This window comes from Phaeovulum molybdatiresistens (assembly GCF_023544865.1).
GTDB lineage: Bacteria > Pseudomonadota > Alphaproteobacteria > Rhodobacterales > Rhodobacteraceae > Pontitalea.
In genome coordinates, this window is sequence record NZ_JAMJFX010000023.1 from 1 (window position 1) to 47626 (window position 47626).

Below are 47626 nucleotides of genomic sequence, written 5' to 3' on the forward strand. Positions count from 1 at the left end.
CAGCCCGTCGGCACGGGCGGCGGGAAGCGCGGCCAGCAGCGCGGCGGGCGCCACCCGGCTGGCCATTGCCAGTACGATCAGCGCCGCCGCCGCCAGCCGCGGGTCATGGCCCGCCAGCGCCGCCAGCGCCTGCCAGCGCAGCCCAACCGATACGATCAGCGCCAGCACGCCATAGCTGCCGATGCGCGAATCGCGCATGATCTCCAGCCGGCGCGCGCGGTCGCGCCCGCCCCAAAGGCCATCGGCCAGATCGGCCAGCCCGTCTTCGTGCAGCGCGCCGGTGGCCAGAACCTGCCCCAGGATCGCAAGCCCCGCGGCCAGTGTGGGCGGCAGGCCCAGCGACAGGGCCGCGCCCAGCAGGCCCGCCCCGATCAGGCCGATCGCCGCGCCCGCAAGCGGAAAGGCCCAGAGGCAGGCGCCGATCGGCGGGACGGGGTCGCCCAGGCGCCCGGCGGGCAGGCGCGTCAGCAGCATCAGCGCCAGCCGTGCCTGCGCCAGCCGGGTTCGGGCCGCCCCCGCGCCGGTCATGCGTCGCTGATCCCGGCTTCGCCAAAGGTGGCCATGCCGTTGTGACATTCCAGCGCCGCGCGCAGGATGCCAAGCGCCAGCGCCGCGCCTGACCCCTCGCCCAGGCGCATGTCGAATTCCAGCACCGGGGTCTTGCCAAGCGCGGCGATCAGCCGCCGGTGGCCCGGCTCGGCCGAGGCGTGGCCGACCAGGCAGTGGTCCAGAAGCCGCGGATCGGCGGCATGCAGCGTGGCCGCGGCGGCGGTGCAGATGAAGCCATCCAGGATCACCGGTATGCGCGCGGCGCGCGCGGCCAGAACCGCGCCGCAGATCGCGGCCTGTTCGCGCCCGCCAAGGGCGGCCAGTGTTTCCATCGCCGACAGGCCGGTGTGGCGCGCCAGGCCCTTGTCGATCGCGGTGATCTTGCGGGCGATGCCTTGCGCGTCGGACCCGGTGCCGGGGCCGACCCAGTCGGCGGGCGTGGCGCCAAACAGCGCACAGGCCAGCGCCGCGGCGATGGTGGAATTGCCGATGCCCATTTCGCCCAGGATCAGCACATCGGCGGCGGGGTCCACGGCGGCGGCGCCGCGGTTCATGGCGGCCAGCGTCTCGGCCTCGGTCATGGCGGGGGCGGTGGTGAAATCGGCGGTGGGGCGGTCAAGATCCAGCGCGATCACGCCCAGATCGGCGCCGTTCACGCGGCACAGCTGGTTGATCGCGGCGCCGCCGGCCTGGAAATTGGCGACCATCTGCGCGGTCACCTCTTGCGGGTAGGGGTTGACGCCCTGGGCGCAGATGCCGTGGTTTCCGGCAAAGACCAGCGCCTGCGCGCGCGCGATGACGGGCTGTGCGGTGGCGCGCCAGGCGGCCATGAACAGGGCCAGATCCTCAAGCCGGCCCAGCGATCCGGGCGGCTTGGTCAGGCTGTTCTGGCGTGCAAGGGCGGCGGCGCGGGCGGGTTCATCCGCCCCGGGCAGGGTTTCGGCAAGGCCGGCGATATCGGCAAGCGAGGAGATATGCATCATTTCACCTTCAGTGGCAGGCCCGCGACGGCAAGGGTGACCTCATCCGCCGCCGCGGCGACCCATTGATTCAGATAGCCCGCCGCATCGCGGAAATCGCGGGCCAGGCGGTTGTCGGGGACGATGCCCAGGCCGACCTCATTGGTCACAAAGACCACGGGGGATTCCTGCCGGGGCAGGGCGGCCAGCAGTGCCTGGGCCGCCGCGCGCCAGTCATGCCCGCCCAGCATCAGGTTGGTCAGCCACAGCGTCAGGCAATCGACGAGCCGCGGCCGGCCATCGGTGGCCGCCAGCGCGCCGACCAGATCCAGCGGTTCGGCATGGGTGATCCAGTCAGCGCCGCGCCGGGCCTGATGGGTGGCGATGCGGTCTTCCATTTCGCTGTCAAAGGCCTGCGCGGTCGCGATATAGGCCGCAGGGCGACCCAGCTGCAGGGTGCGCGCCTCGGCCAGGGTGCTTTTGCCCGATCGGGCGCCGCCGGTGATCAGGATGATGCGTGTCATCGTGCCTCTTGTTCCTTGCGCGCTGACAAAGCAGAAATGGCGCCGACACGGAAGGAGAAATGCGACGATGCGGGCTGGGGGGGCGAGCGAACTGATGCTGATCCGCCATGCGCCGGCGCTTGACGGCGGGCGGCTGGCGGGGCGGCGCGATGTGGCGGCCGATCTGTCGGGTGCGGCGGCGCTGGCGGGGTTGCGTGATGCGGTGGGGGATGTGGCGGTCGTGGCCAGCCCCGCGCTGCGCTGTCGTCAGACCGCAGGCGCGCTGTGGCCCGGTGTGGCGCCGCAGCTGGACCCGCGCCTGTGGGAACAGGATTTCGGCAGCTGGGAGGGGATGGCCTATGCCGATCTGCCCGATCTGGGCGATCTGACGGCGCGGGATCTGGCCGCGCATCGCCCGCCGGGGGGCGAAAGTTTCGCCGATCTGTGCGCCCGCGTGGCGCCTGCGCTGGAAACGGCGGCGGGCCTGGGGGGCCGGGTCGCGGTGGTGGCCCATGCGGGCGTGGTGCGCGCCGCGCTGGCGCGGGCCACGGGTGCGGTGCCCGGGGCGCTGGCATTTCAGGTGGCGCCGCTGTCGCTGACGCGCATTCTGGCGCTGCCCGGTGGTGCTTGGGCGGTGGCCGAGGTCAACCGGGTCTTTGCATGACGGGGGGGCAGCGGGTTGCGGGGCATTTCGGCGAATGGATGCAGGGGCGGCTGGGGCCTGCGGGGCCGGTTGTCCTGATCACGATGCCGGCGCCGGGCCTGGGGGTTCTGGCCTGGCACCGGCCGGGCGCGGGGCTGGCGCTGCATGGTGCGGGCATCAGCCCGGCGCGGGCGCGGGATTTTCTGGCGCGGCTGGGCCTGTCGCTGCGGGGGCGCGTGGTGATGCGGGCGCGGGTGGCGCCGGGGCTTGGCACGGGCGTGTCCACCGCCAGCCTTGTGGCGCTGGCGCGGCTGGCGGATTGGGACGGGCCTGCGGGGGTTCTGGCGCGGGCTTGTGTCGGGGCCGAGGGCGCGTCGGACCCGCTGATGTTCGCCGCGCCTGAACGGCTGCTTTGGGCGTCGCGCGAAGGGCGGATCGTGGCGGCGCTGCCCGCGCTGCCGCGCCATGAGGTGCTGGGCGGGTTCTGGGGCGGGCCGGTGCGGACCCGGGCCGCGGATCAGGCCTTTCCGGACATCAGTGATCTGGTGGCGCGATGGCATGGCACGCGCGATCTGGCCGGGTTTGCGGCGCTGGCCAGCGAAAGTGCGGCGCGCAGCCTTGCCTTGCGCGGGCCTTTGGGCGATCCGGTGGCGGGGCTTGCGGCGCGGCTTGGGGCGCTTGGCTGGATGCGGGCGCATACCGGGGCCGCGCGGGGCCTGATCTTTGCGCCCGGCACCGTGCCGCCGGGGGCCGAGGCGGCGCTGCGGGCGGCGGGGCTGCGCGGGCTGATCCGGTTTCGGGGGGGGATGGGATGAGTTTTGCCGCGATGATGCTGGTGGCGATGGGCCTGGATCTGCTGCTGGGCTGGCCTGCCGCGCTTTATGCGCGCATCGGTCATCCGGTGACCTGGATCGGCGCGCTGATCGCTGCGCTGGACCGGCGCTGGAACGTGGCGGGCAAGCGGCGGCGGCTGCGCGGGGTGGCGGCGGCGGGGGTGGTGATCGGCCTTGCCGCAACGGCGGGGCTGGTGGCGCAGGCCGTGCTGCCCGCGGGCTGGCCGGGCATTGTCATCGGCGGGGTTCTGGCGTGGCCACTGGTGGCGTTGCGGTCAATGCATGATCATGTGGCGGCGGTGGCGCGGCCCCTGGGCGCGGGCGATCTGGACGCCGCGCGGGGCGCGGTTGCGATGATCGTGGGGCGCGATCCGGCACAGCTGGATCAGGCGGGGGTGGCGCGTGCCGCGCTGGAAAGCCTGGCCGAGAACAGTTCCGACGGGATCGTGGCGCCGCTGTTCTGGGGCGTGGTCGCGGGCCTGCCGGGGATTGCGGCCTACAAGGCGATCAACACGCTGGATTCGATGATCGGTCACCGCACCCCCCGGCATGAGGCCTTCGGCTGGGCCTCGGCCCGGATCGACGATGGTGCGAACCTGATCCCGGCGCGGCTGACGGGGGTGATCTTTGCCGCCGTTTCGGGCCGGGCGCGGGGCGCGCTGGCGGTGATGGGGCGCGATGCGCGGGCGCATCGGTCGCCCAATGCCGGCTGGCCCGAGGCGGCGATGGCGGGCGCGCTGGGGGTGCGGCTGTCGGGGCCGCGGGTCTATGGCGACCGGGTGGCGGATGAGCCCTGGCTGAACGGCGCCTGCCCGGACCCGACGCCCGCCGATCTGCGCCGGGGGCTTGCGCTTTATGTCCGCGCGATGTTGGCTTTGGCGGCGCTGGTCGGGGCGCTGGCCTGGATGGGGATGTGATGCGCGATCACGGCGGCAATATCGACTGGGCAAGGGCGCGCTATGGCGGGACGGATTGGGTCGATCTGTCCACCGGGATCAACCGCTGTCCCTGGCCGGTGCCGGACCTGCCGCGCGCGGCCTGGACCGATCTGCCCACCGCCTCGGCCAAGGCGGCGCTGATGGCCGCCGCCCGCGCGGCCTTTGGCACGGATGCGCCGGGGCTTGCGCTGGCGGGTGCGCAGGCGGCCATTCAGATGCTGCCGCGGCTGGGCCCGGTGGGGCGTGCCCGGGTGCTGGCGCCCACCTATAACGAACATGCCGCCAATCTGCGCGCCGCCGGTTGGCAGGTGCAAGAGGTGGGGGAATTGGCGGATCTGGCGGGGGCCGATCTAGCGGTGGTGGTCAACCCCAACAACCCCGATGGCCGCCGCCACGCGCCCGACGCGCTGCGCGCGCTGGCGGGGCAGGTGGGGCGGCTGGTGGTCGATGAAAGCTTTGCCGATGCCGACCCCGACCTTTCGCTGATCGCGGCGGCGGGCGCGGTGCCGGGGCTGGTCGTGCTGCGATCTTTCGGCAAGTTTTGGGGGTTGGCGGGCCTGCGGCTGGGCTTTGCCTTTGCCGAGGCCGACACCGTGGCCCGGCTGGAAGAAATGGCCGGGCCCTGGCCGGTCTGCGGCGCCGCACTGGAAATCGGCCGCTTGGCGCTGGCCGATGATGCCTGGCGCAGGGCCACCATCGCCCGGCTGGCGCAAGAGGCGGTGCAGATCGATGCGCTGGCCGCAGCCGCAGGCTGGGCGCTGGTCGGTGGCACCGCGCTCTTTCGCACCTATGACACGCCCGATGCCGCCGCGGCGCAGGACCGTCTGGCGCGCCACCGGATCTGGAGCCGGATTTTTCCCTATTCGCCCCGCTGGATCAGGCTGGGCCTGCCCGGAAGCACGGCGGAATGGGACCTGCTGGCCCGCGCGCTGGCCACGCCATGATCTTTGGTCCCGAAGACCGCGACACGCTGCGCGCCATCCTGCGCTGGCGGCGCGATGTGCGCCATTTCCGCCCCGATCCGGTGCCCGCGCCGGTGCTGCAGGGTCTGGTCGCGGCGATGGATGCGGCGCCTTCGGTGGGCAATGCGCGGCCCTGGCGGGTGATCCGGGTGCGCGATGGCGCGCTGCGCGCGGCCGTGCGCGCCGAATTCGCGCGCTGCAATGCGGACGCGGCGCAGGGCTATGCCGGTTCACGGCGCGACAGCTATGCCGCGCTGAAGCTGGCGGGTCTGGACGCCGCGCCCGAACAGCTGGCGGTCTTTACCGTCACCGATCCGGCGGCGGGCCATGGCCTTGGCCGCGCCACCATGCCCGAAACGCTGCGCCAGTCCACGGCGATGGCGATCCACAGCCTGTGGCTGGCCGCGCGGGTGGAAAACCTTGGGCTGGGGATGGTGTCGATCCTGGACCCGCGCCGGATCGAGGCGATCTTTGCCGTGCCCGCGGATTGGGAATTCGCGGCCTATCTGTGCCTGGGCTATCCGGAATTCACCGATGATACGCCGCTGCTGCATCGCGCGGGCTGGCAGGAAAACCTGCCCAGCTGGTGGCAGGACCGCTAACGCGCCAAGGCCAGCAGGCCCGGCACATCCAGATGCGCCTCAAGATGATCGGCCAGCGCCTCCAGCGTCTGTTCGACCACCGCGGCATGCGATTGCCCCGATGCCTGCGCCCCCCACTGCGCAAGACAGGCCGCGCGAAAGGCATCGGCGGCGAAAAGCCCGTGCAGATAGCTGCCCGTGACGCGGCCACAGGCCGAGATTGCGCCTTCGGGCTGGCCGTCGATCCAGGCGAAGGGGCGCGCGCGATCGGGGCCCGAGGTCGCGCCGATATGGATTTCATAGCCCTCGACGGCCAGCCCGGTCGCGGCATGGCGCGCCTGGGTGCGGGTCAGCCGCTTGTCGGGGGTCATCACGGTTGTCACGTCCAGAAGCCCAAGGCCCGGGGTCTCACCGGGCGGGCCCTCAATCCCCTCGGGGTCGGCGACGGACTGACCCAGCATCTGATAGCCGCCGCAGATGCCCAGCACATGCCCGCCGCGCCGGTAATGCGCCATCAGGTCGATGTCCCAGCCTTGGGCGCGCAGGAAATCCAGATCGGCGCGGGTCGATTTGGTGCCGGGCAGGATGACCAGCCGGGCATCCGCCGGGATCGCCTGGCCGGGGCGGACCATCACCAGCGACACCCCGGGTTCGGCGGCCAGCGGGTCGAGATCGTCGAAATTGGCGATGCGCGACAGGGTCAGGCAGGCGATCTTGACGCCCCCCGTCGCGGGGCCCGAGGACAGATCCAGCGCATCCTCGGCCGGCAGGCGGTGGGCGGCGGGAAACCAGGGCAGCACGCCAAAGCCACGCCAGCCGGTGCGCGCCTGGATCAGGTGGTAGCCATCGTCGAACAGCCGCGGATCGCCGCGGAACTTGTTGATCAGGAACCCCGCGACCATCGCCGCATCGGCCGGGTCCAGCACCGCCTGGGTGCCGATCATCTGCGCGATCACGCCGCCGCGGTCGATGTCGCCGGCCAGCACCACGGGCAGATCGGCGGCGCGGGCAAAGCCCATGTTGGCAATATCGCCCGCCCGCAGGTTCACCTCGGCCGGCGAACCCGCGCCCTCGACCAGCACCAGATCATGGGCCGCCGAAAGCCTGCGGAAACTGTCCAGCACCGCGCCCATCAGTTGCGGTTTCAGCCGGGCATAGTCGCGCGCGCGCACGGTGGTCAGCCGCTTGCCCTGCACCACCACCTGCGAACCGACCTCGCTTTCGGGCTTCAGCAGGATCGGGTTCATGTCGGTCACCGGTTCAAGCCCGCAGGCCAGCGCCTGCAACGCCTGTGCGCGCCCGATTTCGCCGCCATCGGCGGTGACGGCGGCATTGTTGGACATGTTCTGCGGCTTGAACGGCGCCACGGCGATCCCGCGTCGCCACGCCGCCCGGCACAGCCCGGCGACCAGCATGGACTTGCCCACGTTCGACCCGGTGCCCTGGATCATCAGCGCCGTCATCGCATCCCCCCGGCGTGGCACGCACGTCGCCTGCGGAAGCCTCCGGCGGAGGTATTTGGGGGCAAGATGAATGCAGGCGCCGGACAGGGGCGCCGCGCCTCGGGCCGGTGATCCGGGGGAGACGCGGCGCTTTCACCTTGCACGGTCATCGGGACCTCTCCCTGTACCGCAGGGGCAGATTGGCCGAACATCGTTAAGAAATTCCTGCTTTCATCTTGCCGAAAATACCTCGGGGGTCCGGGGGCGGCGCCCCCGGTGCGGGGATCAGAATTCGACGCCCGGCTGGCCCTTGATGCCGGACCGGAACGGGTGCTTGATCAGGGTCATCTCGGTGACCAGATCGGCCGCCTCGATCAGGACCTCGGCGGCGTTGCGACCGGTCAGGACGACATGGGTCAGCAGCGGCTTTTCGCGTTGCAGGAAATCCAGCACCTCGGCCAGATCCAGATAGTCATAGCGCAGGGCGATGTTGATTTCATCCAGAAGCACCATGCGGATGTCGGGGTTGCGGATCAGCTCCTTGGCCTTTTCCCAGCCGGCGCGGGCGGCGGCGATGTCGCGGTCGCGGTCCTGGGTTTCCCAGGTAAAGCCCTCGCCCATCGCGTGGAACTGGCACAGATCGCCGAAATGTTCGGTCAGCAGGCGGCGTTCGCCGGTATCCCAGGCGCCCTTGATGAACTGCACCACCGCGCAGGGCATGCCATGGGCGATGCAGCGCAGAATCATGCCAAACCCGGATGAGGATTTGCCCTTGCCCGCCCCGGTATGGACGATGATCAGCCCTTTCTCGCCGGACTTGGTGGCCATGATCTTGTCGCGCGCGGCCTTTTTCTTGGCCATCTTCGCGGCGTGGCGGTCGGCATCGGGGCTGTCGGGTCCAGCGGGGCTGTCGCTTTCGGCGGTCATTGCGGCGGTCCTCGTTCTTGACAAATGAGAGCGGCTCGCCCACTCAGGGGCCGAGCGCTGGTTCCTGTTTATGACAGGCGAAGAGGGAATGCGACAGGGTTTGCGGGCAAACCTGAAGCGCAGCCGCCCCCGCGACCGTGACCGGAAAGGTCGCCCGATGCCACTGGCCCGATCGGCCGGGAAGGCGGGCGCCCGTTGGGGAAACCCTGGATCCGCAAGCCGGGAGACCTGCCAGCGCGGGATGTTTACGGGCGGACGGGGTGTTCCGCGACCGGAGGGCAAAAGCGCGCCGCGGGCCGCCTTTGTCCCTGGCGCCGCCCTTCTGGCCCAGGCAAGGAGGGGCCATGGCCGCCACGCTATATGTCTGCCAGACCTGCCGCGCCGCGGCCGGGGACGCGCCGGGGTCCGACGCGGGGGATGCGGTGCGCCCGGGCGCGCGGCTGGTTGCGGCGCTGTTGTCCGCACCCGCGCCCGAGGGGGTGGATATCCGCCCGGTCGAATGCCTGTCGGCCTGTTCACAGGGCTGTTCGGTCGCGCTGAGCGCGCCGGGCAAGTGGTCCTATGTTTATGGCCGGCTGTCCGAAGCCGATGCCGCGGCGATCCTTGAGGGGGCCGCGCGTTATGCTGCAAGCGCCGACGGGCTGGTGCCCTGGCGCGAACGGCCCGAGATCTTTCGCAAGCAGAGCCTTGCCCGAATCCCCCCGCAGGAGTGAGCCATGTCCGATCTGACCAAAATCCCCGTCACTGTCATCACCGGCTTTCTGGGCGCGGGCAAGACCACGCTGATCCGCCATCTTATGGCCAATCCGCAGGGTCGCAAGCTGGCCGTTCTGGTCAATGAATTTGGCACCGTCGGGGTCGATGGCGAAATCCTGCGCCAATGCGCCGATGAGAACTGCCCCGATGAAAATATCGTCGAGCTGGCCAATGGCTGCATCTGCTGCACCGTGGCCGATGATTTCATCCCCACGATCGAGGCGCTGATGGCGCGCCCGGTTCGCCCCGATCACATCCTGATCGAAACCTCGGGGCTGGCGCTGCCCAAGCCGCTGCTGAAGGCGTTCGACTGGCCGGCGATCCGGTCGCGGATCACGGTGGACGGGGTGATCGCCCTGGCCGATGCCGAGGCGGTGGCGGCGGGGCGTTTTGCCCCCGATGTCGATGCGGTCGAGGCGCAGCGCGCCGCCGATGAAAGCCTGGATCATGAAACCCCGCTGTCCGAGGTGTTCGAGGATCAGATCGCCTGTGCCGATATCGTGCTGTTGTCCAAGGCCGATCTGGCGGGCGAGGCGGGGCTGGCCGCCGCGCGCGCGGTGATTGAGGCCGAGGCGCCGCGCCCGCTGCCGATCCTGCCGTTAAGCGAAGGGGTGATCGACCCGCGGCTGATCCTGGGGCTTGGGGCTGCGGCCGAGGATGACCTGGCCGCGCGGCCCAGCCATCACGACGGGGCCGATGACCATGAACATGACGATTTCGACACGGTGGTGATCGACCTGCCCGAAGTGGCCGATCCGGCCGCGTTGGTGGCCGCGATCGAACGGCTGGCGCGAGAGCAGAAGATCCTGCGCGTCAAGGGGCATGTGGCGGTGGCGGGCAAGCCGATGCGGATGCTGGTGCAGGCGGTGGGCGAACGCGTCCGCCATCAGTTCGACCGCCCCTGGGGTGCCGATCCGCGCCGATCCGCGCTGGTGGTGATTGCCGAACATCATGATGTGGATGAGGGCGCGATCCGCGCGGTGCTGATGGAAGGTGTCGCCGGCTGATGCATGTCGTCTTCCGCGAAAGCCACGGGCTGGAGGAAACCGAGGTTCCGACCGATCTGGGGCAGCGGCCCGCGGATCTGGTGGTGCTGTCGTTTTCCGACAGTGACCTGGGCGCTTTCGCGGCGGGTTGGCGGCGGTCGGGGGGGGCGCTGCCAACGTTGCGGCTGGCCAATCTGGTGGCGCTGCGCCATCCGATTTCCGTTGATACCTATGTCGAAAACACGCTGTCGGGGGCCAGGGGCATCCTGATCCGGCTGATCGGCGGCGAGGCCTATTGGCCCTATGGGCTGGCCTCGGTGCAGGATCTGGCGCGGCGCAAGGGGATCGCGCTGGCGGTGCTGCCGGCGGACGGGCGGGTGGATGCGCGGCTGGATCAGCTGTCAACCCTGCCGGTCTCGACGTTGCGGCGGCTGAAGGATCTGTGTGATGCGGGCGGCGCCGTCGCGGCGCAGGCCGCGCTGGCACAGCTGGCGCTGGCCTCGGGCCTTTATGCGGGGCCGGTGCCGGGGGACAAAAGCATGCCCGCGATGGGGTTTTATGACCCCGATGCGGGTGTCCTGGCCGCGCCGCCGCAACCGGGGTCGGGGCCGCTGGCGTTGGTCAGCTTCTATCGGTCCTATCTGACGGCGGCGGATCTGGCGCCGGTCGATGCGCTGATCGCGGGGCTGCGTGCGCGGGGCTTTGCGGCCTATGGGGTCTTTGCGCCCTCGCTGAAGGCCGCGGGGTTTGGCGATTGGCTGGAAACCGCGCTGGATGGGCGGGCGCCCGCGCTGGTGATCAATGCCACCGCCTTTTCCGCCCAGGGGGCCGATGGCGCGACGCCCGTTGACCGATTTGCCTGTCCGGTGTTTCAGGTGGCCCTGTCCTCGGCGCGGCGGCGGGATTGGGCGGGGGCGGAACGTGGCCTGTCGCCCGCCGATCTGGCGATGCATGTCGTCCTGCCCGAGGTGGACGGGCGGCTGTTCGCGGGGGTCGTGTCCTTCAAGGCGCCCGAGCCGCGCGACCCCGATCTGGAATATTCCCGGTTTTCGCATCGTGCGGACGCGGGGCGGATCGCGGCGGTGCTGGACCGGGCCGTGGCCTGGCACCGGCTGGCGGTGACGCCCGCGGCGGATCGGCGGCTGGCGGTGGTGCTGTCGACCTATCCGGGCCGTCCCTGGCAGATGGCCCATGCGGTGGGGCTGGATGCGCTGGCCTCGGCCCGGGGGCTGCTGGATCAGCTGGCCGATGAGGGCCATGCGGTCGCCCCCGGCCCCGACCCCGAGGCGCTGGATACGGCGCGCATTGCCTGGCCGCTGGCCGAATATCAGGCCGCGCTGGATCGCCTGCCCGCGCCGCTGCGGGCGGATCTGGCGGCGGTCTGGGGCGCGCCCGGCGATGACCCGGCCTGCCGCGATGGCGCCTTCCACTTTGCCGCGATCTGGCGCGGGGGGGTCTTGCTGGCGCTGCAGCCCGAACGCGATGCGCCCGGCGAACGCGATGCGGCCTATCACGACCTGGGCCGGGTGCCGCGCCATGCCTATGTGGCCTTTTACCTGTGGCTGCGCGCCCAGGGCATGGACGCGCTGGTCCACATGGGCGCGCATGGCACGCTGGAATGGCTGCCGGGCAAGGCGGTGGCGCTGTCCGATGCCTGCTGGCCCGAGGCGCTGATCGGCCCGGTTCCGGTGATCTATCCCTTCATCGTCAATGACCCCGGCGAGGCCGCGCAGGCCAAGCGCCGGATCGGGGCGGTGACGCTGGGCCATCTGCCCCCGCCGATGGTGGCGGCAACGGTGCCTGCGGGCATGGTGCGGCTGGAACGGCTGCTGGATGAATATTCCACCGCCGACGGGTTGGACCCGGCGCGGCGCGACCGGCTGATCGCCGATATTCGGGATGAGGCCCGCGCCAGCGGCGTCGAGGATGACCTGGGCATCCCCGCCGCCGCCAGTGCCGCCGAGGCGATCACCCGCATCGACCGCTTTGTCTGCGACATCAAGGAAAGCCAGTTCGGCGAGGGGTTGCATGTGCTGGGGCAGGGGGCCTGCGGGGCGGCCGAACGCGCGGGGCTGTCGGCGGCGCTGGCCGGGCGGCGGGTCGCGCCCGGACCCTCGGGCAGCCCGGCGCGGGGGCGGTCGGATGTGCTGCCCACGGGGCGCAACCTGTTTTCCGTCGATCCGCGCGCGGTGCCCAGCCGCGCGGCGCATGCGCAGGGCGTGAAGCTGGCCGAAGAGCTGTTGCGCCGGCATTTGCAGGATCATGGCGACTGGCCCCGGGGGCTGGTCGTCGATCTGTGGGGCAGTGCGACGATGCGCACCGCGGGCGAGGAATTCGCCATGGCGCTGCATCTGGCGGGCCTGAAGCCGGTCTGGGATGAGGGCGCGGCGCGGGTTTCCGGCGTCGAGGTGGTGCCGCTGGCGCTGCTGGGGCGGCCGCGCATCGATGTGACGCTGCGGGTGTCGGGCCTGTTCCGGGATGTTTTCCCGGGCCTTGCGCAGCTGTTTGAAACCGGGGCGGCGGCGCTGGCCGCGCGGGATGAGGCGTCCGAGGACAACCCCTACCGCGCCCGCACGGCGCGGGTCTTTGGGCCGCAGCCGGGGCAATATGGGCTGGGCCTTGGCGATGTGACCGCCGAGTTCACGGCTGCGGCCCGTGCTGCGGCGGGTGAGGCCTGGATGGCGGCGTCCAGCTGGGCGATCGGGGCGGATGGCGTGGCGCGGGCCGACCGCGCCGGGCTGGAATCGCGTCTGCGGCAGGCAGACAGTTTCGTTCACGCGCAGGATCTGCCCGAATCCGATCTGTTGCTGGCGGCGGATTACGCCGCGCATGAGGCGGGCTTTGCCGCGGCATTGGCGCGGCTGGGTGCGGCGGCGCCGGCGCTCTATCACATGGATGCGACGCAGCCCGACCGCCCGCGCGCCCGCAACTTGACCGAGGAAATTGCCCGTGTTGTGCGTGCGCGCGCCGCAGCCCCCGAATGGGCCGATGGCATGATGCGCCATGGCTATCGCGGCGCGGCTGAAATTGCGGCGACGCTGGATCATCTGGCGGCCTTTGCGCAGCTGGCCCAGGTGGTGCCCGCGCATCTGTTCGACCTGTATCATGACGCGACCCTGGGCCGCCCCGAGATCGTGGATTTCATGGCGCGCGAAAACCCCGGCGCGCTGGCGGCGATGCGCGATCTGTTCCAACGGCTGGCCGCGGCGGGGCTGTGGCAGACGCGGCGCAATTCCATCGCCGCCACGCTGGAGGACGGGGTATGAGCTTTGCCGTGCAGGGATGGTGCCCCGGCGCGCTTCGGCCGATGGCCTCGGGCGATGGGCTGGTGGTGCGGGTGCGCCCGGTGGGGGGGCGGATCACCCCGGCGCAGGCGGCGGGCATTGCGGCGGCGGCGCGGGCGCATGGCAACGGGTTGATCGACCTGTCGGGGCGGGCCAATGTGCAGCTGCGCGGGGTGACGCCTGACAGCCACCCGCGGCTGATCGCCGATCTGGCGGGACTGGGCCTGATCGACGCCGATCCCGCCGCCGAAGCGCGGCGCAACCTGATCGTGACGCCCTTTGCCGATGCACGGACCGATGCGCTGGCCGAGGCGCTTGGCGCGGCCTTGGCCGATGCGCCGGTGCTGCCGGGCAAGTTCGGCTTCATGGTGGATACCGGCCCCGCGCCGGTCATGGCGGGCACGCCCGCCGATATCCGGCTGGAACGGGATGCGGATGGGGGGTTGATCCTGCGTGCGGCGGGCATGGATCGGGGCGCGTCGGTGACCGAAAGCTCGGCCCCCGCTGCCGCCATTGCGTTGGCGCACTGGTTCGTGGCGGCGGGCGGGGTGCAGCAGGGGCGCGGCCGGATGGCGGCGCTGATTGCGCGCGGCGCCCGGCCCGAAGGTGCACTGGCCGGCACCGTGGCGCCCGCGCCCGCAGCCCCGCCGCCGGGGCCGGGGCTGTGCCCGCAAGGCGCGCTTGTGGCCTTTGAGTTTGGCCAGATGCAGGCGGAAACCTTTGCCGCCCTTGGCGGGCTGGGGCCCTTGCGGATCACGCCTTGGCGGATGGTGCTGGTCGAAGGTCTGGCCGCGCTGCCGCAGATCGCGGGGCTGATCACCGACCCCGCCGATCCGCTGTTGCGGGTCTATGCCTGCACCGGCGCGCCCGGCTGTCTGCAGGCGGCGGGGCCGACCCGGCCGCTGGCCCGCACACTGGCGCCCCTTGTGCGCGGGGGCCGGGTGCTGCATGTGGCGGGCTGTGCCAAGGGCTGCGCCTGGCCCGCGCGCGCGGGGCTGACGCTGGTGGCGACTGCGCAAGGATTTGATCTGATCACGAATGGCACCGCCCAGGACAGCCCCGCCCGGCGCGGCCTGTCCCCCGCCGAGCTGCCCGATTTACCGGAGTTTTCCTGAATGCCCCATGTCTATGAAAAGGACGGCGCGAAGATCTACGAACAGTCCTTCGCCACGATCCGCGCCGAGGCCGATCTGGCCCGCTTCACCCCCGAGGAAGAGGTGGTGGTGGTGCGCATGATCCATGCCGCCGGGATGGTGGGGCTGGAACGCCATGTCCGCTTTACCCCCGGCATGGCCATTGCCGCGCGCGCCGCGCTGGAGGCGGGGGCGCCGATCCTGTGCGATGCGCGGATGGTGTCCGAGGGGATCACCCGCGCGCGTCTGCCCGCGGGCAATGCGGTGATCTGCACCCTGCACGACCCCGCCGTGCCTGAAATGGCCCGCGCGATGGGCAACACGCGATCGGCTGCGGCGCTGGAACTGTGGCGCCCGCATCTGGCCGGCGCGGTGGTGGCGATCGGCAATGCGCCGACCGCGTTGTTCCACCTGTTGAACATGCTGGAAGACCCCGCCTGCCCGCGCCCCGCCGCGATCATCGGATGCCCGGTGGGCTTTATCGGCGCGGCGGAATCCAAGGCCGCGCTGATCGCTGCGGCGCCGGTGCCAAGCGTGATCGTTGAGGGGCGTCTGGGCGGATCGGCCATTACCGTGGCCGCGGTCAACGCCCTTGCCAGCCGGAAGGAGTAATCCATGGGCCGGATCATCTGCGCGGGCCTTGGGCCGGGCGACCCCGATCTGATCTCGGTCCGGGCGGATCGCGCCATTCGCGGGGCGGGCCATGTCGCCTATTTCCGCAAGAAGGGCCGCCAGGGCCAGGCCCGCCGCATCGTGGATGGGATGCTGGCGGCGGATGTGGTGGAATATCCGATGGAATATCCCGTCACCACGGAAATCCCCTTCGACAGCCCCGAATATAATCGCCTGCTGGCGGCGTTCTATGATGACTGGGCGGCGCGGCTTGCGGCGCTGGCGGCCAGCTGTGACGTGGTGGTGTTGTGCGAGGGCGATCCGTTTTTCTACGGTTCCTTCATGCATCTATACACGCGCCTGAAGGATCGGGTCACGATGGATGTGATCCCCGGCATCACCGGCATGACCGGCTGCTGGAATGCCACGGGCGCGCCGATCACCTGGGGCGATGATGTGCTGAGCGTGCTGATGGGCACCCTGCCCGAGGAGGATCTGGTGGCGCATATGCGCGGCGCCGATGCGTTGGTGGTGATGAAGACCGGGCGCAACCTGCCCAAGGTGCGCCGCGCGCTGGCGCGCGCCGGGCGGCTGGACGCGGCCTGGCTGGTCGAACGCGGCACGATGCCGGGCCAGCGCATCACGCGCCTGGCCGAGGTCGAGGACCATGACTGTCCCTATTTCGCGATCGTTCTGGTGCATGGCCAGGGCCGCCGCCCCGAACTGGCCGAGGCCGCGGAATGACCGGCTGGATCGCCGTGGCGGGGCTGGGCCCCGGGGATGAAGCGCTGGTCACGCCCGAGGTTGCCGCCGCGCTGGCGCAGGCGACCGATGTGGTGGGCTATATCCCCTATGTCGCCCGTATCGCGCCGCGACCGGGGCTGGTGCTGCACCCGTCGGACAACCGGGTCGAACTGGACCGCGCCCGCGCCGCGCTGGACATGGCGGCAGCGGGGCGGCGGGTGGTGATTGTATCTTCGGGCGATCCGGGGGTGTTCGCCATGGCCTCGGCCCTGTTCGAGGCGCTGGAGGATTTGCCGCAGGCTGCCCATCCCGACATCCGCATCCTGCCCGGCATCACCGCGATGCTGGCGGCGGCGGCGCGGGCGGGGGCGCCCTTGGGGCACGACTTCTGCGCGATCAACCTGAGCGACAACCTGAAACCCTTTGAGATGGTGGAACACCGGCTGCGCCATGCCGCGCGGGGCGATTTCGCCATGGCCTTCTACAACCCCCGGTCCAAGGCGCGCCCGCATCAGTTCGCCCGTGTGCTGGAGCTGCTGCGCGAGGAATGTGGCCCCGATCGGCTGATCATCTTTGCCCGCGCCGTCAGCACCCCCGATGAGGCGCTGCGCGTCGTCACCCTGGCCGAGGCCGCGCCGGAGATGGCCGATATGCGCACCGTGGTGATCGTGGGCAATTTCGCCACGCGCCGGGTCGGGCGCTGGGTCTATACGCCGCGCTCGGCGGCAGGTTCGGCGACGACGCCATGACGGGCCAGCCAGTCCATCACCTGCGCGACGCTGGACGCAGTTTCCCGCGGTGGCAGGGCGGGCCGGTCGATCAGGATCACGGCCAGGCCAAGGCTGCGGGCGGCGATCAGCTTGGCCGCAGCCCCCGTGCCACCGGCATTCTTGGCGACGACATGGGTGATGGCATGGGCGCGCATGAGGGCGGTATCGGCGGCCGCCTCAAAGGGGCCGCGGGCGATGATCACCTCTGCCTTGGGCAGGGGCAGCGGGCCTTCGGGCGGATCGACCAGCCGCAGCAGGTAGTGATGCTGCGGCTTGGCCGCGAAGGGGGCAAGGTTCTGCTTGCCGATGGCCAGAAAGACGCGCGCGGGGCTGTCGGGCAGGGCGGCGACGGCGGCGGCGATGTCGGGAACATGGGTCCAGCGGTCGCCCGGGCCCGCGGCCCAGGGCGCGCGTTCGAAGGCCAGCAGCGGCGTGCCGGTTGCGGCGCAGGCGGTGATGGCATTGGCGCTGATACCTGCGGCGAAGGGATGGGTGGCGTCGATCACATGGCTGATCGCCTGATCGCGCAGAAAGGCCGCCAGCCCCACCACGCCGCCAAAGCCCCCGACCCGGGTGGGCAGCGGTTGCGCGACCGGCGCGCCGGTGCGCCCGGCATAGGAAAAGACCGCGGGCAGGCGCGCGTGGGCCAGTTCGGCGGCCAGGCGGCTTGCCTCGGTCGTGCCGCCCAGAAGAAGGATGCGCGTCATGGCTGATCCGTGGCTGGTGGTGGTGGGTCTGGGCGAAGATGGCCCCGAAGGGCTGTCGGATGCAAGCCGTGCCGCGATTGCCGGGGCCGAGGTGATCTTTGGCGGGCCGCGGCATCTGGCGCTGGTGGGGGCGGGGGCGCGCGGGCAGGCCTGGCCGGTGCCGTTCGACATTGCCCCGGTTTTGGCGCTGCGGGGGCGGCGGGTGGTGGTGCTGGCCTCGGGCGATCCGTTCTGGTTTGGCGCGGGCGGGTCGCTGGCGGCGGCGCTGGCGCCGGGGGAATGGCGCGCGCTGCCCGCGCCGGGGGTGTTTTCGCTGGCCGCCGCGCGGCTGGGCTGGCGGCTGGAGGAGGTGCGCTGCCTGGGCCTGCATGCGCAGCCCTTCGCGGGCTTGCGCGGGGTGCTGGCGCGCGGCGCGCGGGTGATTGCCACGCTGCGCGACGGGCAGGCGCCCGGTGCGCTGGCCGATTGGCTGGTGGGGCAGGGGCTTGGCGCGGTGGGGATGGTGGTGCTGGAACGGCTGGGCGGCCCGCAGGAACGGCTGCGCGTGACCCGGGCCGATGCCTTCTATCTGGATGCGATGGCAGCACCTGTTGCGGTGGCGCTGGACGGGGCGGATCTGGCACGGGGTGCGGGCCTGTCGCAGGTGCCCGGCCTGGACGAGGCGGAATTTGCCCATGACGGGCAGATCACCAAGGCCCCGGTGCGCGCGCTGACGCTGGCGGCGCTGGCGCCGCGGGGGGGCGAGTTGCTTTGGGATATCGGCGGCGGGTCGGGGTCTGTGTCGGTGGAATGGTGCCGGGCGGGCGGGCGCGCGGTGACGATCGAACCGCGCGCTGACCGGATTGCCAACATCCGCGCCAATATCGCGGCTTTTGGCTTGGCGGCGCGGATGACCGCGGTTGAAGGCCGCGCGCCCGAGGCGCTGGCGGATCTGCCTGCGCCCGATGCGGTCTTTGTGGGCGGGGGCGGGTCGGCAGCGCTGTTTGCGGCGCTGTGGGACCGGCTGGCCCCGGGCACGCGGCTGGTGGCCAATGGCGTGACGCTGGAAACCGAATCTTTGCTGGCCGGGCTGCAGGCGCGCCATGGCGGCAGCCTGCTGCGGATCGAACTGGCGCAGGCGGATGCGCTTGGCCGGATGCGCGGCTGGGCGCCGCTGCGCCCGGTGGTGCAATGGGCGGTGGTGCGATGAGGGTGGCCGGCATGGGCTTTCGCCCCGGCACCCCGGCGGCGGCGCTGTCGCGCGCGTTGGCGGCGGTCGAGGCGCAGGGTGGGGTTGACCATCTGGCCACGATCCCGCAACGGGTGGCGGCGCTGGCGGCGGCCTTTCCCGCGCGCCGGGTGGTGGGTGTGCCGGTCGCGGGCGTGGAAACGCCGACGCGTTCGGCGCGGGTTCTGGCGCTTTATGCCACCGGATCGGTGGCCGAGGCAGCCGCCCTTGTGGCGGCGGGTCCGGGCGCGCGGCTGGTGGCGGCGCGGCAGGTGGTGGACGGGGTCACGGTGGCCGTGGCCGAAGCAGAGGCAAAGGCAGGGGCAGGGGGAACAAGGCCATGACGGTTCATTTCATCGGCGCGGGGCCGGGGGCGGCGGATCTGATCACCCTGCGCGGGCGTGACCTGATCGCGGCCTGCCCGGTCTGCCTGTATGCCGGCAGTCTGGTGCCCGAGGCATTGTTGGCGCATTGCCCGCCCGGGGCGCGGATCGTCAATACCGCGCCGTTAAGCCTGGATCAGATCATCGACGAAATGGCCCGGGCGCATTCGCAGGGGCAGGATGTGGCGCGGCTGCATTCGGGGGATCTGTCGGTCTGGTCGGCGATGGGCGAACAGCTGCGCCGGTTGCGCGCGCTGAACATTCCCTATGACGTGACGCCGGGGGTGCCGTCGTTTGCCGCCGCCGCGGCGACGCTGGGGGCGGAATTGACCCTGCCGGGGGTGGCGCAATCGGTGGTGCTGACGCGCACCTCGGGCCGGGCCAGCGCCATGCCCGAGGGTGAGACATTGGCCAATTTCGCCGCCACCGGGGCGGTGCTGGCGATCCATCTGTCGGTGCATGTGCTGGACAAGGTGGTCGCCGATCTGACGCCGCATTACGGCGCCGACTGTCCGGTGGCCGTGGTCTGGCGCGCCAGCTGGCCCGATGAGCGGGTGGTGCGCGCCACGCTGGGCACGCTGCAAACCGCCATCGGCGCCGAGATGGAGCGCACCGCGCTGATCCTTGTGGGCCGATCCATCGGGGCCGAGGATTTCGACGAAAGCCGGCTTTATGCGGGCGATTACGACCGCCGTTATCGCCCCGTCGGCACGCATCCGCGCTTTCCCGGCACGGGTGAGGCATGAACACGCGCGCGCCGATCCCCGGTCTGGTGATCTCGGCCCCGGCCTCGGGCGCGGGCAAGACCACGTTGACGCTGGGCCTTCTGGCGGCGTTGCGGGCGCGCGGGGTGGCGGTGCAGCCCTTCAAATGCGGGCCCGATTACATCGACCCGGGCTTTCATGCGGCGGCGGCGGGGCGGGTGTCGGTCAATCTGGATGGCTGGGCGATGCGGCCCGCGCAGATCGCGGGGCTGGTGGCGGGGGCCGCGGATGTGCCGACCGATCTGATCGTGGCCGAAGGGTCAATGGGGTTGTTCGACGGGGTGGCGCAGCCGGGGGAAACCGGGACCGGGGCCAGCGCCGACATCGCGGCGTTGATGGGCTGGCCGGTGGTTCTGGTGATCGACACATCCGGGCAGGCGCAGACCGCGGCGGCGGTGGCGCGGGGGCTGGGCCAGTTCCGCGCGGGCGTGCGGGTCGCGGGCGTGGTGCTGAACAAGGTCGCCTCGCCCCGGCATGAGGCGCTGTGCCGCGCGGGCTTTGCCGAGGCGGGGATCGCGGTTCTGGGCGCGTTGCCGCGCGCGGCGGGGATTGAGCTGCCCGAGCGCCATCTGGGCCTGGTGCAGGCCGAGGAGACCGCGGGCCTTGCGGCGATCATGGCCGAGGCCGGGCGGATCGTGGCCGCGCATTGCGATCTGGATGCGATCATCGGCGCGGCCACGGCGGGGCCCGTGCGGGCGGATGCCCCTGTGCCCGCAGCACCGCCGCCGGGCATGCGGATCGCGCTGGCGCGCGATGCGGCCTTTTCCTTCGTTTATCCGCATCTGATCGCGGGCTGGCGCGCGGCGGGGGCGACGATCCTGCCGTTTTCGCCGCTGGGCGATGAGGTGCCCGATGAAAGCGCAGATTGTTGCTGGTTGCCCGGGGGTTATCCCGAACTGCATGGCGGGCGGCTGGCGGCGGCGGATCGGTTCCGCGCGGGGCTGGGGGCCTTTGCGGCCACCCGGCCGGTGCATGGCGAATGCGGCGGGTATATGGCGCTTGGCGCGGGGCTGGTCGATGCGCAGGGTGTGCGCCATCAGATGGCGGGGCTATTGGGGCTGGAAAGTTCCTTTGCAAAGCGGCGGATGCATCTGGGCTATCGGCTGGCGCGACTGGTTGCGCCGCTGCCCGGCTTTGCCCCCGGCGCGCGCCTGCGCGGGCATGAATTTCACTATGCCGCCATCACCGCCCAACCCGATGCGCCGCTGGCCGAGGTTCTGGATGCCACCGGCGCGGCGGTGCCCGAAACCGGGTCGGTCCGCGTCCTGCCGGGCGGCGGGCAGGTCAGCGGCACGTTCTTTCACCTGATAGCAGAGGCCAGCGCATGAGCGGTTTTGTCTCTTTCGTATCCTCGGGGCCGGGCGACCCCGAGCTTTTGACGCTGAAGGCCGTGGACCGGTTGGCGCGCGCCGACGTGGTGCTGTTCGACGATCTGTCCTCGGGGCCGGTGCTGGGCCATGCCCGGCCGGGGGCGGAACTGGTCGCGGTGGGCAAGCGCGCGGGGCGGCCCTCGGCGCGGCAGGACCATGTGAACCGGCTGCTGGTGGACCATGCGCAGACCGGGGCGCGGGTGGTGCGGCTGAAATCGGGCGATGCGGGCCTGTTCGGTCGGCTGGAGGAGGAGCTGGTGGCGCTGCGCGCGGCGGGCATCAGCTATGAGGTGGTGCCGGGCGTGCCCTCGGCCTGCGCGGCGGCGGCGGCGGCGGGGATCCCGCTGACCCGGCGGCTGACGGCGCGGCGGGTGCAGTTCGTGACCGGCGCCGATGTGACGGGTGACCTGCCCGAGGCGCTGAATTGGCCCGCTTTGGCCGATCCGGGGGCGACGACGGTGGTGTTCATGGGCAAGCGCACCTTTCCGCGCCTGGCGCAGGGGTTGATGCAGGCGGGCCTGCCCGCCGATACCCCCGCACTTCTGGCCGAGGCGGTGGGCCATCCGGAACAGGCGCTGACCCGGACCACGGTGGCGGCGCTGGCCGCCGATCTGGCGGCGGAACGGTCAGAGCATCCGGCGCTGATCCTGTATGGTCCGCTGGCGGAGGAATAGATGATCGAGCTGACGTTGATCGGCATTGGCACCGGCAATCCCGACCATGTGACGGGGCAGGCGGTGCGGGCGATGAATGCCGCCGATCTGATCCTGATCCCGCTGAAGGGGGCGGACAAATCCGATCTGGCGGGCCTGCGCCGGGCGATCTGTGCGCAGCATCTGGCCAATCCCGCCACGCAGGTGGTGGAATTTGCCCTGCCGGTGCGCGATGCGGCCAACCCGTCCTATCGCGCGGGGGTGGATGACTGGCACGATGCCATCGCCGATGCCTGGGAAGGCCAGATCCGGGCCGCGCTTGGCGACCGGGGGGGGCGGGTGGCGCTTCTGGTCTGGGGGGATCCGTCGCTTTACGATTCCACCCTGCGCATCGCGGACCGGCTGGCGGGGCGGATGGATCTGCGCACCCGCGTGATCCCCGGGATCACCGCGATTCAGGCGCTGTGCGCGGCCCATGCGATCCCGCTGAACGATATTGGCGCGCCGGTGGTCATTACCACGGGGCGCCAGCTGCGGCAGGCGGGCTGGCCCACCGGCGCGGATACGGTGGTGGTGATGCTGGACGGGGATTGCGCCTTCCGCGGCCTGCCCCCCGAGGGGATTGATATCTGGTGGGGCGCCTGCGTCGGCATGCCCGAAGAGGTGCTGCGCGCAGGCCCGCTGGCGCAGGTGGCGGATGAGATCGTGGCCACCCGCGCGGCGCTGCGCGCGGATCATGGCTGGGTGATGGACATTTACCTGATGCGCCGCCGGACCGGGGCGGGCGGCGCCTAGCCCGGGCTGATCCGGCCCCCCGACAGGTGGCATTCGCGCCCCACAAGCCGGGCGCGGAAGCCGGCATCGTGACAGACCAGAACGATCGCCTGCGGCAGCGACTGCAGGATCGCCAGCAGGCGCGCCTCATTATCGGGGTCAAGCGCGTTGGTCGGCTCATCCAGGATCAGAACCTCGGGGTCCATCGCCAGGACGGCGGCCAGCGTCACCAGCCGCTTTTCGCCCCCCGACAGATGGTGGGTGATGCGGTCGCGCAGATGCATCAGCCCCAGCCGGTCCAGCACGGCATCGACGATGGCTACGGCTTCGGCGCGGGTCTTGCCCATGTTCAGCGGGCCGAAGGCCACATCCTCGCGCACGGTGGGGCAGAACAGCTGATCATCGGGGTCCTGAAACACCAGGCCCGCGCGGCGGCGGACCTCATGAAAATCGGCCTCGGTGCGGCGGGGGCGGCCGAAGGCGGTGACCTGACCCGCAGCGGGGCGCAACAGCCCCAGCGCGATGCGCAGCAGGGTGGACTTGCCGCAGCCATTGGCCCCGACCAGCGCCACCCGTTCGCCCGCCGCGATCCGCAGCGACGCGCCCGCCAGCACCGGGGCATGGCCGGGCCAGGCGAAGTGGATATCATGAAGGTCAAGCAATGCGGACAAGGCCAAGCTCCAGCCCGGCAAGGGCAGTCAGCAGCGCGGCGAAGGCCAGCGCGAAACACAGATCGGCGCGGCGCAGGCGCATATCATCCAAGAGCGGCAGATGGCCGGTGAAACCGCGGCATTTCATCGCCTGCAGGATGCGTTCAGACCGTTCAAACGCGCGCACCAGCAGCATGCCGACCAGATAGCCCAGCGATCGCAGCGTGTGCAGATCGGTCCGGGGTCGAAAGCCGCGCGCCTTCATCGCCTGGCGCATCCGGGCCTGTTCGGCGCGCAGCACCTCGATATAGCGCACGGTGAACAGCATCAGATGCACCAGCGCCGCCGGCACCCGCAGCCGCCCCAGCGCATGGCCAAGGGTGACGGGGTCCATCGTGCCCACCAGCACCATCAGCATCAGGATCACGGCATTGGCCGTCAGGGCGATGTCAATTGCCAGATGCAGGCCCTGCTGGCTGGCCGTCAATCCACCGGGCAGGGTGGCAATCGGGGCGCCCGGCGTGGTGAAGGGCAGCAGGATCAGCATGATCAGGATGAAGCCGTCCATCGCCGCCATGCGCCGCAAGGTCGCGCGCGGGGCCAGCCCCGACAGCGCCATCAGCGCCAGCGCCGACGCCAGCGCCGCGCCAAGGGCGGCAAGGCTGGACAGCGCCGCCACCAGCAGCGCGAAAGCCAGCGCCGCGCCAACCCGCAGCCGCGGGTCGAGCCGGGTCAGCAGGGCGTCCGGGGGGGCAACGGGCGTGGCGGCAGCGGTGGCCAGCCCGGGCGCGGGCGCAAAGGTCATGCCCGACCCCCCGCCAGTTGCCGCCGGGCGGCAAGGTAAAAGCCCAGCCCGAACAGCCCCGCGATATAGCCCATGCCCCCCAGGATCATCTGCAGGTCGTTCTTTTCCTTATAGGCGGCGATTTCCTGACGCAGGGGACGCAATTCATCACGCAGCATCGCGGCCAGCGCATCGGTGTCGGTCCCGTTTGTGCCGGGGCCCGTGTTGGGCCCCGTGCCGGGTGCGGCGGCCTGATCGGCAGCGGGGGGCTTGCCCAGCAGTTTGGCGACCTCGGGCGCGGGCATCCGGGTTTCGGCCACGTGACCGGCGCCCAGATCGACGGTGAAGACATGCTCGACCGGTTCCGCAGGGGTGAAGGTGAACAGGCCGGTGTCATCGGTCAGCGCGGTGCCAAGGGCGCGGCCCTGCGGCGTGGTGACCTGCACGGTCTGGCGCACCGCCATCGCGCCGTTGGAAAAGCCGATCTCGCCCTCGACCGCGCGGCCCGCGGGATAGACCGAGGCGATGACCTTGTGCGCCAGCGCGGGCAGGGGGGCGAACCCGATCAGCAACGCCAATGCCAGAGGTTTCATATTCATCTTCGGCCTCATGATGTGGCTAGGGCGGTGAACAGATCGGGGCGGACGCGGTGCAGCAGGCCGACGGCGGCGGCGGTCAGCAGCCCCTCGATCACCATCACGGGCAGATGCGCGACCAGCACAAGTTTGGCCGCGGGCACGAAGCCCGCGCCGGTCAGCGCAAGCGCCGCCGCGATGACCACGCCGGTCAGCGCCAGCGCCCCCGCCCCGCCGATCCCGCCCAGAACCGCCGCGCGTGCCGGGCCCGCGCCGGCGATCAGCGGGCGCAGGGCGGCCCCGATCAGCACCGCGGGCAGGGCGATGGCCAGCGTGTTGATGCCCAGAACCGTCACCCCGCCAAAGCCGAAGAACACCGCCTGCAGCACCAGCCCAACAAACAGCGCCGGAAAGGCGGCCCAGCCCAGCACCAGCCCGGCCAGCCCGTTCAGGATGAGATGCACCGAGCTTGGCCCGACCGGCACATGGATCAGCGAGGCGACGAAGAAGCTGGCGGCCAGCACGCCCGCGGTGGGGATACGGTCCAGCGTCATCGCGCGCAGGCCAAGGGCAATGCCCCCGGCCGAAAGCAACGCGCCCGCCGCGACGATCGGCCCCGACACTGCGCCATCGACGATATGCATCTGCCTACTCCATATCCCAGGCGCGGACCCAGATCACCGCGTCCTGGCTAAGCTCTTTGCCCTGATGTTCGCGCACCGGGCCCGCGCCAAGCGCGGCAAAGCCCCACCAGCCCGCCCGTGGAATGGCAAAGGTGAACATGCCGTTGGCATCGGAAATGGCGACCAGGCTGCCGCCCGGCATCGGCCCGGCGGTGGGCGCTTGCGGCACGTTGGCGGCCATGTCGGGCTCGGCGGCCATGAACTCGATCTCAATCTCGGCCCCGGCCACGGGCTTGCCTTCGGACAGGACCTGGCCGGTGAAGCTTGATCCCGCGATCAGGTTGTAGGGCTTGTTGAAGGGCAGGATTTCGGTGGCAAGGCCCTGCGGTTCCATCCAGTCGGTCGGCATCTGCGACCGGTTCAGATAGACCTTGGTCAGCTGCTGGATGAAGATATCCTCGGACGTCTCCAGATAGGGTTCGGGTTCGACGATCAGAACGTAATCGCCCGCGCGGGTGACCGGCACGCTTGCGGCATAGGCGGCGGCGGGGTTCATCGCGCCGGTGAAGTTGATCGGGGACAGCCGGTCCATCAGATCGATCCGTTCGCCGCGATGCACGGCGTAAAAGGCGCGCGGCGCGGCCATGTCCATCACTTGGCCGTTTTCGAACGGATGCCAGAAGATCAGCCGCAGCGGCACATCGCCGGGCGCGTCAATCAGCGGGGTTTCGGCATGAATCAGCTGGAAATGCGCCAGCGCGGGCAGCGGCAGGGCGACGGGCAGGGCTGCGGCCATGGCGGCCAGCAGGACGGGTTTCAACAACATCTGTTCCTCTCGGATGCGCCACCGGGGTGGCACCACGGAAAGGACAACTGGGGTCAGGACCAGGACCGGATGGATCATCCGGCCTTTGGAAGACGCACACCCCGGCGTCCGGTGACAGCGACGCAGGGCAGGTGCCCTGTTTCGCATCACCGGCAGGTCTCCTGGCTCGCGGGTCTTCGTTCGGCCGACCTTCCCGGGGCCGGGGCCCCAGTGGTGTTTTCGGCGTCACTCTCCGCTCACAGTTGCGGGGGCAGCTGCGGGTTCGGCGCCTGATGGCTACACCTCACCGCATTCCCTATTGCTCCGACAGCCGGGGTTTGGTGGCTGCAGGACCGATGACGCCGCCATATCGCGCCATGCGGGCGCGCTTGTCAACGCGCATGATCGCGGCGGGGCAGGGAATGTGGGCGGGCGAAGTTGAATTTCATGCATGATCTTGCTGCGGATTATGAATTTGCCGCCAGTAGCCGAATGGCTTAAACAGCGCCACGCGCCACGCGCCACGCGTCTTGAACCCGGAGTCTGCCATGCACAGCCTGACCCTTCCCCGATCTGCCGCCTTCGCGCGGCTGGAAGCCCTTGCGCGGGACCGCATCCTGATTCTGGACGGGGCGATGGGCACGCAGATCCAGGCACTTGGCCTGAGCGAGGACGATTACGCGGGCCAGTGTGGCGGCGGCTGTGCCTGCGCGCATCATTCGGACCATCCGCAAAAGGGCAACAACGACCTGCTGGTGCTGACCCAGCCGCAGGCGATCGAGGAGATCCATTTCCGCTATGCCATGGCCGGGGCGGATATCGTCGAGACCAATACCTTTTCCGCCACCACCATCGCCCAGGCCGATTACGGCATGGAATCGGCGGTGCATGACCTGAACGAGGCCGGCGCGCGGCTGGCGCGTCAGGCGATGGACCGCGCGACCGCCGCGGACGGACGCCCGCGCTTTGTGGCCGGTGCCGTGGGGCCGACGAACCGGACCGCGTCACTGTCGCCCGATGTGAACGACCCGGGCTATCGCGCGGTCAGCTTTGACGATCTGCGCCTGGCCTATGGCCAGCAGGTGCGCGGCCTGATCGCGGGCGGTGCCGATATCATCCTGATCGAGACGATCTTTGACACGCTGAACGCCAAGGCCGCGATCTTTGCCTGTTTCGAGGTCTTCGCCGAGCGGGGCGAGCGGATGCCGTTGATGATTTCGGGCACGATCACCGATGCCTCGGGGCGTACGCTGTCGGGGCAGACGCCGACGGCCTTCTGGCATTCGGTGCGCCATGCGCGGCCTTTTACCGTGGGGCTGAACTGTGCGCTGGGGGCGGCGGCGATGCGCCCGCACCTGGCGGAACTGGCGGGCGTGGCCGATACCGCGATCTGCGCCTATCCCAATGCGGGCCTGCCCAATGCCTTCGGCCAGTATGATGAAGGCCCCGATCAGACCGCCGCCCAGGTGGCCGAATTCGCCCGCGAAGGGCTGGTCAATGTCGTCGGCGGCTGCTGTGGCACCACGCCGGACCATATCCGCGCCATCGCCGAGGCGGTGGCCCCCTTTGCCCCCCGCGCCATTCCGCGCGCCGATGACCAGGAGAGTGCCGCATGAGCCGCTATCTGCGCCTGTCGGGGCTGGAGCCCTTTACCCTGACGCCCGATATTCCCTTTGTGAATGTGGGCGAACGCACGAATGTCACCGGGTCAGCCCGGTTCCGCAAGCTGATCACCAACCGCGATTACGCCGCCGCGCTGGAAGTGGCGCGCGATCAGGTGGAAAACGGCGCGCAGATCATCGACATCAACATGGATGAAGGCCTGATCGATTCAAAGGCGGTGATGGTTGAATTCCTGAACCTGCTGGCGGCCGAACCCGATATCGCCCGTGTGCCGGTGATGATCGACAGTTCCAAATGGGAAGTGATCGAGGCCGGCCTGAAATGCGTTCAGGGCAAGCCGGTGGTGAACTCGATCAGTCTGAAAGAGGGCGAGGAGCAGTTCCGCCATCAGGCTGGGCTGTGTCTGGCCTATGGCGCGGCGGTCGTGGTCATGGCCTTTGACGAACAGGGTCAGGCCGATACCTTCAAGCGCAAGACGGAAATCTGCGCCCGGGCCTATCGCATCCTGGTCGATGAAATCGGCTTCCCACCCGAGGACATCATTTTCGACCCCAATGTCTTTGCCGTGGCCACCGGCATCGAGGAACACAACAACTATGGCGTCGATTTCATCGAGGCCACGCGCTGGATCCGGGCCAATCTGCCGCATGCGCATGTCTCGGGCGGGGTGTCGAACCTGTCGTTTTCCTTCCGCGGCAACGAACCCGTGCGCGAGGCGATGCATGCCGTGTTCCTGTATCACGCCATTCAGGCGGGCATGGACATGGGCATTGTCAATGCGGGCCAGCTGGCGGTCTATGACCAGATCGACCCGGCGCTGCGCGAGGCCTGCGAGGATGTGGTGCTGAACCGCCGCCCCGACGCGACCGAGCGGCTTCTGGACATCGCCGAGCGCTTCCGCGGCGGCGCGAAAGAGGAAAAGGTCCGCGATCTGGCCTGGCGCGACTGGCCGGTGGAAAAGCGGCTGGAACATGCGCTGGTCAACGGCATCACCGAATTCATCGAAGCCGACACCGAGGTTGCGCGCCAGCAGGCCGAACGCCCGCTGCATGTGATCGAAGGCCCGCTGATGGCGGGGATGAACGTGGTGGGCGACCTGTTCGGCGCGGGCAAGATGTTCCTGCCGCAGGTGGTGAAATCTGCCCGGGTAATGAAGCAGGCGGTTGCCGTGCTGCTGCCGCATATGGAGGCCGAGAAGGCCGCCAATGGCGGCGTGGGCGAACGTCAGGCCGCCGGCAAGGTTCTGATGGCCACCGTCAAGGGCGATGTGCATGACATTGGCAAGAACATCGTCGGCGTCGTGCTGGCCTGCAACAACTATGAGATCATCGATCTGGGCGTGATGGTGCCGCCGCAGAAGATTTTGCAGGTGGCCCGCGACGAAGGGGTGGATGTGATCGGCCTGTCGGGTCTGATCACCCCCAGTCTGGACGAAATGGTCCACCTGGCCGGCGAAATGGCGCGAGAGGGGTTCGACATCCCGTTGCTGATCGGTGGGGCGACGACATCGCGGGTGCATACGGCGGTGAAGATCGCGCCGCGCTATGACGGGCCGGTGGTGCATGTGCTGGATGCCAGCCGGGCCGTGGGCGTGGTCAGCCAGTTGCTGAGCCAGACCCAGAAGACGGCCTTTGTCGAAGCGACCCGGGCCGAACAGTTGAAACTGGCCGAACGTCATTTGCGCGATGAGGCCGCCAAGACGCGCCTGCCACTGGCGGCTGCGCGGGCCAATGCGCTGCAGATCGACTGGTCGGGCTATCAGGTGGCCGCCCCGCGCGTGCTGGGCACGCAGGTGATCGACGATTGGGACCTGGCCGAGATCGCCCGCTATATCGACTGGACCCCCTTCTTCCAGACATGGGAGCTGAAGGGTGTCTATCCGCGCATCCTGGACGATGCCGCGCAGGGTGAGGCCGCGCGCGCGTTGTTTGCCGATGCGCAGGCGATGCTGGCGCGGATCATCGCCGAAGGCTGGTTTAGCCCGCGCGCGGTGGTGGGCTTCTGGCCGGCGCAGGCGGTGGGCGACGATATCCGGCTTTACATCGATGAGGCGCGCGACACGGTGCTGGACACGCTGCACACGCTGCGCCAGCAGACATCCAAGCGGCCGGGTCGGCCCAATGTGGCGCTGGCCGATTTTGTGGCGCCCGAAGGCGGCCCGCGCGATTATGTCGGCGGCTTCGTGGTCACCGCCGGCCCCGAGGAACAGGCGCTGGCCGAACGGTTTGAGCGCGCGCATGACAATTATTCCGCGATCCTTGTGAAGGCGCTTGCGGATCGCTTTGCCGAGGCGATGGCGGAAATGCTGCACGAACGCGTCCGGCGCGAGATCTGGGGCTATGCGCCGGATGAGGCCTTTGCCCCCGCCGAACTGATCGCCGAACCCTATCGCGGCATTCGCCCCGCGCCGGGCTATCCGGCCCAGCCCGACCATACCGAAAAGGTCACCCTGTTCCGCCTTCTGGACGCCGAGGCCGCCACCGGGGTGCAGCTGACCGAAAGCATGGCGATGTGGCCGGGGTCGTCGGTCTCGGGTCTCTATATCGGCCATCCCGACGCCTATTATTTTGGCGTCGCCAAGGTCGAACGCGACCAGGCCGAGGATTATGCCCGCCGCAAGGGGATGCCCCTGGCCGAGGTGGAACGCTGGCTGGCGCCGGTTCTGAACTATCAGCCGCAGGGCGCCCGCGCCGGGACGGCGTCCTGAGCCGCCCCGGCGGGGGTCATTTCAGCGGCGAGAAGGCGGCAGGAACACGCTTTCCTGATGTTCCAGATAGGGCAGCATCTTGGGGACAAAGGCCTGCCATTCGGGATCGGCGCCCAGCTTGGCGAATGACTTCTTCACCACATTCAGTCAGATTCTGAACCGGGAGATCGTGCAAACCGACTGACCTGCATCCGGAACAGGGGGGCGATGCGTCTTGGCACAGAACGCTGAAGAACAGGCTGGCACGCGGCAGGCGGCCTGCGTGCCGCAGGTTCGCCCCTTTCGGCTGACCGACCGCCCGCGCGAGATATTGGACTTCGCCCTGCAGGCGGCGGCGTCGGGCACAGGGTGCGCTTTTGTCACGCTGGTCGAGATCGTCGGCGGCGCGGCGCGCGCGCTGGGGGCCAACATGGCGGTGCGGGGCGACGGCGGCTTTTGCGGCTTCGTTTCGGGCGGTTGCGTCGAAGCGGCGGTGGCGGCCGAAGCCGTGGCGGCCCTGGCGGCGGGCAAGGACCGGCAGGTCCGCTTCGGCAAGGGATCGCCCTTCTTCGATATTGTCCTGCCCTGCGGCGGGGGGCTGGGGCTGGCCATCCACGTCCTGCGCAATCCGGCGCCGATTGCCGCGGTTCTGGAAAGCCTTGAGGCGCGGGTGCCGGCGCGGCTGCTTCATGATCCTGCCCGTGAAACCCTGCAGATGGCGCGCGGCGCCGGTGTCACCGGCTGGGCGGACGGGGTCTTTTGCACCAGTTACCGGCCGGATCTGCGGATTTTCCTGATCGGGGAGGGTCTGGAAGCCCAGGCCTTCGCGCGCCTTGCGCAGGCCGCGGGGCTGCAGATCGTGCAAGGCCCCGGCGATGACCTTGTCGCCACCCCCGATGCCCATAGCGCCGTGGTGGTCCTGCGCCATGATGTGGAAAACGAAATCGGCCTGCTGCGGCGCGCGCTGCAAAGCGATGCGTTCTACATCGGCTGCCTTGGCGGGCGGGCGACCCATGCCCGGCGCACGGCGCTGTTGCGCGCGGCGGGTGTGGCCGAGGACCAGATCGCGCGCATTCACGCGCCGATCGGGCTGTTCGGGCCGGCGCGCGATGCGGCGGCTATCGCGGGGTCGGTTCTGGCCGAGGTGTTGATGCAGCGCGACAGGCTGGCGCTGCTGGCGGATCGCCCTACCGGGGGAACGGACCGGCATGGGCGATGAAACGGGGTTCAGGCAGGACGCAAGCGGCATCGCCGCGATCGTCTTGGGCGCGGGGTTCGGCACACGCTTTGGGCGTGGGGACAAGCTAGCCCAGATGCTTGGGGGGCGGCCGCTTGCACATCATGTGCTGGAAACGATCGACCCGTTTCATTGGGGCGTGCGCGTCCTTGTGTGCCGGGACGGTGCCGGATGGGCCGGGGCCTTTGCGGACCGCGGGTTTCAGATCCGCATCAATGATCAGGCGGATCGGGGCATGTTGGGGTCGCTGCATCTGGGCGCGGCGTCGGCGGCGGGCTGCGCCCGTGTCGCGGTGTTTCTGGCCGACATGCCGCGGATCTTGCCACAGCATGTGGCCGGGCTGGTGCAGTTGTCGGAGGCCTTCCCCGATCACGTTGTCGCGTCCGCCGCCGGCAGCTATCGCGGGCCGCCTGCGATCATTCCCACGGATCGGCTGAAGGCCCTGCCATACAGCGGCGAGGGCGGGGCGCGATCCTTGCTGCACGATGCCCTTATCGTGCAGGCCGACGCCGCCACGCTGGTCGATGTCGACACAGCCCGCGACCTTGCCGACCTGCATCACTAGGCCGGGGTTCACTCCAGGCCGAAAGGCGCCAGAAAACGGGTCACGGCGGCCTCGATCGCGGGGCGGTCGTCCGGGGCCATGCGGTGCCGGTCCGGAAAAGGCGGGGTTGGAGCAGGAGGAATCGGCTTCCTGCTGTCGGACCATCGGATCGGCGCCTATTGCTGGGATGAGGTCTGGTCGGTCATCTTCCTGATCATCGCAATGGTCTATCTGATCGACTGGGCCTCGGGCGCGATCCGTGCGCGTTTAATCGGCAAATTCGAAGGTCTGAAATGAGGACACTGTCCGAGGCGTTGCAACAGGTCGCCTGGTGGGATTGGCCGCATGACGTGCTGCGCGCGGCGCTGCCCGATATCCGCGCGCTGCCCATTGATGCCTTCATTGAAAAATACAGCGCCCCCGGCGCCGTTACGAAACTTTCACCCAACGGCACAAAAACCGTCACGCAGCCTGCGTAAAATGCCCTCAACCACGAAGGGGGGCACGATGCTGCACGTCAAGGACCTGACCCGGATCTTCGGCCAGAAAGCCGCGGTAGACCGGATTTCGTTTTCGCTGGACCGGCCGGGCTTTGTCGGCATCATCGGGCGTTCAGGCGCGGGGAAATCCACCTTTCTGCGGATGATGAACCGCATGACCGATGCCAGCGGGGGCGAGATCCTGTTTCAGGGGCGCAACGTGCTGGCGCTGACCGGGGCCGACAAGCGCGGCTGGCAAAGCCAATGCGCGATGATCTTCCAGCAGTTCAACCTGGTGCCGCGGATGGATGTGGCCTCGAACGTGCTGCACGGCATCCTGAACCGCCGTTCGACGCTGGCCACGATGTTCAATCTGTGGTCCGAGGCCGACATCACCCGCGCGCTGGACATCCTTGACCGGCTGGGCATTTCCGAACAGGCCCCGAAACGGGCCGAGGCGCTTTCGGGCGGCCAGCAGCAGCGCGTGGCGATTGCCCGCGCGCTGATGCAGGACCCCAAGGTGATCCTGGCGGACGAACCGATCGCCAGCCTGGACCCGATGAATGCCCAGATCGTGATGGACACGCTGCGCCGCATTCATGACGAAGACGGTCGCCTGGTGATCGCCAACCTGCACACGCTGGATACCGCGCGGCGCTATTGCGACCGGGTGATCGGCATGCGCGACGGGCGCATCGTCTTTGACGGCACGCCCGACCAGCTGACCACCGGGGTCGCGCGCGACATCTATGGTGCCGACGCAAGCTTTTCCGAATCCGCCACCTCGACCTCGATCGACGCGCTCGACCGCGACTATGCGCAGGCGATGCTGGCTTGATCTTCCCCGGCCCGGGCATCACCCGGGCCATCCCACCGGAGAGAACCATGAAACACCTGATTGCCATCCTTGCCGCCACCACGGCGCTTGCCGGCGCCGCCCAGGCGCAGGACCTCAAGCAGTTCAACATCGGCCTTCTGGGCGGCGAGAATGCCCAAGACCGGATGACCTCGAACGAATGTTTCCGCGCCTATGCCGAAGAAGCGCTTGGCGTGCCGGTCAAGCTGTTCACGCCCGCCGATTATGACGGCGTTATCCAGGGCCTTCTGGGCGGCACCATCGACATGGCCTGGCTGGGCGCCAGCGCCTATGCCAAGGTCTATCTGACCGACCCCGAGGCGGTGGATGTCAAGATGGTCAAGACCAACCTTGATGGCAGCTATTCCTATTTCTCGATCGGTTTCGCGCGCAAAGACCGTGGCGTCACCTCGCTGGCCGACATGAAGGACAAGGTCTTTGCCTTCGGCGATCCGAACTCGGCCTCGGGCTATCTGATCCCTTCGGTGGAAATCCCGCAGGAAACCGGTGCCTCGATGGAATCGGGCGATTATTTCGGCGAGGTCCGCTTTACCGGCGGGCATGAACAGACCATCGTTGCGGTTGCCAATGGCGATGTGGATGCGGGCGTGACCTGGGCCGATGGGCAGGGCGACTGGGAAGATGGCTACAATTCCGGCGCGCTGCGCAAGGCGGTGGATGCGGGGCTGATCGACATGAACGATCTGGTCGAGATCTGGCGGTCCAAGCCGATCGCCGAAGGCCCGATTGTGCTGCGCCGCGCGCTGCCCGAGGACGCCAAGGCCAAGATCGTCGATCTTCTGGCGGGCCTGCATGCCAAGGATCCCGCCTGCGCCTATGGCGTCGCGGCGGGTGAAACGGCGGGGTTCACCCCGATCACCCACGAAGCCTATGACACGATCATCGAGCTCCGTCGCCAGCAGGGCGGCTGATCCTTCATGATGCTGGCCGGGCCCTGCGGGGCCCGGCAATTCTGTCCGGGGACAACATGGTCGATATCGCATTCGGGCCGGAGCCGGGGCACCGCCCCGATCCCGCCGACAACCGCGCAACCTATTTGCAGATGGTGCGCCGCAAGCGCATGTATGGCGGCATCTTGCTTGTGCTGTTCATGGCGCTGATGGCCTCGGGCTTTCAGCTGGCCGATGCGCGCAACGCGGGCGGATTCTGGAACGGGATCGGCAATGTCCTGGCCTTCCCCACCGAAGTGGTGACAGAGGCCTGGGCCAACCGCGCAAACATTCCCGCGCTGTTCTGGAAATTCCTGCCATCCCTGGTCGAGACGCTGAACATCGCGGCGGTCGCCACGCTGATCGGGGCGCTGGCGGGGGCGGTTCTGGCGCTGTTGTCGACGCGGGGGCTGGCGCGCTGGCCGCGGCTGATCGGACTGTTCCGGCGGATGATGGATGCGATGCGCGCGATCCCCGAAATCGTGATCGCGCTGGTGCTGATCTTCATTCTGGGCGGTGGGCCGGTTCCGGCGATGATCGCCATCGCGTTTCACACCGCAGGCGCGCTTGGAAAGCTGTTTTCCGAAGTGGCCGAGAATGCCGACCGCAAGCCGGTCGAGGGGCTGGCCTCGGTCGGGGCCAGCTGGGGCCAGCGGATGTGGCTGGGCGTGATCCCGCAGGTCGCGCCGAACTGGATCGGCTATGGCCTGTTGCGGTTCGAGATCAACATCCGCGCCTCGGCAATCCTGGGTTTTGTCGGCTCGGGCGGGATCGGGCATGACCTGAAACTGGCGATGCAATGGGGGCAGGGACGCTATGACCAAGTGGTGGCGATCTTCCTGTTGCTGTTCCTGACCATTGTCGCGGTGGACCAGCTGTCCAGCCATTACCGCAACCGTCTGGTGAAAGGGCACTGATCATGGCCATGGCCGAAACGACTCTTGCCCCCGCGATCCTGCGCCGGTTTCAGCGCCGCAAGGCGTTCAGCCTGGCGGTTCCGGCGGCGATCCTGGCCTATCTGGCCTATGTCTTCGTGGCCTTCGACATGGCCGGCATCGCCCAGCGGGCGCGGATGGACAATGCCGCGATCCTGTTGTCGGATTTCTGGTCCTACAAGACCCATGTCACGCGCAACAACCGCACCGGCGATCTGACCGTCGCGATCGAAGGGGAAAGCAAGGGCACCTATCCCGAAGGTCGCTTGCCCGATTGGGTCAGTCGCGACGGCGACATCACGCGCATCGATCTGGGCGCGGGCCATCTGGTGACCTATGACGGCGTGGGCGCACGTTATGAGGTGCCGGGCTATGGCATGATCGACATCGCCCCCGAAGGCGACCGCCTGCGCCTGACCGCGCCCGAACCGCTGCCCGATTGGATCAATGCCTCTGACACGCGGATTTCGGTCACCACCGATCAGGGGCGCTTTGCCTATACCCGGTCCAAGGTGGAAACCTTCCGCTATCAACCGGGGTGGGAGCTGTTCTTCTTCACTCTCGACAGTCCGTTTTCTGGAAAGTCCCCGGCGGAATTGGCGGCGCTTGCCCTGTGGGGCGACCGGCTGGACCCGGCGCGCAGCAATCTGGCCTATATGGCGGCGGATGTCTGGACCAATGCAATGTGGCGGCATGGCGATGTGGTCTGGGCGATCTTCGAAACCGTCCTGATGGCCTTTCTGGGCACGATGGGGGCGGCGCTGGTCGCCCTTCCGCTGGCCTTTCTGGCCGCGGCCAATTTCACGCCGCTGCGCGGGGTGCGCTTTGCGCTGCGCCGGCTGTTCGACTTTGTCCGCGGCGTGGATGGGCTGATCTGGACGATCGTCCTGTCGCGCGCCTTTGGTCCGGGGCCGATGACCGGGGCGCTGGCGATCCTGACCACCGATACCGGCAGCTTTGGCAAGATGTTTTCCGAAACGTTGGAAAACATCGATGCCCGCCAGGTCGAGGGCGTGCAATCCACCGGCGCCAACGCGCTACAGCGCGCGCGCTTTGGCGTGATCCCGCAGATCACGCCGGTGCTGCTAAGCCAGGTGCTGTATTACCTGGAATCGAACACCCGCAGCGCCACGGTGATCGGGGCAATCGTGGGGGGCGGCATCGGGTTGTTGCTGACCCAGGCGATCATCACCCAGAAGGACTGGGAAGAGGTCTGCTATTACATGGTGCTGATCGTGCTGATGGTCACGCTGATGGATACCTTGTCGGGCTGGCTGCGGCGGCGGCTGATCCGGGGTGACGGGGCCGGGCATTAGGCCGGATCTGGGCTGACCGTCAGGGTGACCCGTTCGGCGGGAAACCAGGTGGTGCCGAATTCGACCGGATGGCCCGCCGCGTCCACATTGACCGAGGTGGCACACAGGATCGCCGCGCCTGCGCCGATCTGCAGTTTCATGGCCAGCGTGGGCGCCGCGATCTGGGCGCTGATGCGGGTGGTGGCGCGTGTGTAATCGGTCACGCCACAGGCTTGCAGCGCCCGGGTCACCGACCCGGTGTGGGCCAGATGCGCGGGCAGGTCGGGCAGCGATGTGGCGGGAAAGACCGACCGGAAGGCCGCCAGCGGCAACCCGTCGGCCAGCGAAAGCCCCTCGACGACATGCACCGGCGCGCCCGGATCGATCCGCAGCGCCTCGGCCTCGGCCGGATCGGCCAGCCGCGTTTCCATCCGCGTGAAGTTGCGTGAGGGGATGCGCCCGGTGGCCGAGATGTTCTGGTGAAAGCGCACGCGCCGGCCCAGCGGATAATCGGTGGGCGCGGCGGATACAAACACCCCCGCCCCGCGTCGGGCATGGACAAGCCCCGCCTCTGCCAAGGTAGCCAGCGCATGGCGCACGGTGTGCCGGTTCACGCCAAAACGCGCGGCCAGCGCGGCCTCGGATGGCAGTTTGGCGCCCGGGCGATAGTGGCCCCGGGCGATTTCGTCGCCCAGCGTGTCGCGGATTTCCTGCCAGATCGTGGTGCGCGCCATGGCCGCCCCCTGTCATCAAAGTTTCATCGTTGCGTCGTGATTTTGTCGCCAAGCCCGCGCTATTCACATGTCTAGTTGTATAGATACTGAACAGGTTCGCAAGATGTCTAACCCTGCTTCCACGGCCGTCGGCGACACGGCGGCGCGCCGCGACTGGATGGGCCTTCTGGCCCGCGCGCGGCCCGATCAGCTGGCCGTCTTGATGCCCGAAACGCCGGCGCATGCCTTCCTGCGCCCGCCCGAGGTGGGCGCGGTGATGGTGCGCGGCCGCGTGGGTGCCACGGGCGCGCCCTTCAACCTGGGCGAAATGACCATCACGCGCTGCACGCTGCGGCTGGAATGCGGGGCCGTGGGCCATGCCCATGTGCAGGGCCGCGACAAGGCCCATGCGACGCGTGCGGCCATCATCGATGCGCTGATGCAGACCGATGCCGCCGCCGATCTGCGCGCGCGCGTGCTGGACCCGCTGGCGCGCGCCGAAACCGACCGTCGCCAGGCCCGCGCCGAAAAGGCCGCGGCGACGAAGGTCGAATTCTTCACCATGGTTCGCGGAGAGGACAAATGACCCCCGAAGCCCTGACTGGCGGTTTCGCCGATGCCCCCGTCCAGGCCGCGCGCGCCTTTCGCGCCGCCCTGGATGCCCTGTCGCGCCCGGGGGTGATCCACACCGTTGCGGGTGCCACCCCGCCCGCGCCGCTGTCGGTGGCGGCGGGGGTGTTGCTGCTGACGCTGGCCGATGCCACCACACCCGTGCATCTGGCGGGCGATCACGATTGCCCCGCGCTGCGCGACTGGATCACCTTCCACACCGGCGCGCCGCTGGTGGATGCACCGTCGGCGGCCTTTGCGATTGGTCGCTGGGGGGCGCTTGCGCCGCTGTCGCGCTTTGCGATCGGCACGCCGGATTATCCCGACCGTTCCGCCACGCTGATCGTCGAGGTGGATGACCTGTCCGCTACCGGCGCGCACCTGGCCGGGCCGGGGATCAAGGATCACGCCCATCTGTCGCTGCCCGAGGTCGCGGCGTTCCGCGCCAATCGCGCGCTGTTTCCGCAGGGCTGCGATTTCTATCTGACCTGTGCCGACCGGCTGGCCGGGCTGCCGCGGTCGACCATCGTGGAGGCTTGCTGATGTATGTTGCCGTCAAAGGGGGCGAACGCGCGATCGACAATGCGCATGCCTGGCTGGCCGAGGAACGCCGGGGCGATCCCGGCGTGGCCGAACTGTCGGTGGACCAGATCCGCGAACAGCTGCGGCTGGCGGTGAACCGGGTGATGGCCGAAGGTTCGCTCTATGATCCCGACCTTGCGGCGCTGGCGATCAAGCAGGCGCGCGGCGATCTAATCGAGGCGGTGTTCCTGATCCGCGCCTATCGCACGACGCTGCCGCGTCTGGGCCATTCGCGCCCCGTGGACAGTGCCGCGATGGCCTGCATCCGCCGCATCAGCGCGACCTTCAAAGACGCGCCAGGGGGGCAGGTGCTGGGGCCGACCTTCGACTACACCCACCGCCTGCTGGATTTCAAACTGCTGGCCGAGGGTGCGGTGCCCGCCGCCCCCGCCAGTGCCGCCACCCCCGGGCCGGTGCCCCATATCACCGGCTTTCTGAACCGCGACGGCATGATCGAAACCGATGCCCCGGACGAGACCACGCCCCCCGACCTGACGCGCGAACCGATGGAATTGCCCGCCAGCCGCCAGTTGCGGCTTCAGGCGCTGACGCGGGGGGATGAGGGCTTTGTGCTGTCGATGGCCTATTCCACCCAGCGCGGCTATGGCCGGACGCACGCATTCGTGGGCGAATTGCGCATCGGCACCGTCGCCGTCGAGATGGACATCCCCGAGCTGGGCTTTGCCGTCGAAATCGGCGAGGTCGAACTGACCGAGTGCGAGACGGTCAACCAGTTCAAGGGATCAAAGTCCGAGCCGCCACAGTTCACCCGCGGCTATGGGCTGGTCTTTGGCCAGTCCGAACGCAAGGCCATCGCCATGAGCCTGGTGGACCGCGCCCTGCGCTGGAAGGAACTGGGCGAGGATTTCAACGGCGCCCCCGCGCAGGATGAGGAATTCGTGCTGATGCACGCCGACAACATCCAGGCCACCGGGTTTCTGGAACATATCAAGCTGCCCCATTACGTCGATTTCCAGGCAGAACTGGAACTTGTCCGGCGGATGCGGGCCGAGGCCATGCAGATGCAGGAGGCGGCCGAATGACCGATCAGGCCTATAATTTCGCCTATCTGGACGAACAGACGAAACGGATGATCCGCCGCGCGATCCTGAAAGGCGTCGCAGTGCCGGGCTATCAGGTGCCCTTCGCAAGCCGCGAAATGCCAATGCCCTATGGCTGGGGCACCGGCGGGGTGCAGGTGACGTCGGCCTGCCTGATGCCCGAGGATTGCCTGAAGGTGATCGATCAGGGTGCGGATGACACCACCAATGCCGTGTCGATCCGCAAGTTCTTTCAGCGCACGGCGGGTGTGCAGGTGACCGAGGCAACGGCCGAGGCCAGCGTGATTCAGACCCGCCACCGCATCCCGGAAACCCCGCTGCGCGAGGGGCAAATTCTGGTCTATCAGGTGCCGATACCGGAACCGCTGCGGTTTCTGGAACCGCGTGAGACCGAAACGCGCAAGATGCATGAGCTGGAGGAATACGGCCTGATGCATGTGAAGCTGTATGAGGATATCGCGCGGCACGGCCAGATCGCGACATCCTATGCCTATCCGGTCAAGGTCGAGGGGCGCTATGTCATGGACCCCTCGCCGATACCCAAGTTCGACAATCCGAAACTGTCAGACAATGCGGCGCTGCAGCTGTTCGGTGCCGGGCGCGAACAGCGCATTTATGCGCTGCCGCCCTACACGCAGGTGGTCAGCCTTGATTTCGACGACCACCCGTTCGAGGCCGGCAAGGCCCCGCATGACTGCGACCTGTGCGGCGCGGGCGAAAGCTATCTGGATGAGGTGATCGTCGATGATGCGGGCGGGCGGATGTTCGTCTGTTCGGACACCGATTTCTGTGCCAGCCGGCAGGCCGTGGGGCATCGCGGGCGCCTTTCCCCCGAGGAGGTGTGATGATGGAAGGGTCGGATTTGAGTATTTTTGCCAAGAAGAAGCCACAGCCGATGGCATCGACAGCGCCGTTGCTGCGGGTCGAGGGGTTGACCAAGCGCTATGGCGCGCGGATTGGCTGCGCGGATGTGTCCTTCGATCTGTATCCCGGCGAGGTGCTGGGGATCGTGGGCGAAAGCGGATCGGGGAAGTCCACGCTTTTGTCCTGTCTGGCGGGACATATGGCGCCGGATGCGGGGCGGGTGATCTTTGATACTGCCGAGGGGCCGCGCGACACGCGTGAGATGAGCGAGCCGGAGCGGCGGCGGTTGGCGCGGACCGATTGGGCCTATGTCCATCAGAATGCGCGCGACGGGCTGCGGATGGGCGTTTCGGCCGGGGGCAACGTGGGCGAGCGGCTGATGGCCGTGGGCGCGCGCCATTATGCCGACATTCGCACCACCGCGACCGACTGGCTGGGCCGGGTCGAGATTGCGCCCGAGCGGATCGACGATCGCCCCAGTGCCTTTTCGGGGGGCATGCAGCAGCGGCTGCAGATCGCGCGCAATCTGGTGACCGGGCCGCGGCTGGTGTTCATGGATGAACCCACGGGGGGGCTGGATGTCAGCGTTCAGGCGCGGCTGCTGGACCTGTTGCGGGGGCTGGTGCGCGAGATGGGCCTGTCGGTGCTGATTGTCACGCATGATCTGGCGGTGGTGCGGCTTCTGGCGGATCGGCTGATGGTGATGAAGGGCGGCCGGGTGGTCGAGCAGGGCCTGACCGATCAGGTGCTGGACGATCCGCAGCATGCCTATACGCAGCTTCTGGTCTCTTCAGTATTGCAGGTGTGAGATGATCGAGATTTCCAATCTGTGCAAAAGCTTCACCCTGCACAATCAGGGCGGCGCGGTGATCCCGGTGATGGCGGGGGCGGCGCTGTCCGTGGCGCCGGGCGAATGTGTGGGGCTGGTCGGGGCGTCGGGTGCGGGGAAATCCACGCTGATGCGGATGATCTATGGCAATTACCTTGCCGCCTCGGGGCGGATCGAGGTTGCGGGGGTCGATGTGGCCCGCGCCGCCCCGCGCGAGGTGATCGCGCTGCGTCGGCAGACGCTGGGCTATGTCAGCCAGTTCCTGCGCGTGGTGCCGCGTGTGCCGACGCTGGATGTGGTGGCCGAGCCACTTCTGGTTCTGGGCGTTCCCGCCGACCAGGCGCGGGCGCGGGCGTCCGATCTGCTGGCGCGGCTGAACATCCCCGAACGGCTGTGGCCGCTGTCGCCCACCACCTTTTCGGGCGGCGAACAGCAGCGGGTGAACATCGCGCGCGGTTTTGCCCATGCTTATCCCGCGCTGCTGCTGGATGAGCCGACGGCGAGCCTGGATGCCACCAACCGTGAGGTCGTGCTGTCCATGATCGACGAGGCCAAGGCCCGCGGCGCGGCCATCGTGGGCATTTTCCATGATGAGGGCGCGCGGGAACGCGTTTGCGACCGGCTGGTGGACGTGACGGGCTTTACCCCCGGGTTGGCGGCATGACGGGTAGGCTGTTCGCGCTGGTCGGGCCTTCGGGGGCGGGCAAGGATACGTTGCTGGCCGCTGCGCGGGTCGCGCGCCCCGATCTGGCGGTGGTGCGGCGTGTCATCTCCCGGCCCGAGGCGGCGGGGGGCGAGGATTTCGAGGGTATCACCGAGGCGGTCTTTGCCGACCGCCTGGCGGCGGGTGCCTTTGCCCTGCATTGGCAGGCGCATGGGCTGCACTACGGCATCCCCCGGGCGGAACTTGCGCCACTGGATGCCGCGCGGGACGTGATCTTCAACGGCTCACGGCAGGCGTTGCCGCTGGCGCAGGCGCGGTTTCCGGGGCTGACGGTGATCCTTGTTTCGGCGCCGGTGCCGGTGCTGGCCGAGCGGCTGGCCGCGCGTGGTCGCGAATGCCGCGCCGATATCGAGGCGCGGCTTTCGCGGGCGGATTTTTCCTTGCCTGCGGGTATTCACGCCCGGCACGTGGTGAACGATGGCCCGCTGGATCAGGGCGTGGCGCGGTTTCTGGCCGCGCTTCAGGGCGAAAGCGTGTAGCGATGCAGGATGCGGAACATTCCGTCCGTGGCCTCGCCAAACAGGCACAGGTCGCGGATGACAAAGGGCCGGGGCAGATGCGGGGCCAAATGGGGCCCAAGGGCCGTGGCCACGGCACTGGTCTCGGGCGTGCCCAGATCGCCGGTCAGGGTCAGGTGGAAACGGAATTCCTCCATCAGATAGGGATAGCCCCATTGGTCCAGGAGGGCGCGTTGGCGCATCGTCAGGAGTTCGGGGCGGCGGCGGGCGATCTCGGCCTCGGTCGGGGGGGCGCGGAAGGCGTCAAGGTCACGCACCACCGTGGCGGCCAGATCGGCCAGGGCGCTGGCATCGCCCTGGGGCGTCAGCGCCAGGAACCCGCCCAGCTGGCTAAGGTGAAGGCCGTCCAGCGTGACCGGAGCCAGGCGCGTTGCAAGATCGGCGCAGGCCCGGTGCAGCGCCTCTGCCGTCTGGCCGGCGGCCAGGCGGAAGGGCGGCTTGATCGTGCCGTGAAAGCCGTATTTGCGCGGCGTTTCGGTGATTTCGGCCACCTGGCGGGGCAGACCCGCAAGATCGGGGTGGGGCAGGGCACGGCCCGCCGCCGCATCCCACCCCAGCCAATGGGCGGCAAGATCGGCAAGGGGCCCCGGTTCGGGCGCGTAATAGATCGCGTAGCGTTTCATCTTTTCCATTCCGGCGCCGATAGCGGACGAATGTCACATCCCTGTGACACGCCGCTGGCATTGCGCAGCCTTGCGCCGCGAACGTCAATATCAGGACTGCAATCATGACCGACACCATCCTTGCCAATGCCACCCTTGTCCTGCCCAAAGAGGTGCGGCGCGGCAGCCTGCGCCTGAAGGACGGACGCATTGCCGATATCGCCGATGGCGTGGCGGTGCCGCCCGGTGCCATCGACTGCGCGGGCGATCTGGTCATGCCCGGCCTGATCGAGCTGCACACCGACAACCTTGAACGCCATATCGAGCCGCGCCCCAAGGTCGATTGGCCCCATGCCGCGGCCATCATTGCCCATGATGCGGAACTGGCCAGCGTGGGCATCACCACCGTGTTCGACGCGCTGCGCGTGGGGTCGGTCGTGTCCAATGCCAAGGCCAATTACGGCGAATATGCCCGCGCGCTGGCCGACGAGATCCTGGACCTGCGCGCACAAGGGGCGCTGCGGATCAGCCATTTCCTGCACCTGCGCGCCGAGGTCTGTTCCGAAACCCTGATTGCCGAGCTGGAGAAATTCGGCCCCGAGGATCGCGTGGGCATCGTCAGCCTGATGGATCACACCCCCGGTCAGCGCCAGTTTCGCGATGTGACGCAGCTGAAGAACTATGTCTGCGGCAAGCACGGCTTTTCGGATGCCCAGTTTGACGATCACGTTGCCAGCCAGCAGGCGCTGTCCGCGCTGGTGGGTGCGGCGCATGAGGCGGCTGCGGTGCAGGCCGCGCGCCGCTATGGCGCGGTGTTGGCCAGCCATGATGACACAACCGCCGGCCATGTCGCGCAATCGGCCGCGCATGGCGCGCATTTCGCCGAATTCCCCACCACGGTTGAGGCGGCACGGGCCTGCCGCGCGCATGGTATTGCGGTGATGATGGGCGCGCCGAACCTGATCCGGGGCGGGTCGCATTCGGGCAATGTGGCGGCCAAGGATCTGGCCGAGGCGGACCTGCTGGATATTGTTTCATCCGATTATGTGCCCTCGGCGCTGTTGTCGGCGGCGCTGATGCTGGGCGATCTGTGGGGCGACATCGCGCGGGGTGTGGCGACGGTCACGTCCGCGCCGGGTGCTGCCGCGGGGCTGCGCGATCGCGGGCATCTGGATATTGGCGCGCGCGCGGATGTGATCCGGGTTGCGCGCATTGCAGGCGCGGGTGCGCTTCGCGGCACCTGGGTGCAGGGGAGGCGCGTGGCCTGAGGCCTCGACCCTTCGGGCGGGGGCATTTCGCGATCCGGCTCGGGCCTGAATCCGCCGGATCGCGGTTTGTTTTACGACTTGGCCTTGACGGCAAAGCCCGCACTGGAAAGAACGGGGCAACGCAGGGCCGATCCGAAGGAAAGCCGATGAAATTCCGATTCCCCATCGTCATCATCGACGAAGATTTCCGGTCCGAGAACGCCTCGGGCCTTGGCATCCGGGCGCTGGCGGACGCGATCGAACGCGAAGGCTTTGAGGTGCTGGGCGCCACCAGCTATGGCGATCTGTCGCAATTCGCACAGCAGCAAAGCCGCGCCTCGGCCTTCGTGCTGTCGATCGACGATGAGGAATTCAGCCCCGGACCCGATCTGGACCCCGCCGTGGTCAACCTGCGCAGCTTCATCGAGGAAGTGCGCTGGAAGAACCCCGATGTGCCGATCTTCCTACATGGCGAAACCAAGACCTCGCGCCATTTGCCCAACGACATCCTGCGCGAGTTGCACGGCTTCATCCATATGTTCGAGGATACGCCCGAATTCGTCGCCAAGCACATCCTGCGCGAGGCCAAGAACTATCTGGAAGGCATCCAGCCGCCGTTCTTCAAGGCGCTTCTGGATTATGCCGAGGACGGGTCCTATTCGTGGCACTGTCCGGGCCATTCGGGGGGCGTGGCCTTTCTGAAAAGCCCGATCGGGCAGATGTATCACCAGTTTTACGGCGAAAACATGCTGCGCGCCGATGTCTGCAACGCGGTTGAGGAACTGGGCCAGCTGCTGGATCACAACGGCGCCATCGGGGCATCCGAACGCAATGCGGCGCGAATCTTCAACGCCGATCACTGTTTCTTTGTGACCAACGGCACCTCAACCTCGAACAAGATGGTCTGGCATCACACCGTCGCGCCGGGTGATGTGGTGGTGGTGGACCGCAACTGTCACAAGTCGATCCTGCATGCGATCATCATGACCGGCGCGATCCCGGTGTTCCTGCGACCCACGCGCAACCATTGGGGCATCATCGGCCCAATCGCCCATGCCGAGTTCGAGCCCGAGTCAATCCGCGCCAAGATCCGCGCCAATCCGCTGCTGGCGGGGGCCGATGCCGATGCGGTCAAGCCGCGGGTGATGACGCTGACGCAATCGACCTATGACGGGGTTCTTTACAACACCGAGGAAATCAAGGGCATGCTGGATGGCTATGTCGAGAACCTGCATTTCGACGAAGCCTGGCTGCCGCACGCGGCCTTCCACCCCTTCTATGGCACCTATCACGCCATGGGCCGCAAGCGGGCCCGCACGAAACATTCGGTCACCTATGCGACCCAGTCGATCCACAAGCTGCTGGCGGGGATTTCGCAGGCCAGCCACATCCTTGTGCAGGACAGCGAAGAGGTGAAACTGGACCGGCATCTGTTCAACGAAGCCTATCTGATGCACACCTCGACCAGCCCGCAATATTCGATCATCGCCAGCTGCGACGTGGCGGCCGCGATGATGGAACCGCCGGGTGGCACCGCGCTGGTCGAGGAATCGATCCTTGAGGCGCTGGATTTCCGCCGCGCCATGCGCAAGGTCGATGAGGAATTTGGCGACAACGATTGGTGGTTCAAGGTCTGGGGCCCGGATGAGCTGTCCGAGGAAGGCATTGGCCGGACCAAGGACTGGGTCTTGCGGCGCACCGATTCCGAAGGGGTGCAGCGCGATGGCGAAGATGCCTGGCACGGCTTTGGCGACATGGCGCCGGGCTTCAACATGCTGGATCCGATCAAGGCCACGATCATCACCCCCGGTCTGGATATCGACGGGCGCTTTGATGCGACGGGCATCCCGGCCTCGATCGTGTCGAAATACCTGACCGAACATGGCGTGGTGGTGGAAAAGACCGGGCTTTACAGCTTCTTCATCCTGTTCACCATCGGCATCACCAAGGGCCGCTGGAACACGCTTCTGGCCGCGCTGCAGCAGTTCAAGGACGATTACGACCGCAACCAGCCGCTGTGGCGCGTGATGCCGGAATTCTGCGCCAAGCATCCGCGCTATGAAGGCATGGGGCTGCGCGATCTTAGCCAGCATGTCCACGCGCTTTATGCCAAATACGACGTGGCCCGTCTGTCGACCGAGATTTATCTGAGCGATCATCACCCCGCGATGACCCCGACCGAGGCGTTTTCGCACATTGCCCGGCGTCAGACCGAGCGCGTGCTGATCGACGATCTGGAAGGCCGGATCACCACCAGCCTTGTCACCCCCTATCCGCCGGGCATTCCGCTGCTGATCCCGGGCGAGACATTCAACGCCCAGATCGTGGACTATCTGCGCTTCAACCGCGATTTCGCGCGGGAATGTCCGGGCTTTGAAACCGATATCCACGGCCTGGTGATGGAAACCGGCCCCGACGGCATCGTGCGCCACTACGCCGATTGCGTGGCGATCTGACTTCGCGACCGGCATTTGGGGGGCCACCTGAACGGCGGGCGGGCGCCGCGATCTGGCCTGCGGCAGGATCGTGTTTGGCAGATCGTCGCCATCCGTCTAAGCTTGGGCGACCACAGGACGTGACCAAAGCGATGCCAACCCTGACTGCCGCCCTTCGGCACCTTTGCCTTGCCCTGGTGCTGGCCCTTTGCCTTGGCCCCCGCCCCGGGCAGGCGCAGGACCCGGCCCTGTCAGCCGAGCTTTGGGCCGAGGCCTAGGCGTTCCGGCTGTCTGCCTCGGGTAACTTTCTTTTCGCGCTGCAGACCTCCTCGACCCCCGAGGCCAATCTGAAATTCGCCGAGCTGGGCACACTGTTATGGCCGGCGCGGGCCGGTGCCGATGCCTGGTCGATCTTTTTCCGTCACACGCTGATCAACTTCATCGCCGGTGGGTATGAGGTCGAAACCGTTGTTTTCCAGCATCCCTGGGCCGATGTCGCGCTGCTGACCGGCTGGGCGCGCAGCCCCGAGGATGGCCGGATGCGCATCGTCGATATCGGCATCGTCATGGGCAGTGTGGCGCGGGGGCGCCGCGACCCTTTCCGGTCGGGCGCGGCTGGATGAACGAGCCGCTTTACGCGCCCGAGGCCGTCGGCCGGTTGAATGCCCGCACGACTCTTGCGATTGCCGATTTCGAGGCGGGCGAGACCGAACATCCGCTGGCTGTACTGGACGAGGATGAAATCTGGGCGATGATCTCGGGGGGCTCTGTCGCACAAAACCCGTGGGGGATTCATCTCGTGAATCCAGTGTAGTAGCTGGAGGGCATGAGCAGACCCATCCCCCCTGCCTACAAGACCAGGAACTGGCCGGCCTATAACGAAGCGCTCAAGCGCCGTGGTTCGCTGACGATCTGGTTTG

Annotated in this window: 52 protein-coding genes, 1 pseudogene and 2 riboswitches; of the genes and pseudogenes, 40 read left to right on the forward strand and 13 right to left on the reverse strand. The window is 68.6% G+C overall.

Annotated elements, in window-relative coordinates:
- The 3 genes from MXB90_RS13940 to cobU form a co-directional block, all read right to left on the reverse strand.
- The coding region (locus MXB90_RS13940; protein ID WP_250045906.1) for an adenosylcobinamide-GDP ribazoletransferase at positions 1-528 on the reverse strand (528 nt) is incomplete at its 3' end.
- Complete coding sequence (gene cobT / locus MXB90_RS13945) at positions 525-1532, reverse strand: nicotinate-nucleotide--dimethylbenzimidazole phosphoribosyltransferase (protein ID WP_250045907.1); 1008 nt, start codon at positions 1530-1532, stop codon at positions 525-527. The genes MXB90_RS13940 and cobT, both read right to left, overlap by 4 nt.
- Complete coding sequence (gene cobU / locus MXB90_RS13950) at positions 1529-2032, reverse strand: bifunctional adenosylcobinamide kinase/adenosylcobinamide-phosphate guanylyltransferase (RefSeq protein ID WP_250045909.1); 504 nt, start codon at positions 2030-2032, stop codon at positions 1529-1531. The genes cobT and cobU overlap by 4 nt, the downstream gene beginning before the upstream one ends.
- A 67-nt stretch (positions 2033-2099) precedes the next feature.
- Between cobU and MXB90_RS13955 the strand changes: the two genes are divergently transcribed.
- From MXB90_RS13955 to bluB, 5 genes are read left to right on the forward strand one after another with little or no spacing between them, the layout of a single operon-like run.
- Positions 2100-2675 (forward strand): histidine phosphatase family protein, encoded by a 576-nt coding sequence (locus MXB90_RS13955; protein WP_250045913.1) that lies wholly within the window; start codon positions 2100-2102, stop codon positions 2673-2675.
- On the forward strand, positions 2672-3469 hold the full coding sequence (locus tag MXB90_RS13960; RefSeq protein ID WP_250045915.1) for a propanediol utilization protein: 798 nt from the start codon (positions 2672-2674) through the stop codon (positions 3467-3469). The genes MXB90_RS13955 and MXB90_RS13960 overlap by 4 nt, the downstream gene beginning before the upstream one ends.
- Positions 3466-4404, forward strand: coding sequence for an adenosylcobinamide-phosphate synthase CbiB (gene cbiB, locus MXB90_RS13965; RefSeq protein WP_250045920.1), 939 nt, complete (start codon positions 3466-3468; stop codon positions 4402-4404). The genes MXB90_RS13960 and cbiB overlap by 4 nt, the downstream gene beginning before the upstream one ends.
- Entirely contained in the window at positions 4404-5369 is a 966-nt protein-coding gene (gene cobD / locus MXB90_RS13970; protein ID WP_250045921.1) for a threonine-phosphate decarboxylase CobD, read from the forward strand. The genes cbiB and cobD overlap by 1 nt, the downstream gene beginning before the upstream one ends.
- Positions 5366-5989 carry a 5,6-dimethylbenzimidazole synthase gene (gene bluB, locus MXB90_RS13975; protein WP_250045922.1) on the forward strand — a complete coding sequence of 208 codons (624 nt, stop codon included), beginning with the start codon at positions 5366-5368 and terminating at the stop codon, positions 5987-5989. Before cobD ends, bluB begins: the two co-directional genes overlap by 4 nt.
- Here the strand turns inward: bluB and MXB90_RS13980 are convergent.
- Together MXB90_RS13980 and cobO are read right to left on the reverse strand one after the other, a co-directional pair.
- A complete protein-coding gene (locus tag MXB90_RS13980; protein WP_250045924.1) occupies positions 5986-7431 on the reverse strand; it encodes a cobyric acid synthase in 1446 nt (481 codons plus the stop codon). The two genes, bluB and MXB90_RS13980, sit on opposite strands and share 4 nt — an antisense overlap.
- A 264-nt stretch (positions 7432-7695) precedes the next feature.
- The gene (gene cobO, locus MXB90_RS13985) at positions 7696-8337 is read right to left on the reverse strand and encodes a cob(I)yrinic acid a,c-diamide adenosyltransferase (protein WP_250045926.1); all 642 of its coding nucleotides are present in this window, start codon (positions 8335-8337) and stop codon (positions 7696-7698) included.
- 41 nt (positions 8338-8378) lie between these two features.
- Positions 8379-8587: riboswitch (cobalamin riboswitch) on the forward strand.
- Positions 8588-8681: 94 nt separating this feature from the next.
- On the opposite strand from cobO, the gene MXB90_RS13990 reads away from it, so the two are divergent.
- The 7 genes from MXB90_RS13990 to cobJ are packed head-to-tail and all read left to right on the forward strand — an operon-like array spanning position 8682 to position 16601.
- Positions 8682-9050, forward strand: a complete 369-nt coding sequence (locus tag MXB90_RS13990) for a DUF1636 family protein (protein WP_250045927.1) — start codon at positions 8682-8684, stop codon at positions 9048-9050.
- Between the two features lie 3 nt (positions 9051-9053).
- The gene (cobW, locus tag MXB90_RS13995; RefSeq protein WP_250045931.1) at positions 9054-10100 is read left to right on the forward strand and encodes a cobalamin biosynthesis protein CobW; all 1047 of its coding nucleotides are present in this window, start codon (positions 9054-9056) and stop codon (positions 10098-10100) included.
- Positions 10100-13345, forward strand: a complete 3246-nt coding sequence (cobN, locus tag MXB90_RS14000) for a cobaltochelatase subunit CobN (protein ID WP_250045933.1) — start codon at positions 10100-10102, stop codon at positions 13343-13345. Before cobW ends, cobN begins: the two co-directional genes overlap by 1 nt.
- On the forward strand, positions 13342-14478 hold the full coding sequence (gene cobG, locus MXB90_RS14005; protein ID WP_250045934.1) for a precorrin-3B synthase: 1137 nt from the start codon (positions 13342-13344) through the stop codon (positions 14476-14478). The genes cobN and cobG overlap by 4 nt, the downstream gene beginning before the upstream one ends.
- Positions 14479-15108, forward strand: coding sequence for a precorrin-8X methylmutase (locus MXB90_RS14010; RefSeq protein ID WP_250045936.1), 630 nt, complete (start codon positions 14479-14481; stop codon positions 15106-15108).
- A gap of 3 nt (positions 15109-15111) precedes the next feature.
- Positions 15112-15852 carry a precorrin-2 C(20)-methyltransferase gene (locus MXB90_RS14015; RefSeq protein WP_250045938.1) on the forward strand — a complete coding sequence of 247 codons (741 nt, stop codon included), beginning with the start codon at positions 15112-15114 and terminating at the stop codon, positions 15850-15852.
- Positions 15849-16601: a precorrin-3B C(17)-methyltransferase gene (cobJ, locus tag MXB90_RS14020; protein WP_250045939.1), complete on the forward strand. Its 753-nt coding sequence runs from the start codon at positions 15849-15851 to the stop codon at positions 16599-16601. Before MXB90_RS14015 ends, cobJ begins: the two co-directional genes overlap by 4 nt.
- Here the strand turns inward: cobJ and MXB90_RS14025 are convergent.
- A complete protein-coding gene (locus tag MXB90_RS14025; RefSeq protein WP_250045940.1) occupies positions 16559-17329 on the reverse strand; it encodes a cobalt-precorrin-6A reductase in 771 nt (256 codons plus the stop codon). The two genes, cobJ and MXB90_RS14025, sit on opposite strands and share 43 nt — an antisense overlap.
- Between MXB90_RS14025 and cbiE the strand changes: the two genes are divergently transcribed.
- From cbiE to cobF, 6 genes are read left to right on the forward strand one after another with little or no spacing between them, the layout of a single operon-like run.
- On the forward strand, positions 17328-18518 hold the full coding sequence (gene cbiE, locus MXB90_RS14030; protein WP_250045941.1) for a precorrin-6y C5,15-methyltransferase (decarboxylating) subunit CbiE: 1191 nt from the start codon (positions 17328-17330) through the stop codon (positions 18516-18518). The two genes, MXB90_RS14025 and cbiE, sit on opposite strands and share 2 nt — an antisense overlap.
- An 11-nt stretch (positions 18519-18529) precedes the next feature.
- Positions 18530-18880, forward strand: a complete 351-nt coding sequence (locus MXB90_RS14035; protein WP_250045942.1) for a cobalamin biosynthesis protein — start codon at positions 18530-18532, stop codon at positions 18878-18880.
- Entirely contained in the window at positions 18877-19665 is a 789-nt protein-coding gene (gene cobM / locus MXB90_RS14040; protein ID WP_250045943.1) for a precorrin-4 C(11)-methyltransferase, read from the forward strand. Before MXB90_RS14035 ends, cobM begins: the two co-directional genes overlap by 4 nt.
- Positions 19662-21011, forward strand: a complete 1350-nt coding sequence (locus MXB90_RS14045; protein WP_250045944.1) for a cobyrinate a,c-diamide synthase — start codon at positions 19662-19664, stop codon at positions 21009-21011. The genes cobM and MXB90_RS14045 overlap by 4 nt, the downstream gene beginning before the upstream one ends.
- Positions 21008-21727, forward strand: a complete 720-nt coding sequence (gene cobA / locus MXB90_RS14050; RefSeq protein ID WP_250045945.1) for a uroporphyrinogen-III C-methyltransferase — start codon at positions 21008-21010, stop codon at positions 21725-21727. The genes MXB90_RS14045 and cobA overlap by 4 nt, the downstream gene beginning before the upstream one ends.
- Positions 21728-22501, forward strand: coding sequence for a precorrin-6A synthase (deacetylating) (gene cobF, locus MXB90_RS14055; protein WP_250045946.1), 774 nt, complete (start codon positions 21728-21730; stop codon positions 22499-22501). It begins immediately after the preceding gene.
- Here the strand turns inward: cobF and MXB90_RS14060 are convergent.
- The 5 genes from MXB90_RS14060 to MXB90_RS14080 are packed head-to-tail and all read right to left on the reverse strand — an operon-like array spanning position 22498 to position 25938.
- Positions 22498-23142 carry an energy-coupling factor ABC transporter ATP-binding protein gene (locus MXB90_RS14060; protein WP_250045948.1) on the reverse strand — a complete coding sequence of 215 codons (645 nt, stop codon included), beginning with the start codon at positions 23140-23142 and terminating at the stop codon, positions 22498-22500. The genes cobF and MXB90_RS14060 overlap by 4 nt on opposite strands.
- Positions 23135-23935: a cobalt ECF transporter T component CbiQ gene (cbiQ, locus tag MXB90_RS14065; protein ID WP_250045955.1), complete on the reverse strand. Its 801-nt coding sequence runs from the start codon at positions 23933-23935 to the stop codon at positions 23135-23137. The genes MXB90_RS14060 and cbiQ overlap by 8 nt, the downstream gene beginning before the upstream one ends.
- Complete coding sequence (locus tag MXB90_RS14070; protein ID WP_349665916.1) at positions 23932-24513, reverse strand: cobalt ABC transporter permease; 582 nt, start codon at positions 24511-24513, stop codon at positions 23932-23934. The genes cbiQ and MXB90_RS14070 overlap by 4 nt, the downstream gene beginning before the upstream one ends.
- A gap of 8 nt (positions 24514-24521) precedes the next feature.
- A complete protein-coding gene (gene cbiM / locus MXB90_RS14075; RefSeq protein WP_250045956.1) occupies positions 24522-25133 on the reverse strand; it encodes a cobalt transporter CbiM in 612 nt (203 codons plus the stop codon).
- A gap of 4 nt (positions 25134-25137) precedes the next feature.
- The gene (locus MXB90_RS14080; protein WP_250045958.1) at positions 25138-25938 is read right to left on the reverse strand and encodes a DUF4198 domain-containing protein; all 801 of its coding nucleotides are present in this window, start codon (positions 25936-25938) and stop codon (positions 25138-25140) included.
- 134 nt (positions 25939-26072) lie between these two features.
- Positions 26073-26290, reverse strand: a riboswitch (cobalamin riboswitch).
- A gap of 175 nt (positions 26291-26465) precedes the next feature.
- Between MXB90_RS14080 and MXB90_RS14085 the strand changes: the two genes are divergently transcribed.
- From MXB90_RS14085 to phnE (MXB90_RS14130), 10 genes are all read left to right on the forward strand, one after another.
- A complete protein-coding gene (locus MXB90_RS14085; protein WP_250045959.1) occupies positions 26466-27533 on the forward strand; it encodes a homocysteine S-methyltransferase family protein in 1068 nt (355 codons plus the stop codon).
- Positions 27530-30247 carry a methionine synthase gene (metH, locus tag MXB90_RS14090; protein WP_250045961.1) on the forward strand — a complete coding sequence of 906 codons (2718 nt, stop codon included), beginning with the start codon at positions 27530-27532 and terminating at the stop codon, positions 30245-30247. The genes MXB90_RS14085 and metH overlap by 4 nt, the downstream gene beginning before the upstream one ends.
- A gap of 214 nt (positions 30248-30461) precedes the next feature.
- On the forward strand, positions 30462-31445 hold the full coding sequence (locus tag MXB90_RS14095; protein ID WP_250045962.1) for an XdhC family protein: 984 nt from the start codon (positions 30462-30464) through the stop codon (positions 31443-31445).
- Positions 31435-32028, forward strand: a complete 594-nt coding sequence (locus tag MXB90_RS14100) for a nucleotidyltransferase family protein (RefSeq protein WP_250045965.1) — start codon at positions 31435-31437, stop codon at positions 32026-32028. The genes MXB90_RS14095 and MXB90_RS14100 overlap by 11 nt, the downstream gene beginning before the upstream one ends.
- A gap of 78 nt (positions 32029-32106) precedes the next feature.
- Positions 32107-32304 carry a hypothetical protein gene (locus MXB90_RS14105; protein ID WP_250045966.1) on the forward strand — a complete coding sequence of 66 codons (198 nt, stop codon included), beginning with the start codon at positions 32107-32109 and terminating at the stop codon, positions 32302-32304.
- Complete coding sequence (locus tag MXB90_RS17810) at positions 32301-32486, forward strand: hypothetical protein (protein WP_349665917.1); 186 nt, start codon at positions 32301-32303, stop codon at positions 32484-32486. The genes MXB90_RS14105 and MXB90_RS17810 overlap by 4 nt, the downstream gene beginning before the upstream one ends.
- A 28-nt stretch (positions 32487-32514) precedes the next feature.
- Positions 32515-33324, forward strand: coding sequence for a phosphonate ABC transporter ATP-binding protein (gene phnC, locus MXB90_RS14115; RefSeq protein WP_250045970.1), 810 nt, complete (start codon positions 32515-32517; stop codon positions 33322-33324).
- A gap of 47 nt (positions 33325-33371) precedes the next feature.
- Positions 33372-34274: a phosphonate ABC transporter substrate-binding protein gene (gene phnD / locus MXB90_RS14120; RefSeq protein WP_250045972.1), complete on the forward strand. Its 903-nt coding sequence runs from the start codon at positions 33372-33374 to the stop codon at positions 34272-34274.
- Positions 34275-34330: 56 nt separating this feature from the next.
- The gene (gene phnE / locus MXB90_RS14125) at positions 34331-35209 is read left to right on the forward strand and encodes a phosphonate ABC transporter, permease protein PhnE (RefSeq protein WP_462982311.1); all 879 of its coding nucleotides are present in this window, start codon (positions 34331-34333) and stop codon (positions 35207-35209) included.
- Between the two features lie 8 nt (positions 35210-35217).
- Positions 35218-36543, forward strand: coding sequence for a phosphonate ABC transporter, permease protein PhnE (phnE, locus tag MXB90_RS14130; protein WP_250046001.1), 1326 nt, complete (start codon positions 35218-35220; stop codon positions 36541-36543).
- Here the strand turns inward: phnE (MXB90_RS14130) and phnF are convergent.
- Positions 36540-37256 (reverse strand): phosphonate metabolism transcriptional regulator PhnF, encoded by a 717-nt coding sequence (gene phnF, locus MXB90_RS14135; protein WP_250045973.1) that lies wholly within the window; start codon positions 37254-37256, stop codon positions 36540-36542. The two genes, phnE (MXB90_RS14130) and phnF, sit on opposite strands and share 4 nt — an antisense overlap.
- Before the next feature lie 103 nt (positions 37257-37359).
- On the opposite strand from phnF, the gene phnG reads away from it, so the two are divergent.
- The 7 genes from phnG to phnN are packed head-to-tail and all read left to right on the forward strand — an operon-like array spanning position 37360 to position 42383.
- The gene (gene phnG / locus MXB90_RS14140; RefSeq protein WP_250045975.1) at positions 37360-37821 is read left to right on the forward strand and encodes a phosphonate C-P lyase system protein PhnG; all 462 of its coding nucleotides are present in this window, start codon (positions 37360-37362) and stop codon (positions 37819-37821) included.
- Positions 37818-38387 carry a phosphonate C-P lyase system protein PhnH gene (gene phnH, locus MXB90_RS14145; protein ID WP_250045979.1) on the forward strand — a complete coding sequence of 190 codons (570 nt, stop codon included), beginning with the start codon at positions 37818-37820 and terminating at the stop codon, positions 38385-38387. The genes phnG and phnH overlap by 4 nt, the downstream gene beginning before the upstream one ends.
- The gene (locus MXB90_RS14150; RefSeq protein WP_250045981.1) at positions 38387-39469 is read left to right on the forward strand and encodes a carbon-phosphorus lyase complex subunit; all 1083 of its coding nucleotides are present in this window, start codon (positions 38387-38389) and stop codon (positions 39467-39469) included. The genes phnH and MXB90_RS14150 overlap by 1 nt, the downstream gene beginning before the upstream one ends.
- The gene (locus MXB90_RS14155; protein WP_250045982.1) at positions 39466-40332 is read left to right on the forward strand and encodes an alpha-D-ribose 1-methylphosphonate 5-phosphate C-P-lyase PhnJ; all 867 of its coding nucleotides are present in this window, start codon (positions 39466-39468) and stop codon (positions 40330-40332) included. Before MXB90_RS14150 ends, MXB90_RS14155 begins: the two co-directional genes overlap by 4 nt.
- Before the next feature lie 50 nt (positions 40333-40382).
- Complete coding sequence (gene phnK / locus MXB90_RS14160) at positions 40383-41159, forward strand: phosphonate C-P lyase system protein PhnK (protein WP_250045984.1); 777 nt, start codon at positions 40383-40385, stop codon at positions 41157-41159.
- Between the two features lies 1 nt (position 41160).
- Positions 41161-41844: a phosphonate C-P lyase system protein PhnL gene (phnL, locus tag MXB90_RS14165; RefSeq protein WP_250045985.1), complete on the forward strand. Its 684-nt coding sequence runs from the start codon at positions 41161-41163 to the stop codon at positions 41842-41844.
- Positions 41841-42383: a phosphonate metabolism protein/1,5-bisphosphokinase (PRPP-forming) PhnN gene (gene phnN / locus MXB90_RS14170; RefSeq protein WP_250045987.1), complete on the forward strand. Its 543-nt coding sequence runs from the start codon at positions 41841-41843 to the stop codon at positions 42381-42383. Before phnL ends, phnN begins: the two co-directional genes overlap by 4 nt.
- Here phnN and MXB90_RS14175 read toward each other — a convergent pair.
- Entirely contained in the window at positions 42365-43054 is a 690-nt protein-coding gene (locus tag MXB90_RS14175) for a DUF1045 domain-containing protein (protein WP_250045989.1), read from the reverse strand. The two genes, phnN and MXB90_RS14175, sit on opposite strands and share 19 nt — an antisense overlap.
- A 95-nt stretch (positions 43055-43149) precedes the next feature.
- Between MXB90_RS14175 and MXB90_RS14180 the strand changes: the two genes are divergently transcribed.
- From MXB90_RS14180 to MXB90_RS14195, 5 genes and pseudogenes are all read left to right on the forward strand, one after another.
- Complete coding sequence (locus tag MXB90_RS14180) at positions 43150-44292, forward strand: alpha-D-ribose 1-methylphosphonate 5-triphosphate diphosphatase (RefSeq protein WP_250045991.1); 1143 nt, start codon at positions 43150-43152, stop codon at positions 44290-44292.
- Between the two features lie 146 nt (positions 44293-44438).
- Positions 44439-46727: an arginine/lysine/ornithine decarboxylase gene (locus MXB90_RS14185; protein ID WP_250045992.1), complete on the forward strand. Its 2289-nt coding sequence runs from the start codon at positions 44439-44441 to the stop codon at positions 46725-46727.
- 131 nt (positions 46728-46858) lie between these two features.
- Positions 46859-46984 carry a hypothetical protein gene (locus MXB90_RS17750; RefSeq protein WP_284040851.1) on the forward strand — a complete coding sequence of 42 codons (126 nt, stop codon included), beginning with the start codon at positions 46859-46861 and terminating at the stop codon, positions 46982-46984.
- 341 nt (positions 46985-47325) lie between these two features.
- Positions 47326-47520: a hypothetical protein gene (locus MXB90_RS14190; RefSeq protein WP_250045994.1), complete on the forward strand. Its 195-nt coding sequence runs from the start codon at positions 47326-47328 to the stop codon at positions 47518-47520.
- A gap of 12 nt (positions 47521-47532) precedes the next feature.
- Positions 47533-47626, forward strand: a pseudogene (locus tag MXB90_RS14195) (IS5/IS1182 family transposase); the annotation flags it as partial.

Excerpts from the sequence above, each read along its gene's own strand:
- cobT (WP_250045907.1), bottom strand. The coding sequence starts at position 1,532 with ATGATGCATATCTCCTCGCTTGCCGATATCGCCGGCCTTGCCGAAACC.
- cobU (WP_250045909.1), bottom strand. The coding sequence starts at position 2,032 with ATGACACGCATCATCCTGATCACCGGCGGCGCCCGATCGGGCAAAAGC.
- MXB90_RS13955 (WP_250045913.1), top strand. The coding sequence starts at position 2,100 with ATGCGGGCTGGGGGGGCGAGCGAACTGATGCTGATCCGCCATGCGCCG.
- MXB90_RS13960 (WP_250045915.1), top strand. The coding sequence starts at position 2,672 with ATGACGGGGGGGCAGCGGGTTGCGGGGCATTTCGGCGAATGGATGCAG.
- cbiB (WP_250045920.1), top strand. The coding sequence starts at position 3,466 with ATGAGTTTTGCCGCGATGATGCTGGTGGCGATGGGCCTGGATCTGCTG.
- cobD (WP_250045921.1), top strand. The coding sequence starts at position 4,404 with ATGCGCGATCACGGCGGCAATATCGACTGGGCAAGGGCGCGCTATGGC.
- bluB (WP_250045922.1), top strand. The coding sequence starts at position 5,366 with ATGATCTTTGGTCCCGAAGACCGCGACACGCTGCGCGCCATCCTGCGC.
- MXB90_RS13980 (WP_250045924.1), bottom strand. The coding sequence starts at position 7,431 with ATGACGGCGCTGATGATCCAGGGCACCGGGTCGAACGTGGGCAAGTCC.
- cobO (WP_250045926.1), bottom strand. The coding sequence starts at position 8,337 with ATGACCGCCGAAAGCGACAGCCCCGCTGGACCCGACAGCCCCGATGCC.
- MXB90_RS13990 (WP_250045927.1), top strand. The coding sequence starts at position 8,682 with ATGGCCGCCACGCTATATGTCTGCCAGACCTGCCGCGCCGCGGCCGGG.
- cobW (WP_250045931.1), top strand. The coding sequence starts at position 9,054 with ATGTCCGATCTGACCAAAATCCCCGTCACTGTCATCACCGGCTTTCTG.
- cobN (WP_250045933.1), top strand. The coding sequence starts at position 10,100 with ATGCATGTCGTCTTCCGCGAAAGCCACGGGCTGGAGGAAACCGAGGTT.
- cobG (WP_250045934.1), top strand. The coding sequence starts at position 13,342 with ATGAGCTTTGCCGTGCAGGGATGGTGCCCCGGCGCGCTTCGGCCGATG.
- MXB90_RS14010 (WP_250045936.1), top strand. The coding sequence starts at position 14,479 with ATGCCCCATGTCTATGAAAAGGACGGCGCGAAGATCTACGAACAGTCC.
- MXB90_RS14015 (WP_250045938.1), top strand. The coding sequence starts at position 15,112 with ATGGGCCGGATCATCTGCGCGGGCCTTGGGCCGGGCGACCCCGATCTG.
- cobJ (WP_250045939.1), top strand. The coding sequence starts at position 15,849 with ATGACCGGCTGGATCGCCGTGGCGGGGCTGGGCCCCGGGGATGAAGCG.
- cbiE (WP_250045941.1), top strand. The coding sequence starts at position 17,328 with ATGGCTGATCCGTGGCTGGTGGTGGTGGGTCTGGGCGAAGATGGCCCC.
- MXB90_RS14025 (WP_250045940.1), bottom strand. The coding sequence starts at position 17,329 with ATGACGCGCATCCTTCTTCTGGGCGGCACGACCGAGGCAAGCCGCCTG.
- MXB90_RS14035 (WP_250045942.1), top strand. The coding sequence starts at position 18,530 with ATGGGCTTTCGCCCCGGCACCCCGGCGGCGGCGCTGTCGCGCGCGTTG.
- cobM (WP_250045943.1), top strand. The coding sequence starts at position 18,877 with ATGACGGTTCATTTCATCGGCGCGGGGCCGGGGGCGGCGGATCTGATC.
- MXB90_RS14045 (WP_250045944.1), top strand. The coding sequence starts at position 19,662 with ATGAACACGCGCGCGCCGATCCCCGGTCTGGTGATCTCGGCCCCGGCC.
- cobA (WP_250045945.1), top strand. The coding sequence starts at position 21,008 with ATGAGCGGTTTTGTCTCTTTCGTATCCTCGGGGCCGGGCGACCCCGAG.
- cobF (WP_250045946.1), top strand. The coding sequence starts at position 21,728 with ATGATCGAGCTGACGTTGATCGGCATTGGCACCGGCAATCCCGACCAT.
- cbiQ (WP_250045955.1), bottom strand. The coding sequence starts at position 23,935 with ATGACCTTTGCGCCCGCGCCCGGGCTGGCCACCGCTGCCGCCACGCCC.
- MXB90_RS14070 (WP_349665916.1), bottom strand. The coding sequence starts at position 24,513 with ATGAATATGAAACCTCTGGCATTGGCGTTGCTGATCGGGTTCGCCCCC.
- cbiM (WP_250045956.1), bottom strand. The coding sequence starts at position 25,133 with ATGCATATCGTCGATGGCGCAGTGTCGGGGCCGATCGTCGCGGCGGGC.
- MXB90_RS14080 (WP_250045958.1), bottom strand. The coding sequence starts at position 25,938 with ATGTTGTTGAAACCCGTCCTGCTGGCCGCCATGGCCGCAGCCCTGCCC.
- MXB90_RS14085 (WP_250045959.1), top strand. The coding sequence starts at position 26,466 with ATGCACAGCCTGACCCTTCCCCGATCTGCCGCCTTCGCGCGGCTGGAA.
- metH (WP_250045961.1), top strand. The coding sequence starts at position 27,530 with ATGAGCCGCTATCTGCGCCTGTCGGGGCTGGAGCCCTTTACCCTGACG.
- MXB90_RS14100 (WP_250045965.1), top strand. The coding sequence starts at position 31,435 with ATGGGCGATGAAACGGGGTTCAGGCAGGACGCAAGCGGCATCGCCGCG.
- MXB90_RS14105 (WP_250045966.1), top strand. The coding sequence starts at position 32,107 with ATGCGGTGCCGGTCCGGAAAAGGCGGGGTTGGAGCAGGAGGAATCGGC.
- MXB90_RS17810 (WP_349665917.1), top strand. The coding sequence starts at position 32,301 with ATGAGGACACTGTCCGAGGCGTTGCAACAGGTCGCCTGGTGGGATTGG.
- phnC (WP_250045970.1), top strand. The coding sequence starts at position 32,515 with ATGCTGCACGTCAAGGACCTGACCCGGATCTTCGGCCAGAAAGCCGCG.
- phnD (WP_250045972.1), top strand. The coding sequence starts at position 33,372 with ATGAAACACCTGATTGCCATCCTTGCCGCCACCACGGCGCTTGCCGGC.
- phnE (WP_462982311.1), top strand. The coding sequence starts at position 34,331 with ATGGTCGATATCGCATTCGGGCCGGAGCCGGGGCACCGCCCCGATCCC.
- phnE (WP_250046001.1), top strand. The coding sequence starts at position 35,218 with ATGGCCGAAACGACTCTTGCCCCCGCGATCCTGCGCCGGTTTCAGCGC.
- phnF (WP_250045973.1), bottom strand. The coding sequence starts at position 37,256 with ATGGCGCGCACCACGATCTGGCAGGAAATCCGCGACACGCTGGGCGAC.
- phnG (WP_250045975.1), top strand. The coding sequence starts at position 37,360 with ATGTCTAACCCTGCTTCCACGGCCGTCGGCGACACGGCGGCGCGCCGC.
- phnH (WP_250045979.1), top strand. The coding sequence starts at position 37,818 with ATGACCCCCGAAGCCCTGACTGGCGGTTTCGCCGATGCCCCCGTCCAG.
- MXB90_RS14150 (WP_250045981.1), top strand. The coding sequence starts at position 38,387 with ATGTATGTTGCCGTCAAAGGGGGCGAACGCGCGATCGACAATGCGCAT.
- MXB90_RS14155 (WP_250045982.1), top strand. The coding sequence starts at position 39,466 with ATGACCGATCAGGCCTATAATTTCGCCTATCTGGACGAACAGACGAAA.
- phnK (WP_250045984.1), top strand. The coding sequence starts at position 40,383 with ATGGCATCGACAGCGCCGTTGCTGCGGGTCGAGGGGTTGACCAAGCGC.
- phnL (WP_250045985.1), top strand. The coding sequence starts at position 41,161 with ATGATCGAGATTTCCAATCTGTGCAAAAGCTTCACCCTGCACAATCAG.
- phnN (WP_250045987.1), top strand. The coding sequence starts at position 41,841 with ATGACGGGTAGGCTGTTCGCGCTGGTCGGGCCTTCGGGGGCGGGCAAG.
- MXB90_RS14175 (WP_250045989.1), bottom strand. The coding sequence starts at position 43,054 with ATGGAAAAGATGAAACGCTACGCGATCTATTACGCGCCCGAACCGGGG.
- MXB90_RS14180 (WP_250045991.1), top strand. The coding sequence starts at position 43,150 with ATGACCGACACCATCCTTGCCAATGCCACCCTTGTCCTGCCCAAAGAG.
- MXB90_RS14185 (WP_250045992.1), top strand. The coding sequence starts at position 44,439 with ATGAAATTCCGATTCCCCATCGTCATCATCGACGAAGATTTCCGGTCC.
- MXB90_RS17750 (WP_284040851.1), top strand. The coding sequence starts at position 46,859 with ATGCCAACCCTGACTGCCGCCCTTCGGCACCTTTGCCTTGCCCTGGTG.
- MXB90_RS14190 (WP_250045994.1), top strand. The coding sequence starts at position 47,326 with ATGAACGAGCCGCTTTACGCGCCCGAGGCCGTCGGCCGGTTGAATGCC.